The 53,845-nt window shown below is 71.6% G+C and carries 36 protein-coding genes and 1 pseudogene; 18 read left to right on the top strand and 19 right to left on the bottom strand.

What is annotated here, in order from left to right; translation table 11 throughout:
- Positions 1-101: 101 nt before the first annotated feature.
- From ACLQ2T_RS27810 to ACLQ2T_RS27795, 4 genes and pseudogenes are all read right to left on the bottom strand, one after another.
- Positions 102-533, bottom strand: coding sequence for a hypothetical protein (locus ACLQ2T_RS27810; RefSeq protein ID WP_425769320.1), 432 nt, complete (start codon positions 531-533; stop codon positions 102-104).
- A 73-nt stretch (positions 534-606) separates the two neighbouring features.
- Positions 607-1,074: pseudogene (locus ACLQ2T_RS27805) on the bottom strand (manganese catalase family protein); the annotation flags it as partial.
- Between the two features lie 97 nt (positions 1,075-1,171).
- Complete coding sequence (locus ACLQ2T_RS27800; RefSeq protein WP_425769318.1) at positions 1,172-2,296, bottom strand: carboxylate-amine ligase; 1,125 nt, start codon at positions 2,294-2,296, stop codon at positions 1,172-1,174.
- On the bottom strand, positions 2,283-4,067 hold the full coding sequence (locus tag ACLQ2T_RS27795; protein WP_425769317.1) for an N-acetylglutaminylglutamine amidotransferase: 1,785 nt from the start codon (positions 4,065-4,067) through the stop codon (positions 2,283-2,285). The genes ACLQ2T_RS27800 and ACLQ2T_RS27795 overlap by 14 nt, the downstream gene beginning before the upstream one ends.
- Positions 4,068-4,428: 361 nt before the next feature.
- On the opposite strand from ACLQ2T_RS27795, the gene ACLQ2T_RS27790 reads away from it, so the two are divergent.
- From ACLQ2T_RS27790 to ACLQ2T_RS27780, 3 genes are all read left to right on the top strand, one after another.
- Positions 4,429-5,352, top strand: a complete 924-nt coding sequence (locus ACLQ2T_RS27790; RefSeq protein ID WP_425769316.1) for a response regulator transcription factor — start codon at positions 4,429-4,431, stop codon at positions 5,350-5,352.
- A 261-nt stretch (positions 5,353-5,613) separates the two neighbouring features.
- Positions 5,614-6,261, top strand: a complete 648-nt coding sequence (locus ACLQ2T_RS27785; RefSeq protein WP_425769315.1) for a hypothetical protein — start codon at positions 5,614-5,616, stop codon at positions 6,259-6,261.
- A gap of 71 nt (positions 6,262-6,332) precedes the next feature.
- Positions 6,333-6,818: a DUF4913 domain-containing protein gene (locus ACLQ2T_RS27780; RefSeq protein ID WP_425769314.1), complete on the top strand. Its 486-nt coding sequence runs from the start codon at positions 6,333-6,335 to the stop codon at positions 6,816-6,818.
- Positions 6,819-6,929: 111 nt separating this feature from the next.
- Here ACLQ2T_RS27780 and ACLQ2T_RS27775 read toward each other — a convergent pair whose 3' ends face one another.
- Complete coding sequence (locus ACLQ2T_RS27775; RefSeq protein WP_425769313.1) at positions 6,930-7,304, bottom strand: hypothetical protein; 375 nt, start codon at positions 7,302-7,304, stop codon at positions 6,930-6,932.
- Positions 7,305-7,363: 59 nt separating this feature from the next.
- Here ACLQ2T_RS27775 and ACLQ2T_RS27770 point away from each other — a divergent pair, with 59 nt between their 5' ends.
- Both ACLQ2T_RS27770 and ACLQ2T_RS27765 read left to right on the top strand, forming a co-directional pair.
- Complete coding sequence (locus tag ACLQ2T_RS27770) at positions 7,364-7,498, top strand: fibronectin type III domain-containing protein (protein ID WP_425769312.1); 135 nt, start codon at positions 7,364-7,366, stop codon at positions 7,496-7,498.
- 114 nt (positions 7,499-7,612) lie between these two features.
- Positions 7,613-8,191, top strand: coding sequence for a hypothetical protein (locus tag ACLQ2T_RS27765; RefSeq protein ID WP_425769311.1), 579 nt, complete (start codon positions 7,613-7,615; stop codon positions 8,189-8,191).
- 8 nt (positions 8,192-8,199) lie between these two features.
- Here ACLQ2T_RS27765 and ACLQ2T_RS27760 read toward each other — a convergent pair whose 3' ends face one another.
- The 6 genes from ACLQ2T_RS27760 to ACLQ2T_RS27735 all read right to left on the bottom strand — a co-directional run bounded on the left by ACLQ2T_RS27760 (position 8,200) and on the right by ACLQ2T_RS27735 (position 18,265).
- Positions 8,200-9,243, bottom strand: coding sequence for a WxL protein peptidoglycan domain-containing protein (locus tag ACLQ2T_RS27760; RefSeq protein ID WP_425769310.1), 1,044 nt, complete (start codon positions 9,241-9,243; stop codon positions 8,200-8,202).
- A gap of 62 nt (positions 9,244-9,305) precedes the next feature.
- Positions 9,306-9,938, bottom strand: a complete 633-nt coding sequence (locus tag ACLQ2T_RS27755; protein ID WP_425769309.1) for a hypothetical protein — start codon at positions 9,936-9,938, stop codon at positions 9,306-9,308.
- A 74-nt stretch (positions 9,939-10,012) separates the two neighbouring features.
- Positions 10,013-14,185: an ExeM/NucH family extracellular endonuclease gene (locus tag ACLQ2T_RS27750; protein WP_425769308.1), complete on the bottom strand. Its 4,173-nt coding sequence runs from the start codon at positions 14,183-14,185 to the stop codon at positions 10,013-10,015.
- Positions 14,186-14,365: 180 nt separating this feature from the next.
- Complete coding sequence (locus ACLQ2T_RS27745) at positions 14,366-15,058, bottom strand: hypothetical protein (protein ID WP_425769307.1); 693 nt, start codon at positions 15,056-15,058, stop codon at positions 14,366-14,368.
- Positions 15,055-16,365 (bottom strand): type VII secretion protein EccE, encoded by a 1,311-nt coding sequence (gene eccE / locus ACLQ2T_RS27740; RefSeq protein ID WP_425769306.1) that lies wholly within the window; start codon positions 16,363-16,365, stop codon positions 15,055-15,057. Before eccE ends, ACLQ2T_RS27745 begins: the two co-directional genes overlap by 4 nt.
- Before the next feature lie 220 nt (positions 16,366-16,585).
- Positions 16,586-18,265: a right-handed parallel beta-helix repeat-containing protein gene (locus tag ACLQ2T_RS27735; RefSeq protein ID WP_425769305.1), complete on the bottom strand. Its 1,680-nt coding sequence runs from the start codon at positions 18,263-18,265 to the stop codon at positions 16,586-16,588.
- Between the two features lie 171 nt (positions 18,266-18,436).
- Here ACLQ2T_RS27735 and ACLQ2T_RS27730 point away from each other — a divergent pair, with 171 nt between their 5' ends.
- From ACLQ2T_RS27730 to ACLQ2T_RS27720, 3 genes are read left to right on the top strand one after another with little or no spacing between them, the layout of a single operon-like run.
- Entirely contained in the window at positions 18,437-18,820 is a 384-nt protein-coding gene (locus tag ACLQ2T_RS27730) for a YwqJ-related putative deaminase (RefSeq protein ID WP_425769304.1), read from the top strand.
- Positions 18,817-19,302: an SUKH-3 domain-containing protein gene (locus ACLQ2T_RS27725; protein WP_425769303.1), complete on the top strand. Its 486-nt coding sequence runs from the start codon at positions 18,817-18,819 to the stop codon at positions 19,300-19,302. Before ACLQ2T_RS27730 ends, ACLQ2T_RS27725 begins: the two co-directional genes overlap by 4 nt.
- Positions 19,299-20,576: an SseB family protein gene (locus ACLQ2T_RS27720; RefSeq protein ID WP_425769302.1), complete on the top strand. Its 1,278-nt coding sequence runs from the start codon at positions 19,299-19,301 to the stop codon at positions 20,574-20,576. The genes ACLQ2T_RS27725 and ACLQ2T_RS27720 overlap by 4 nt, the downstream gene beginning before the upstream one ends.
- 68 nt (positions 20,577-20,644) lie before the next feature.
- On the opposite strand, the gene ACLQ2T_RS27715 is transcribed toward ACLQ2T_RS27720, so the two are convergent.
- The 5 genes from ACLQ2T_RS27715 to eccCa form a co-directional block, all read right to left on the bottom strand.
- Positions 20,645-21,235, bottom strand: coding sequence for a hypothetical protein (locus ACLQ2T_RS27715; protein ID WP_425769301.1), 591 nt, complete (start codon positions 21,233-21,235; stop codon positions 20,645-20,647).
- A 25-nt stretch (positions 21,236-21,260) separates the two neighbouring features.
- Entirely contained in the window at positions 21,261-22,520 is a 1,260-nt protein-coding gene (mycP, locus tag ACLQ2T_RS27710) for a type VII secretion-associated serine protease mycosin (protein WP_425769300.1), read from the bottom strand.
- Between the two features lie 107 nt (positions 22,521-22,627).
- Complete coding sequence (locus ACLQ2T_RS27705) at positions 22,628-24,397, bottom strand: hypothetical protein (protein WP_425769299.1); 1,770 nt, start codon at positions 24,395-24,397, stop codon at positions 22,628-22,630.
- 37 nt (positions 24,398-24,434) lie between these two features.
- Positions 24,435-25,052, bottom strand: coding sequence for a hypothetical protein (locus tag ACLQ2T_RS27700; RefSeq protein ID WP_425769298.1), 618 nt, complete (start codon positions 25,050-25,052; stop codon positions 24,435-24,437).
- Positions 25,053-25,178: 126 nt separating this feature from the next.
- Positions 25,179-29,141, bottom strand: a complete 3,963-nt coding sequence (gene eccCa, locus ACLQ2T_RS27695; RefSeq protein ID WP_425769297.1) for a type VII secretion protein EccCa — start codon at positions 29,139-29,141, stop codon at positions 25,179-25,181.
- A 175-nt stretch (positions 29,142-29,316) separates the two neighbouring features.
- On the opposite strand from eccCa, the gene eccD reads away from it, so the two are divergent.
- Entirely contained in the window at positions 29,317-30,705 is a 1,389-nt protein-coding gene (gene eccD, locus ACLQ2T_RS27690; RefSeq protein WP_425769296.1) for a type VII secretion integral membrane protein EccD, read from the top strand.
- Between the two features lie 3 nt (positions 30,706-30,708).
- On the opposite strand, the gene ACLQ2T_RS27685 is transcribed toward eccD, so the two are convergent.
- Positions 30,709-31,455: an SUKH-3 domain-containing protein gene (locus tag ACLQ2T_RS27685; RefSeq protein ID WP_425769295.1), complete on the bottom strand. Its 747-nt coding sequence runs from the start codon at positions 31,453-31,455 to the stop codon at positions 30,709-30,711.
- A 141-nt stretch (positions 31,456-31,596) separates the two neighbouring features.
- Here ACLQ2T_RS27685 and eccB point away from each other — a divergent pair, with 141 nt between their 5' ends.
- The 3 genes from eccB (at position 31,597) to ACLQ2T_RS27670 (ending at position 33,817) form a co-directional block, all read left to right on the top strand.
- Positions 31,597-33,024, top strand: coding sequence for a type VII secretion protein EccB (gene eccB, locus ACLQ2T_RS27680; protein WP_425769294.1), 1,428 nt, complete (start codon positions 31,597-31,599; stop codon positions 33,022-33,024).
- Between the two features lie 161 nt (positions 33,025-33,185).
- On the top strand, positions 33,186-33,515 hold the full coding sequence (locus tag ACLQ2T_RS27675; RefSeq protein WP_425769319.1) for a WXG100 family type VII secretion target: 330 nt from the start codon (positions 33,186-33,188) through the stop codon (positions 33,513-33,515).
- Positions 33,516-33,529: 14 nt separating this feature from the next.
- Complete coding sequence (locus ACLQ2T_RS27670; RefSeq protein ID WP_425769293.1) at positions 33,530-33,817, top strand: WXG100 family type VII secretion target; 288 nt, start codon at positions 33,530-33,532, stop codon at positions 33,815-33,817.
- A 115-nt stretch (positions 33,818-33,932) separates the two neighbouring features.
- On the opposite strand, the gene mycP (ACLQ2T_RS27665) is transcribed toward ACLQ2T_RS27670, so the two are convergent.
- Entirely contained in the window at positions 33,933-35,231 is a 1,299-nt protein-coding gene (gene mycP, locus ACLQ2T_RS27665; RefSeq protein ID WP_425769292.1) for a type VII secretion-associated serine protease mycosin, read from the bottom strand.
- A 126-nt stretch (positions 35,232-35,357) separates the two neighbouring features.
- Between mycP (ACLQ2T_RS27665) and ACLQ2T_RS27660 the strand changes: the two genes are divergently transcribed.
- Genes ACLQ2T_RS27660 through ACLQ2T_RS27640 form a run of 5 tightly spaced genes read left to right on the top strand, consistent with a single transcriptional unit; the run spans position 35,358 to position 52,399 of the window.
- The gene (locus ACLQ2T_RS27660; RefSeq protein ID WP_425769291.1) at positions 35,358-35,750 is read left to right on the top strand and encodes a YbaB/EbfC family nucleoid-associated protein; all 393 of its coding nucleotides are present in this window, start codon (positions 35,358-35,360) and stop codon (positions 35,748-35,750) included.
- Entirely contained in the window at positions 35,747-36,085 is a 339-nt protein-coding gene (locus ACLQ2T_RS27655) for a hypothetical protein (protein WP_425769290.1), read from the top strand. The genes ACLQ2T_RS27660 and ACLQ2T_RS27655 overlap by 4 nt, the downstream gene beginning before the upstream one ends.
- A gap of 45 nt (positions 36,086-36,130) precedes the next feature.
- Positions 36,131-50,659 (top strand): toxin glutamine deamidase domain-containing protein, encoded by a 14,529-nt coding sequence (locus ACLQ2T_RS27650; RefSeq protein WP_425769289.1) that lies wholly within the window; start codon positions 36,131-36,133, stop codon positions 50,657-50,659.
- A gap of 30 nt (positions 50,660-50,689) precedes the next feature.
- A complete protein-coding gene (locus tag ACLQ2T_RS27645; RefSeq protein WP_425769288.1) occupies positions 50,690-51,532 on the top strand; it encodes a DUF6406 domain-containing protein in 843 nt (280 codons plus the stop codon).
- 45 nt (positions 51,533-51,577) lie between these two features.
- Entirely contained in the window at positions 51,578-52,399 is an 822-nt protein-coding gene (locus tag ACLQ2T_RS27640; protein WP_425769287.1) for a DUF6406 domain-containing protein, read from the top strand.
- A gap of 15 nt (positions 52,400-52,414) precedes the next feature.
- On the opposite strand, the gene ACLQ2T_RS27635 is transcribed toward ACLQ2T_RS27640, so the two are convergent.
- Positions 52,415-52,951 (bottom strand): hypothetical protein, encoded by a 537-nt coding sequence (locus ACLQ2T_RS27635; protein WP_425769286.1) that lies wholly within the window; start codon positions 52,949-52,951, stop codon positions 52,415-52,417.
- Positions 52,952-53,020: 69 nt separating this feature from the next.
- Here ACLQ2T_RS27635 and ACLQ2T_RS27630 point away from each other — a divergent pair, with 69 nt between their 5' ends.
- On the top strand, positions 53,021-53,272 hold the full coding sequence (locus tag ACLQ2T_RS27630; protein ID WP_425769285.1) for an SCO4848 family membrane protein: 252 nt from the start codon (positions 53,021-53,023) through the stop codon (positions 53,270-53,272).
- Positions 53,273-53,845 lie beyond the last annotated feature (573 nt).

The raw sequence follows: 53,845 nt of genomic DNA, 5'->3' as shown, positions 1-53,845 counted from the left end.
CGCAGCAACGCCGACCAGACCATGACCATCGACCCCTGCAACCTGCAACTGCTCTACCAGGGCCGAGCCCCCAACTCGGGCGGCGACTACGGCCTGCTGCCCTACCGACCGGGCGTACTGACCCTGCAACGCTGACGGGTACACAGCCCTGGGGATGACCTGGGGACGGGCGGGCTCGGCGCAGGCCGGGCCCGCCCGACACGGTCAGGTGACCTTGCTCTTGACCTTGTTGACCACCCCCTGCACCAGCCCCGGGTCGGTGCCGTACAGCCGAGGGTCTCCCGGCGGCAGGACCGGCTCCGGGGCGTGTGCGCGGGGTGTCTTGTCGTACCGGAACTCTCCCTTGCCGTCCGGTGCCGGTCCGGCGGCCCAGCGACCCTGTGCGGCATCCCCGTCGGGGAGAAGTCGAGGTACGTGTAGCTGAACTCCTCGCTGAACTCCGTGGAGTCGGGGAAGGCGTCCGGCACCGGCATCCCCTCCAGCCCGTCCTCCTTGAGCTGCTCGATGGCCGCCATCCACATGTTCTGGTGCATCGTGTCGCGGGCCAGCAGGAATCGCAGCATCTGCTTGACCCCGGGGTCGTCGGTCATGTTTGAACAGGCGGGAGACCTGAAGCCGGCCCTGGGCCTCGGCGGTGACATTGAGCTGGAAGTCCGCCATCAGGTTGCCGCTGGCGGTGACGTAGTTGCCGTTCCACGGCACCCCGACGCTGTCCACCGGCATCGCGCCACCGCCGCCGTGGATGAAGTGCGCCGGGTTGGAGCCCCCGTAGATCGCCCCCACCATCGGGTTGCCCTCGGCCGCCTCCTGCAGGGACAGCGGCGCATGTTCCAGCAATCGGGTGATCATCGTGGCGATCATCTCGACATGGCCCATCTCCTCGGTGCCGGCATCGAGGAGCAGGTCCTTGTACTTTCCGGGGAGCCGGCAGTTCCAGCCCTGGAAGAGGTACTGGTTGGCGACGGTCATCTCGCCCCATTTGCCGCCCAGGACTTCCTGGAGCCGGCGGGCGAACGCGGCGTCGGGGCCGTCCGGTTTGGCCTCGAACTGAAGGTTCTTGGTGTGGCTGAACACGCGTCCTCCTCGTCGTCGAAACACTGTTCGAGGTCACTTCCCGCTCCGGCGACCCCGCCGGGCCAACCGGTGGCCCGCCGGGGCCAACCCGGGCCGGTCAGCCCGCCACGGTCTGGGCGATCAGGTGTCGCAGCACGGCCTGGACGTCGCCGTCGGTGCCGGCCAGCACCCGACGTTGCCGGGTGGCGCCGGTGCCCTCCCGACGCAACCGGTCGATCTGCCGGAGCACCAGGTCTAGATCGTCGTGGCGGGTCAGCGCGGGGGTGACCGTGTCGACCAGCTCGTCGACCAGCTCCCAGGCGGGTCGGGCGCCGCCGTTGCACAGGTCGACGAGCACTCCGTTGACTCCGTCATGGGCGGCCCGCCAGTGCGCGGCCGCGACCAGACAGTCCCGGATCCGGACGGGCCGCACCCCGTCGCGTACCCGGTCGATCATCGTGGTGACGAGCGCCCGGACCAGGGCCGCGACCAGGACGGTGTCGTCCACGCAGGGGCAGACGTCGCCGACCCGGACCTCGACCGTGGGGAACGCGGCCGACGGGCGGGCGTACCAGTAGACCATCGCGGCATCGAGCATGATCCCGGCGGTGATCAACTCCTGCACGGTGGCGTCGTAGTCGGCGACCGACTCGAAATGCGGGGTGGGCCCGATGCTCGGCCAGCGTTCCAGCTGCATGGACCGCCAACTGTCGTGGCCGGTGTCCCGTCCGTCGTACAGCGGCGAGTTGGCGGTGAGCGCCTGCACCACCGGCAGCCACGGCCGCAGGTGGTTGCACACCTGCACGGCCAGCTCCCGGTCCGGCACTCCGACGTGCACATGACAGCCGCACACCGCGGGATCGTGCGCGACCGGCCCGAAACGGCGGGACATCGCGTGGTACCGCTGCTCGTCCGGCACGGTGAGATGGGCCTCGAACACCGGGGTCGCGCCCACCGCCACCAGTCGTGCGCCGGCCGCCTCAGCGGCCTCGGCGGCGGCCCGGCGCAGGGTGATCAGATGGTCGCGCAGCTGCCCGAGATCGACGCAGACCGGGGTGACCATCTCCAACATGCTGTGCCGGAACTCCTGCCGGCTCTGGGTACGGGCGGTGCCGGACAGGGAGGCCAGCACCTGCTCGGCCACCGGCATGCTCTCCCCGGTGTCCGGATTCAGCAGCAGGAACTCCTCCTCCACACCCAGGGTCAGCCGGGTCGGCCCGACCCCTGCGCTACCGGACGCCATGGGTTTGGAGCCAGAGTTCCAGCAGGCCGAGTTGCCACAGCTTGTTGCTGCCGGCCGCCGCCTGTGCCGCCTGTGGGTCGGCGAGCAGCCGTTCGACGTACTCGGGCCGGAACAGGGCACGCTCCCGTGCGGCCGGGGCCCGCAACGCCTCGACGACCAGTTCGCGGACCGGCCCGTCGACATTGCGCAGTGCGGGCACCGGGAAGTAGCCCTTCGGCCGGTCGATCACCTCCGTCGGCAGGACCTGACGGGCCACCTCCTTGAGCACCCCCTTGCCGCCCTGGGCGACCTTGTGCTCCGGCGGGCAGGCGGCGGCCAGGGTGACCAGGTCCTGATCGAGGAAGGGAGTGCGTACCTCCAACCCCCAGGCCATGCTCATGCTGTCGACCCGTTTCACCGGATCGTCGGGCAGCATCAGATGGGTGTCCAGGCGTAGGACGGCGTCCAACGCGGTGTCCGCGCCGGGCGCGGTCAGATCCGCGTGGACCAGGTCGCCGCTGGCATCACCGGCCAAGGCGTACGCGGAGCCGACGACCTCGGCCAGTTCCGCGTGTTCGTGGTCGAAGAAGGCCTCCGCGAAGGCTGCCGCGGCCCGATCCCGGGGCAGTTCGGCGAAGGGCTGGTGATAGGCGTACCCGGCGAACACCTCGTCCGCCCCCTGCCCGGACTGCGCCACCTTGACGTGCCGCGCGACCTGCTCGGAGAGCAGATGGAAGGCGACCACGTCGTGGCTGCCCATCGGCTCGGTCATCGCCTCGACCGTCCGGCGTACCGCCGGCACCAGGTCGTCGTCGGCCAGTTGCAGGCGTTGATGGTCGGTGTCGAAGGCGCGGGCCACCAGGTCGGAGTAGTGGAACTCGTCGCCGGCCTCGCCGCCGCGACTGTCGAAGCCGATGCTGAAGGTGCGCAGGTGTTCCTGCCCCGCCTCGGCCAGCAGCGCCACGATGAGACTGGAGTCCAGCCCGCCGGAGAGCAGCACCCCGACCGGCACGTCGGCGACCAGCCGCCGGGCCACGGCCGTACGCAGGGCCTCGCCGATCGCCTCCTGCCAGTCCCGGGCCGCCCACCCGGTGTGCGCGGGTCGGCGGAGATAGTCGGGTCGCCAGTAGACCCGTTCCCGGCTGCGTCCGTCGGCCTCGACGACCCGTACGGTCGCCGGTGGCAGCTTCCGCACCCCGCGCAGGATGGTCCGGGGCGCGGGCACGATCGAGTGCCAGGACAGGTAGTGGTGCAACGCCACCGGGTCGACCTCGGTGTCCACCTCCCCGGCGGCCAGCAGTGCCGGCAGGGTGGAGGCGAACCGCAGCCGACCCGCCGTCTCGGCCAGGTAGAGGGGTTTGATGCCGAGCCGGTCACGGGCCAGCACCAGCCGACGCCGAGCCCGGTCGACCAGGCCGACGGCGAACATGCCGACCAGATGGTCGACGAAGTCCTCGCCCCACTGGGCGTACGCCACCAGGATCACCTCGGTGTCGCTTGTGGAGCGGAAGGTGTGACCGGCGGCCCGCAACTCCTCGCGTAGCTGGGGGTAGTTGTAGATGCAGCCGTTGAAGACCAGGGCGAGGGCCAGATCCTCCCGCACCATCGGCTGACTGCCGGCCTCGGACAGGTCGATGATGGTCAGCCGTCGATGCCCCAGGGTCACCCAGTCCTCGCTCCACCGGCCCGTACCGTCCGGCCCCCGGGACCGCATCGCCTCCGTCATCCGGGTCACCGCGGCGGCGTCCGGGGTCGTACCGTCGAACCTCGCCTCCCCACTGATCCCGCACATCAGCGGCGCGGGGGGTGGAGACCGGTGGCGGGGGGCCGTGGACCGGCGGGCCGCCACGCTCCCGGTCGACGCCTTCGATGACCCGCACGGTGCGACGTCATGCCTCCCCCTCGCCTCGAGGTCAGCGAACAGGCGCTCGCGGAACAACGGCTGATCCTGACGGTAAGCCGCCGGGAAGTGCGGTCGAGCGAAAATCGGCCAGGAGGAATGCCGGGAGCGTGACCACCGCGGCTGCCGGCCTCCTTGCCCAGGTCAACGGCGGTGAAGGCGGCGGTCTCCCCCGGACGGGGGAGATGATCGAACCTTGATTTCCCGCCTCTCGGGGAGGCGTCCGGCGAGCGGCGGCTGACATGCTCGCGGCATGGCGAATCCGGAACTGACATCTACCAATCTGGCCGCTCCGGACCTGCGCGGCGGGGTGGCCCGGGGGGTCGTGCCGCTGGTGCTCGCCGCGGTGGTGGGCACGGTGTTGCTGGGCACCCCGTGGTGGGGGGTGGACGCCCTGTACGAGGGTTCCAGCACCTGGCTCATCGATCCGGCCCGGCTCGGGTTGGGGATCGCCAACCTGGCGGCGATCGCGGCGGTCGCCTCCTCCCGGTACCGACTGAAGGTGGCCTGCGCGTTGACGGCTGTCCCCTGGGTGCTGTCGCCGCTGCTCGGGGTGGTCGCCTGGGGCTGGTGGCTGGCCGCGCTGGCGGTGCTCGGGATCGCCGTCTACGGGGGTGCCCGCAGGCTCGCCCTAGCCCTGGCAGCGCTCGCGGTCACCCTGGCCGTGCTGTACTGCACCAGCGAGATGTACTGGCACGTGCCGCTGGTCGGGCCGGTCAACCTGCTCCCCGGTGAGCCGGATCGATGGATGGACCGGATCCGCCTGAGCTACCTGGCGTTCTACCTGGGTGCGGTGGGCGCCGTGGTGCTGTTCGCCGCCGTACTGCGCCGACGTCGCACCGCTCAAGTCGGATCGACCGCCCCCTCATCTGCACCGTCGGCCGGGGCCGCAACTTCGGTGGCGTCGGCCGGGTCGGGGGAGATTGTCGAGGCCGGGGCGCCGGGGTTGACCGGGCCTTGGGCTGAGCGGATCGCGACCCTCACTCCGAGGGAGCGGGAGGTGTTGCTCGCTGTCGCCCGGGGTCGATCCAACGCCGAGGTGGCCGCGGACCTCGGCATCGGAGACGAGACCGTCAAGACCCATGTCTCCGAGGTGCTGCGCAAACTCGGCTGCCGCGACCGCGTGCAGGCCGTGATCGCTGCCTACGAGTCGGGCCTGGTGAACAAGTCTGGCTGAACGCTTGCGGTACGGGAGCGTCATTGACGCGGTCTCCCAGCACGCCAGTATCTGCACCAACGGGCAAAGCCGGAATATCGGAAACCCGTGAACCGCCGGCAAGGGCCAGCCGTTGAAGCGGCCAGCCGGCGGCCCATTCGCGGACCGCCCCTTCGCAAGGTGGGAACAGTGGACCAAGGTGGACACGGTAGGCGCCGGACCGAGCAGGCTGTCCAGGAAGCGGGCGGCCGCTACTCGCCCAACAGTTCCGCGAGTAGCGGCATGGATGATGAGCGGGACTTCATCGAGGCATCGCTCGCCCACCTGACGTTCAATCAGACCAGTGACTATCAGGCGCCTCAAACGGGACGTGACGGCGACGGCTACCAGACCAGCTACAACGTGCAGTGGATGACCGACAATGGCATGACCGCGGAGGAGATGGTTGCTCACGAGGGCACCCACGCGGGTAACGACATGTCGTACTCGAATGACGGCGAGGCCATGTGGAACGTCAACATTCCGAATACCACCCAGGATGCTCAAGGCGAGTCGGTGAATCGGCAGCGAGAAGCGATGGAAGCCAACATGGATAAGTTGCTCAAGGAGGCTGAACGCGATCTGAAGAAGGACCGAATCACTGCCAAAATGTATGGAAAGATCGCGGATGGGGTGAACTACGCCCTGGGGCAGGGCACGCTCGTCGAGTACCCCACAGTCGTCAACGAACTGTCCGAAAAATTCAACAAAGAAATGGGTAAGGCGAGCCGCGACAACACTCGGTCGTACAAGTTTCTCAGGAATCTGCGGTCAACGATCAGGGAGCCGCGCGTCTCGGGGACCGCGGAGCACCGCAGCGTCGATCGCTCGTATCGCGGTCCCGTTCACCGCATGCAGGACGCCCTGAAAGATGCCAAGCGGAAGCGTTGACAGTCGCCGACCTGCCCGGCCGGAGCCCCGCCCCGGCCGGGCAGGGATGAAGTGGAAAGGTGAGCCTCAGGATGATCGCGACCGGGAAGGCGGGCGATGTCACGTCGGAATTCGATCCGGACGACGACGAACCGCCGCTGGAAGAACCTCTTCCTGTCTTTGTCGACGAGCCGGTCGCTCCGGAATTCATGCCCTATCTGGAGGGGCGCCGACGGTTGGCGGCCCAGCAAGCCCTGATGCGGTGGGTGCATCAGCTGCTGGTTCCGACCTATGTGGGTGAGGTGACGTCGGCGGCGCCCTGGTGCACCCGGTGGTGGCTGCACCCCGAGGCGGTCAACCAGTTGCATGGGCTGTATCTGGCCTGGCAGGAGTTGACCGGCCCGGGAAGCGCCCTTACCGGCCCGGCGCTCTGGCATCGTGACTACCTCGGCCCGACCTTGAACTCCCTGCGTGACCCGGCTGGCACTTTTGCCGGCTGCAAGCCCGGCAGGCACCGCGACAAGCCGCCACCCGGCGCGGTCGGACCGTCACCACCTGGGCAGCATCGAGCCGGATAGCCGCCCACCGAAGCGGTAGACCACGCACATCACCTCCCGGTCGCCGTCGGCCCAGGCCTCGATTGTCGGCAGTACCGGGTAGAAGCGCAGGCCCTGGCCGGTGTCCTGCGGTCAGGTCTGGGTGAACAGCTGCCGACAGGCCGACCAGGCGAAGTCGCGCAGCGCCGCCGGATCCCAGGGCCCGTCGTCCTCGGCGTGCACGAAGCCGTACGCCTGATTGTCCGCGCTGAGGGCGCAGGGCCGGTAGCGGACGACGACCCCGCCCGCCTCCGGCAGGTGGGTCGGGTCGTCGAAGCACTCGCCGCCCTCGATGCCGAGGATGCCCGGGGTCTGCGCGTTGAGGAAGGTTTCGTCCTTGACCACGGCGGGGGCCGACAGGGCGCTGCCGGTCATGGTGGCCAGCAGTCCCACCGTGCAGAGCAGGGCGATGACGCCCCGCAGCGAGCGGCGCGGAGCCGGGCCGGTGTCAGTGTCCTGGTTGGTCATAGCGCGTCGATGGTAGGAACGCGATCCCTGCCGGCGAGCCACCTGCGGGTGTCGCTGCGGTGACGGAAGAGCCAACACCGGCCGAGTTCACCAACCTGAAGCCGGACACCCGGTACACCTACCGGGTCGGGGACGGCACCAACTGGAGCGAGTGGACCGACTTCACCACCGCGGTCTCCACCCTGACCGCCTGACCCCGGCCGTGCTGTCGGCCAGATCGCGCCGCCGGATGCACCTACGCGTCACCGGTTGACCGGGCCGTGCCCCTGGGGCGGCGGGAAACACCGACAACAGTCGACACTGTGAAGATGGCGCGGCTGGTACGGATGCTGACTCTCGTGGCGCTCGGGTCGACGCTTGTCGGCTGTGACCGCGCGCCGGCGGACGCCCCCTCTGCCGCACCGACGGCTCCCTCCCCGTCGGCATCCCCGGGCGACCTCGCCGTCCCACCACTGCGACTGCCCGACGTGGCCCCCGACGGCACCTGCCCGGCCCCCGAACCGCAGCGCTGGAGCAACCCGGACCAGGCCCGGCGGGTGCTGGGGACGGGCCCGCTCTACCCGGTCGCCGACTACTTCGTCGAGGACGCCCTGCCGCTGCGTCCCAGCGACCGGCAGGCCGACGGCAGCTACACGGTGAAGATGCGCTGGCTGGCCGTCGGCTACACCGGCCCGGTGCTGGTACGGGCGGGGCGGATCGACGCACCGGGTGACGCCTCGGCCGAGTTCTCCTACCTCGGCGAGCCCCGTCACGGCGGCCACCATGCCGTGCTGACCGGGCCGGACGCCGACCTGCCGGGCACCACCACTGTTGGTGGGCCCGGCTGCTACGCGTACCAGGTCGACGGCACCTCGTTCAGCTACACCATCGTGTTCCGCGCCGGCTGAGACACAGCTCAGCCGACCGGGGTGGTCCGGCGGCCCTCCGCCCGGCCCTCTTCCCGGGCGGTGGCGAGCAGCTGCGCCAGCCGCCGCCGACGACGCTGGGTGATGAGCCGGTAGGCGAGGATCAGCAGGCCGAGCAGGAGCAGCAGCGCCAGTTGCGGCCAGGGCACGATCCAGGTGGTGACGGTAGCCGTGCCGGGCCGGATCTCGGCGCCCGTCGGGTCGCCACCCTGCACAGCGGGGGTGACCGAGACGGTGGTCTTGAGCCGACCCAGCCCCCAGACCCCCTCGATCTGGGTGTCGACCACCTGCTGGCCGCCGGGCAGGGTCTCGGCGACCTGGGTCGAGCCCTTCTGCTCGACCAGGCCGAACAGTTCCCCGACCTGCACCGTGCCGGCGCCGGTCAGGGCCACGTTGCCGTCGTTCGTCGCGGTGTAGCCGACCTTGAGGGAGCCGGCGGAGAAGGGGTTCCAGGAGGGGGTGTAGGTGGCGGTGAGGTCGCTGAGCGCCACACTGGCGGTGACCGTACCGCTGGCCCGCAGCATGACCCGGAACCCGACCCGGCTCTCCACGGCCACCGTGCCGCCGGTGCTGGTGACGGTCGCCGCGATGCCCGCCGGGTGGTCGCCGGGGGTGACGTCTTCGGGCACGGTGATGGTGAACGGCACCACCTTCGTGCCACCGGCCTCGACGGTCACCTTGTCCTGCACGGTGATCCAGGTGCCACCGGCCACGGACTTCTCGTGGGAGGGCAGCATGTTGAAACGACCCTTGTCGGTGAGATAGCCGTCGGCGGCCTTCAGGGAGAAGACCACGGTCGAGTCGCTGAAGTTGCGGACCGCCAGGTGTTCGGTCACGACCTGACCGGGGTCGAGGGTCCGTTCGATGAAGCGGCGGCCGTCCGGACCGTTGCGGTCGGCCGGCTGGACGGCCCAGGTGACCGTGGGACTGGTCGGCTCCGCCATCGCGCCGGCCGACGAGATCGGCACGAGGGCCAGCACCACGGCCAGCACGGCGAGCAGCCGGGTCAGCACTCGCAGCGGAGTTCGGGTCATCACGGACTTCCTTTACAGCAGGAGCGGGCGGGGGAGCCACACCGGTGGCTCCCCCGCAGATGTCACTCGAACAGGGACAGGGTCAGGGTCGAGGTGTACGAACCCGCGGCGACATCCGCCGGAGTACGCAGGAACAGATCCGCGTCGACGGTGTACTCACCACCGGCCACCGCACCCGAGTCGAAGGTCGAGACCAGCAACTCCTGGTCCACCAGACCCACGTTGTTACCCGGCTGAGTCGGCTCGTCGACCACGGTCACGACCTCCTCACCGGCGCTGACCAGACCGGTGTCCCCACCGTCGATCAGGTCCGGCTTCCAGCCCAGGTGCCCGGCGCTGATCGGGGCCTGGCCGGAGTTCCCGACGAAATCGGTGGCGTTACCCAGCACCGCCCAGGCGGCACCCTCCGGCACCTCGTCCGGGGTCCGGGTGTCCGTGACGGTCACCGTGGGCAGGGTGCCGGTGAACTGGCGGATCAGCAGCGTCGACCCGTTCTCGGACAACGCCACCGAGTCACCGGCGATGGACATCGCCAGCACACCCGGCTCCTTGACCTCCTCGATGTCCACGGTCACCCGTACATCCGTGCTGTCGATCGGCTCGGCCGAGGCCGGCGCGGCCAGCGCCACCGACCCGGCGAAGAAGGCGCTGGCCGCGACGGTGGCGAACAGTCGCCGGTGGTCGCTTCTGTGCATTCGATGCTCCGTTGTGCCTGTCGTATAGGGGAACGGGTGGCGGCGTCCCCGAACGCCGCCACCCGGGATGGAAACTAGCCGCAGGTGATCGCGGCGTACGCCGCGGAGACCTGCGAGGTCACCGGTTGGCCGTTGACCGTACCGGTGATCTTCACCGTCGAGACATCGGCCGACACGGTCCTTGCCCGGCTGTTGAACGCCTGGTACGCCGTCTTGCCCGGGGCGACCTCGGCGACGACCCGCGAGCCGTACGAGGTGACCAGCTCGAAGCTCAGCGCCACCTCGTCGGCGTTACGGGCGCTGACCGAGACGTACGCGGTGCTGCCGATGCACTGGGTGCGGGCCTGCACCTCGACCTCCCACGCCGGAGTACCCTGCCCCACGCTGGAGCGGGGGGTGGTGTCGGCGGTGACCGGGGAGTTCGCGGCGAGGTAGTTCACCAACATGGTGAGGTCGTTGTCGCCGGTGGTCGCCCGGTCGGTGCCCCCACCCAGGGCGGTGAAGTTGTCCCCACCGGAGGCGAGGAAGGAGTTCACCGTCACCCGGTAGGTGGCCGTCGGGTCGATCGGTACGCCGTCGAGCTGCATCGAGGTGATCCGCGAGCCCCGTTCGGCCTGCGGATCGTAGGTGTAGCTGAAGCCCTCCGACACACCCAGCCACAGCACCGGCCGGGAGGCTCCGGTCGGCTGCCACTGCTGCTCCAACGTCTGCTTGATCTCCGCACCCGTGTAGGACTTGGTGACCACGTCGTTGGAGAACGGCTGGACGGAGAAGGCATCCGCGTAGGTCACCGTGCCGTCGGTCCGGTACAGCAGGTCGGCCCGCAGACCGCCCGGGTTCATGAAGGCGATCTGGGCCCCACCCCGGCCGGGGGCGGAGGTGCCGGCGAGCTGCACGTCGGCGATGAAGTTGCCAAGCGCCGACTCCCTGCCCCGGTCCTCGTTGCCGTCGGTGTAGGCCCGGCGGATGTCGGCGGTGATCTCGCCCAGCTTCCGCTGGCCCAGCTCCTGCGCCCGCACCTTGGCGGCGGCCACGATGTCGGCCACCGTCGGGTCCTGCGGCGCACCGACCACGTCGACCAGCGAGGCGTCGGCGGCGGTGACGGAGTTCGACTCCGGGTCGAAGGTCAGGGTGACCTTGCCCAGCCGCTTGCCGTAGTCCTCGGCCTGCACCACCGGACGCAGCTTGTCGGTACCAGGCACCGGGACCTCGAAGGCGTACGGCTGGTGGGTGTGGCCGCTGAAGATGGCGTCGATGGTGGCGTCGACCCGGGTGAACCTGCCGAAGACCGGGTCGTTGGCCAGCGCCTCGGGGGAGTCGATGTGCTCCGTGGCGGCACCCTCGTGGGCCAGCAGCACCACCACGTCGGCCTCACCGTTGGCGGGGTTGCCGTCCTTGAGCTGACCGGCTACGAGGTTGGCCTCGACGACCGGGTCGCGGAAGGTGATGCCGACGATGCCGTCCGGGCTGACCAGCGAGCCGGTCTGCTCGGTGACCACACCGACGAAGCCGACCCGGACCCCACCGATGCTGCTGACCGAGTACGCCGGCAGCGCCCGGGTGTCGTCCCGGTACACGTTGGCGCCCAGCAGCGGGAAGTCCGTCCGCTCGGTGACCCGACCGGTCAGGTCGGCCATGCCCTTGTCGAACTCGTGGTTACCGACCGCCGAGGCGATCAGACCGGCCGCGTTCAACGCGTCGATTGTCGGGTTGTCGTCGTCGATCGCCGAGATGAAGGTGGAGGCGCCGATGTTGTCACCCGCCGACACGAAGGCGGTGTTCGGGTTCTGCGCCCGCAACTGGTTGACCAGCCCGGCGAGCTGGGCCGCCCCACCGGCCGGCTGACCGCCCACGGTGGCCGGGGACTCCAGCCGGCCGTGGAAGTCGTTGATGCTCAACAGTTGCAGGTCGACCGGGTTGGCCCCGGTGTTGATCCCGACGACCAGCGGGTTGTGGTCGCTGGCCCGGAAGGGATCCGGTGCGTAGAAGGCGGCCAGGCCGTCGTACTGGAAGGCGTACGACTCGACCGCGTTGATCTGCCACACGTCCACCCCGGTGACCCGGTCGGCCAGCGACGGCGAGGCCAGCGCGTGGTCCAGGGAGCCGGACTCACCATTGAAGACGTAGCTGGTCTTCCCGGTGTCGTTCAGGTTGCGGTAGTCCCGGCCGTAGAGGACCTGCATCGGGTCCTCCTGGGTGTACGCGTTGAAGTCACCCAGCAGCAGCACGTTGTCGGTGCCGCTGTCGGTCTTGACCTGGTTGACGAAAGTGGCCAGCGCGGTGGCCTGCCGGACCCGGTCACCGTTCCAGCCGCCCTGACCGTCACCGGTGTCGGCGTTGTCGCCGGACCCGGCACCACTCTTGGACTTGAAGTGGTTGGCCACCACCACGAAGTCCAGCGGGCCGGCGGTGAAGGTCTGCGCGATCGGCTCGCGGGCGTTGAACCAGACGCTCTCGTCGTTCACCGACCGCGAGGCCCCCTTGGGCTGCGCCTTGGCCGGCTTGAAGATGATCGCCGTGGTGATGAAGTCCTGCTGGGCGGCGCCCGGCAGTTCGGTCGGGGTGCGAACGTAGTCCCAGGTGCCCGCGCCCTCGGCGGTGTTCAGGGCCGCGACCAGGCGCTTGAGGGCGCGCTGGGGGTCCGAGGGGCTGAACCGGACCGAGTTCTCGATCTCCTCAAGGGCGACCACGTCGGCGTCCAGGGCGCTGATCGCCGAGACGATCTTCGCCTCCTGCTTGACCAGCGCGGCCTCGTTGGCTGCGCCACGGGCGTCGCCACCGAAGTGCACGAAGTAGTTCAACACGTTGAAGCTGGCCACCCGCAGGTCGCCGCCGACGTTGACCGGGGCGGCGGTACGCGGGTTGGTGACCTTGAAGGTGGTCCGGTCGGCCGGGCGGGTGTCCGCGTCGACCGGGCGGGTGGGCTGCAGACGCCACTCGTTGAAGGCGTACGACAGCACCGAGGGCCCGAAGGCCTCGACCGAGTCGCCGACCCGCAGCGGGCTGTCCTTGGACACGTACGGCGGCAGCAGACCGGCGGTGGACAGGTTGGTGGTCCGGCCGTCGTCGAGCAGGACCCGGCGGGCCTTGTTGTCCGCGGCGATCTGACGGGCCTGCTCCGAGCCGGGGCGGGCCACGTCCGTGGGGGTCAGCGCCGGCTTGTCACCGGCGGCGAGGGCCACCTCGCCGTAGCGGTTGGTGTTGTAGACCTCGGAGACGGCGTACGCGCCGACCGGGGCCACCAGCATCGACTCGACCGACTCGCGGGCATCGTCGGTGAGCGGAAGCTCCACCGGGACCGGTGCGGGCAGCGGTGCACCCTGCTCGCACACCTGCACGTCGCCCCGGGCGGCGATGGTGAGCTGGGTGAGCCCGTTGAACTCACTCGCCGTACCCCGGACCCGGACCCGGTCGCCGATGGTGACCGCCGGGTGGTTGGCGGTGTTGGTGGTCAGGTAGACGAAGATGCCGTCGGAGGCGGTGCCGGCGGTGACCGGACGGTCCCCACCGCTGCCGGCCGTCTGCACGTACACCCCGTTGTAACCACCGGTGCGGTGGTCGGCGGTGACGACACCCTCGACGGTGACCCGGGTACCGGCCACCGGGGTGGCCTCGCCTGCCCCCTGAACCTGGGCGATGGTGTGGTCGACCGCGATGTCACAGCCGATCGGCGGGTCGCCCGGACCCGGGCCGGTGGCGGTGTTGCGGACGCCGAAGCTGTGCGGTGCCGGTACCTTCCAGACCCCGTCGATCTTCTGAAGGGAGTGTCCGACCGGGGTGCTGCTGGACTGCTTGACCCCGATGTCACTGCCGACCAGACCGTTGGCCGGTCCGCCGACCGCCGTGAAGGTGCCGCCGTAGGTGATGAACTCGGTGACCGAGTTGCTCGGCGAGACCAGCGCGACACCGTCGGGGTCACCGTTCTGGATGCCGTTGACCGGGTACTCGGCGACGACCACACCGGACTCCGGCACCGCGCCGGTCAGGGTGCGGGTGTGGTACGCCGTACCGTTTCCGCCGTTGTAGAGGACGATCTGCCAGCCGGTCAGGTCGAAACCGGCCGGCGCCTCGATCTCGATCGCCTCGCCGACATCGGTCCCGGCGTTGTCGTAGTGGATCTCGCTGAGGAACGGTGTGGCTGACGCGGGCGCGGCGAAAGCGGTGGTGCCGCTGCCCAATAAGAGCGCAGTGGCGGTGACCAGTACGCCCGGAATCGTGAGTTGCCGCCTGCTTTTTCGTAGCTGCATCTGCTGGGCCTCCGCGGGGCCTCCGAGGGTGTTAGACCGGTGGAGGATAAGCGGCGCAGATGTCCATGCGGGAGCCACCGGATGTACCTAATCCGGAACCATGATGGCGGTCGAGGCGGCACTGGCCTGCGTGATCGCCCTCGATGAGTGGAATGTGGACGACCGATCCCGCCCGGTGGCTCAGCTGCCCCGGGCCACCGGCCCGATCAGTTGCCGCTCCGTGCCGGTCATGCTGAGCATCACCCACTGCACCTTGCCCTTGGTGATCAGACCCACCATCTCCGGGTGGAGCTGGGTGAACCAGCTCTGCACGCTGACCAGGCCCAAGGCATTCGCCGCCGTGGCCGCCTCCGGCGCGGTGAGCCGCTGGAGCACGACGATGTCGCTGCGGACCAGCACCTCGACATCCCAGCCGGCCAGGTCGTCTCGGACCACCAGGGTCGCCCGCCAGGGTGCGCTCAGGTTGGTGTCCGGCCCGGTCACCGGACCGGTATCGATCACGACGAGCTGCGGCTGGGTCGGGGTCGCCGGCAGGGGTGGAGGCACCCCCGGCGGCAGGAAGGAGGCGATCTCCCGGCCGATGACGCAGCGGCGCAGGAAGGCGTCCCACTCCTGCTCCCTGGCGGTCTGGATGAACAGCCGGGCACCCAGCGCCAAAGCGCGGAAGCTGAGCAGTTCCGCGACGCGTACCCCGCCGGTCAGCATCAACCGGGTCGGCTCGGCCCGGAACAGCCGTAGGCCGACCGGCTCCTGCTGGCGATTACGGCCCACCACCAGTCCGCCGCCCCCGGCGACCAGGCTCAGCCGGGCCACGGTGGGCCCGTCGGCGAGGTGCAGGCCGATCCGGCTGCCCGGGAAAGCGACAGTGTTCACCGCAGGAAGCCTCCGAACGGCAGGGTGGCGGCGACGCCGTGGGCATGTTCGCCGTCGAGTCTTTGCAGGCGACCACCCTGACCCCGGATCGCCTCGTGCAGGGCGGTGTCGGCGGTGGTCAGGGCGGTGGCGTCCGTACCGATCAACCGGAAGGCCACCTCCACCACGGCGTTGTCGGCACCCTGGCGACCGGCCTCCCGGGCCACCGCGATCGACACCACGGCAGCCGCCGCAGGCAGCCCGCGCAGCAGCGGATCCACGTCCCAGACCCGGTCGGGCCAGTCCACCAGTCGGTGGCAACTCTGCGGGGTGCCCTCCGCCGACCAACTGCGCCAACTCTCCCGGGCCAGCGGACGATCCCCCGCCACCGGCTCACCGGTTAGATGGGTCAGGTTGGCGACGGCCGCCAGTACCTCGTCGCGGTTGAGCAGGCGGGCGGTCACCCGATCCTGCCGAAGCTGGCGTCGGGTCCGGCGGATCGCCGCGGTCAGCGCCGGACGCAGGTCACGGTCGGCGTGAAAATCCGGGGTACGGGGGGCCTGGAGCACCACCCACGCCTGCCGGCTGGCCGGCACCGCCCCCTCGGTCAGCTCACGGTAGGCCCGTTCCACCGCCGCCGCGCGGACCCGGGGTGCCGGGGTGACCTGGATCAACACCTGCACCGTCACCGGTGGTGCCTGGGGATCGGCCGCCGGAAGCAGGGCCATCGGCGACGGCAGGGCCTGCGGACTGCCCACGAGCAGCGCGCCCTCGGTCGGATCGACCTCCAGTACGGCGCTGAGCCCACCCCGGTGGGTCAGCAGCACCGCCGGCTGGTCGTCGATCTCGACCTGTGCCAGCTCCACGCTGTCCTCCAGGTGGGTCAGCAACTGCCACCGGGGGTCCGACCCGTTGGCGGCCAGCTGTCGGCGTCGACCCCGATAACTCCACCCGACCGCCAACCACTGGTAGAGCCACCGTCCCCGGTAGCGCAGCACGGTCGGCGAGAGCAGCAGCAACACCGCAGCGGTCACCCCCACGGCCAGGGGGACGCCCTGGCCGGCGGCGGCCAGTACGGCAGCCGCGCCGGCCTGCCAGGCCACCAACTGGGCGACATGGATGCCGCCGATGCGCAACGGCCGCCGGTACGGGCGTACCGCCGGGGCGGAGCTGGCTGCGGCCTGGGCGCTGCCCGCCGCCTCGGCCAGCGACGCGGCGGCGTCCGTCGACCGGGCGGCCGGCGCGGCCTGCGCCGCCGCGGTGGCCTGCGCCGCAGCCTGTGCTGTCGCCGCGGCCTGGGCGGCGACGGCGGCCCGGCTGCTGTGCACCGTGCCGACCGTGGCCCGCCCCTGCCCCCGCTGGGGGGCCCAAGCCTGTCCTGCTGCGGTCCCACCGATCGTGGGGGCGGGTGGAACGCCCTGCTGCCCTGGGGCCGCCCGCTGTGGTGGCGGTGCTCCGACGCCCGGGTGCTGCTGCCAACCCGGTTCGCCCGGCCGTGCCGCGCCCGGATGTGTCACCGCGCGCCCCTCCCTGCCCGGCCCGGCATGATCAACGCCCGATCGCGGCGCGCACGTCGGCAACGGTCACCGTACGCAGTTCATCGAGACTGGGGCGCTGGCCGGACTGACGCAGCCGCTGCGCCTGCGCCTTGCGGACACCTTCGAACAGTTTGCGGGCCTCCCGCGCGTTGCCGAAGTTCTGATCCCGCTCGATCGTGCCGAAGTGCTCCCGCAGCAGCTCGGAGACCCCCTCGTCGAGGAGGTACTCGTCGCCGCCGGCCATCCGTTCCACGATGACGACGAGCTGCTCCGGGGCGTAGTTGCCGAACTCGACGGTCTTGGCGAAGCGGGAGGCCAGACCGGGGTTGGCGTCCAGGAACTGGAGCATCTCCCCGGTGTAACCGGCGGCGATCACCGCTATCTCGTCGCGGTGATCCTCCATCAGCTTGACCAGGGTGTCGATGGCCTCCTGCCCGAAGTCACCGCCGCTGCCGGAGGACCGGGACAGGGTGTACGCCTCGTCGATGAACAGCACACCCCCGCGCGCCAACTCGAAGGCGGCGGCGGTCTTCTCGGCGGTGTGGCCGATGTACTGACCGACCAGATCACGGCGGGAGACCTCGCGGAAGGCGCCACCGGGCAGCGCGCCCAACGCAGCGAGCAGGTCACCGTAGATGCGGGCCACAGTGGTCTTACCGGTACCGGGGGCACCCGCGAAGATGAGGTGATGGCTGACCGCACCGACCGGCAGCCCGGCGCTGCGTCGCCACTCGTTGACCTGGATCTCGTCGATGAGGGCCCGGACCTCCTCCTTCACCGACTCCAGGCCGACCATCTGCTCCAGCTCGGCCAGCAGCTTGTCCACCCGGGCGGTGTCCTGGGGGGTGGCCGCCCGGGCGGCGTCCGTGCCGTAGGCCGCCTTCCGGCTCGCCGTACCCTCCACGATGGTCGGGGTCGCCCCCTCGGCGATCTCGATCGCGGGCTGGGCGTTGTTCTCGGTGCTGCACTCCTCGACCGTGCCGTGGCAGCCCCGGGCGAAGGAGATCGCCGGCCCTCGGGTGTCCCGGATCCGGCAGCGCCGCAGCACGGGGGCGCTCTGGTGCACCACCGCCACCCCGGCATGACCGGTCTGCGAGATGTCGCAGGCCTCGATCGTCGGACGGCCGTACTGGTAGACGTAGATGCCCCGGTTGCCGCAGCGGGTCACCGTGCTGGTGCTGATCGTCGGGGCCGCCCCGATGCGCACGATGATGCCGTCCTCGCTGAGGTCGGTGAACTCGCACCCCTCCACGGTGCCGTCGGAGTCCTCGACGACCAGGCCGTACCGTCCGCCGGTGACCCGGCAACGGGTCAGGGTGAACTCCGACCGGCCACCCAACTGGATCGCCGCGCCGAAGCCGGCGCTCAGCTCACAGCCGGTCATGGTCAGGTTGGCCCGGTCACCCACCACCCCGGGCGCGTCACCGGCCTTGAGGATGAGGTCGCGCAGCTCCAGTCGACCGGAGTTGCAGGACACCGTCGGGTACGTGCCGGAGGAGGCGTCGATGGTGACCGTTCCCGCGCCCTGGGCGGCGACGACGGTGACCGCCCGGTCGTTGACGAACAGCGCCTCGTAGTAGGTGCCGGGGCTGACCGAGACGACCGTGTCGTCACCGGCCACCGCCAGAGCCTCCCCGATGGAAGGGTAGGCGCCGGGCTGATCCGGGGAGACGAGAAGGGTGCGCGTCATGACTCCGGCTTCGTACGACGGTGAGGGGCTTGGCCGACGATATCCCAGGCGGACCATGCCATGGAGCCCCGCACCGGGTCACCGGTCGAAGGTGAGCCCGCTCGATAGGCTGCCCTGGGTGGACCCGGCCCGCTCGTGGTGCCGGGGTCCCGGTCGACCGCGGGAGGACGGATGACCCAGCTGCGGATGCTTCCGCTGGTGGCCGGTGCACTGCTGGTCGACGGGACCGTCCACACGCACACCTCGGTGCGGGGTGATGTCGCTCCGCGCTTGCATCCGGTGGTCCGGCGATTCCTGGACGAGCTGCCGGTCGGGCAGCGGGAGCGGTTCACCGGCTGGTGCGCGGAGCCGGTGCTGATCTCCGACCGGCTGTACGCCGCCGAGGCCGACGGACCGCCCCTGAACTCCGCCCGGGCCCGCTCCCTGCTGTGGGGGGCCAAGGTGCACCTCACCCGGGTACGGGAGGAGGGCGACCCGCGTCATGGCGAGGCTCAGCCACCCTGCCGATCGTGCGCCGCCCTGTTGGACTGGTTCGGTATGGAGACGTTGACATGACCGAGCGCTTTCCACCTCCGGTGGCCGAGCTGCTCGCCACGGCGGGCTGGTCACCCCAGCTGCGGGACGAGAACCGGGCCCGGGAATGGGCGGTACGCCTGGCCGCCGACGCCACCCCGGACGGCCGCCAGCACGTCATGACGGCTGCCGCCGTGCAGGCCTACGCCGAGTTCGGCGGGCTGCGCCTTCGCCCACCGGGCGAAGGCGAGCAAATCGCGCCGAGCGAGATCCACCTCGATCCCTTCCGGGTACGTCACTCCGTGGCCACCCTGGCGGAGTTGGCCACGGTCATCGGGGTGCCCCTCAGTCCCCTCGGTGAGGAGGGCGACGGCACCGGCATCCTGGCCATCGACGAGCAGGGCCGGGTGTTCGTCCTGGACCACACCGGCGACTGGTACCTGGGTGCGAGCCTCGACGAGGCTCTCGGCACCCTGCTGCTGGGCCGCCGGCCCGCCCGGGTGCGCGAGGACGGCACCTGGTGACCACCCCGTTACCGCCCACCGGCTGGCAACCGAGTACCAGCACGGAACACGCGCTGCTGGCGGCGGTCGAGAACGACGACGCCGTGGCATTCCTGACCACCCTCGCCACCGGAGCGCTGTTGCTGCCGGTGCCGCCGTCGGCGACCCCCGCCGAGCCGGTGGCCTGGCCGACCGGCCACCACGAGGGGGTCACCCACGTGATGGCCTACACCTCTGCGGGGGCGATCGCCGCCGGGCTGCCCGGTCAGCCCGTCACCTACCGGGTGTCGGTGCTGACCGACCTGGCCGTCGACTGGCCCGACGAGCGCTGGGTGCTGGCCGTGAACGCCGGGCTACCCATCGGGGTACGACTGACCGCGGCGGAACTCGCCACCCTCACCGCAGCCTCGGTGGAGGCGGAGCAGCCGCTCCGCGACGCGATCCACCGGCAGGACCCGGACGCCCTGATGTCCGCCCTGCTGCGTACCGAATTGGTGCTTCCGCTGCGACCGGGCGGCCCGGCGACCCGTGACCTCGGCGACCCGGAGTTCCCCTGGTGGGTGCTGCCGGACGAGCAGGGGCGACCCAGCGTGCCGGTGTTCACCTCGGAGGCCCGGCTGCGACAGGCCCTCGGAGACCACGAGCTGGTGGTGGTCAGCAGTCTCCAGGTCACCGAGCACTGGCCGGACCCCTCCTGGCAGTTGTCCCTCAACCCGGAGACGCCACTGGCCGCAGCACTGCCCGGCGCGGCGGTGCTGACCCTGCGCGACTGGTTCGGCGAGCTGCGGGTCGTACTCGACGGTGCCGCCGAGCAGGAGCGCGGCCGGCGGGTCAGCGCGGCGTACGCCGACCCGTCGACAGTGGGGGTACCGGTATCGCCTCCCGCCGCCCAGCCGACGACCGACGAGGACGACGGGCCCGCTGCGGACATCCCGCTGCGGCTGCAACTGGTCATCGCCCACCGCTACCTCCCGGCCTATCTGGACGACGGGTACGACCGGGCGGCCGGTCTGGTGCACACCTGGCACGGGCCCGGACGGGACACCCCGCTGCGGCTCTACCGCCGGCTGGGTCTGCTGGGTGCGGGATCACCCTTCGAGGAGTCGGACGAGTGGGTGGCGGTGCTGCGCTGGATACCCGGTGAGGACACGCCCCCGGAGTGGGATCAGGGGTCGCCACGGATGGAGTCGTTGGTCGTCCCGGACGGCACCGAACTGCGCTGCCTGCACCAGGACGGCCGGGACGAGTTCCTGGCCCGCTTCGACGCCACCGCCCGCCGCTGGACCCCCGCCTGACCGATCCGGCGACGATCCCCCGCCCGCCGCCCGCCGCCCGCCGCCCGCCGCCCGCCGCCCGCCGCTGGTCAGCGCCGCCGGGCGGGTTTCGGTGAGCGCTGTCGGCCGGCGAACCAGGCGCGGGCCGGCGGGCTCTTGATCAGGGCTAGGGCCACCCCGGCCAGCCCGCCCACCACCAGGGGGGTGACCATCGTCGGCGCGAAGCTCAGCTTGCCCTGCACCAGCAGCACCACGAGGACGACGACGAACAGCCCGAAGGTGAAGCCGGCCGGTACGGCCAGCCCCTGGGCGCTGTCGCCGGTCCAGGCCATCAGGATCCCGAGCGCGCCGAGCATCACCACCAGCAGTGCGATCGCCAGCACCCCCGCTCCGATGCCCACCACCAGTGCCCGACCCAGCCCGTCACCCTCGGCCCCCAGCATGGCCCGGAAGAAGGCGATACCGGCGATCAGCCAGGTCACGATGGAGGGCAGCATCAGCAGGACCGCCAGGGTGACGACGAGCGGCCGGGCGGGCGGATTCCCCGCAGCGGGTGCGGGATTGCCGCCCGGGCCAGCCGGAGCGGGCGTCGGGTGTCCGCCGGGCGTCTGAAGCCCGCCCGGCGTCGGGTGAGGGTCGGAGGGTGGAGGCGGAAACCCGCCGGTCGGGGTGGCCGACATCGGTGACCTCCTGAGATCGGGTCGCTCAGCCGGGAGGCCGCCGCCAGGCCTCGTCCGAGGTCTGCGCAGGCTGATCCGGGCCGTTCCAGGGCCCGGCACCGGCTCCCACAGCGCCGACCGGGGCAGGTGGGCCCTCGTCGACGAGTTCGGCGTTGCGTCGCCGGGTGCGCAGCATCCAGACGGTGGCGACGGTCCCGCCGACGAGCAGGACGAGTACGGCGATGATGGCGGCCCAGACGAGGATCAGTACGTCGTCGTCGCGCTCCCGAGGGTTGGCCTGGGCCGGGTCGAGGGGGGCGGCCGGCGGGGCACTGGCCCGAGGGCTGGCCCGGCCGTCCGGCTCACCGGTCAGGGCGGTCCGCAGGTCGAGCACCCCCCACCCGTAGTCGAGGTCCCGACCGGGGGCCCCGGCGTCACGGGTGGTCTCCAGCAGCCGCGAGAACAGTTCGTACGCGTCCAGGTCCGGGTACTTGGCCTTGATCAGGGCCATGGCACCGGAGACGATCGCGGCGCTGCTGCTGCTGCCGAGCGAGGTGACGTACCTGTTCCCGGGGGCGGCCTGGACGATGTCCTCGCCCGGGGCGGCGATGTTCACCTCTTCGGCCGGCAGGGCCGCCTTCTTGCTGATGACACCGTTGCGGTCGGTCCCGTTGACGGCGATCGTGGCCGGGTGGCGAGCCGGGTTGCTGATGATGATGTCTTCGCGGTTGCCCACCGCGGCGACCACCACGATGTTGCGCTGGTAGGCCCGAGCGACCGCGCGGTCCAGTTCCTCGTTGAAGCTGCTGCCGAGGGAGACGTTGATGATGTCCGCACCGTTGTCGATCGCCCAGTTGATCCCGGCGGCGACCGCCGTGGGGGCGATCAGCGGGCTCTGTGCGCCCTTGATGGTCACCGGCAGGATCTTGGCCTTCGGCGCGACCCCGAGTACCCCGTCGGCATTGCCCGGCCCGTGCCCGTGCCCGGCGATCAGCGAGGCCATTCCGGTGCCGTGGCCCACCCGGTCGACACCACCCTTGGTGCCCTCGTCGTAGAGGTCCACGCCGGGCAGGACGTTGTCCTTCAGATCCCGGTGTTTCGCATCCACCCCGGTGTCCACCACGGCCACGACGACACCCTCACCCTGGGTGATCTTGTGTAGCTCGGGGAGTTCCAGGGCCTTGACATGCCATGAGCCGTCCCTGGTGGAATCCGCCAGGGCCGGCGCCGCGGGCAGGGCCAGCGCCGCCAGGACGCTGGCGGTGCTGAGCGCCAGGACGGCAGCCGGTCGGGTGAGGACACGCATGCCCGTCTACCTTCCTCTGTGGTTCGTTACGGAGACGGCCGAAAACGGGCGTTCACCGCATGGTACGGGCCAGCCACCGGTGCTGCGGTGAGCTGGCCCGTCCGTGTTCAACCTTGGCCCAGCGCCCTGCCCTGCTCCCGAGGGCGGTGCTCCGCCGGTGCCTCGACGACCCCGACGGCGGAGGACTCGGTGGCCCACAGTTCGTCGTCGCCGTCGCCGTACTCCCAGGTGTCCTGATCCTGGTCACGCTGGGCGTCCTTGCGGGGACCCGGCAGGACCGGCCCACCGCGTCGGCCGCCGAGCGAGGGGGCCGGGCCGGTGGTCGGTGCCGGACGTGCCGCACCGGCACGACCGTTCAGATCGGGCCTACCGGCGCTGCCCGGCACCCCCGGGCCGCCGGTCGCCCGGCCGCCGGACGGGGTGGCGGGGCGACCACCGAGGGGGGCACCCGGCCGGGACGGGGTGCCCGGGGCCGAGCCGCGCTGCCCACCCAGGCTCGGGGGCGGCGAGGCGGGACGTCCGGGCGTGCCGCCACGCGGAGCGGGAGGTGCCGTGGAACCCGGCAGGCGCGGGCTGGCCGGCGGCGGGGTGGTCGACGGGGCCGGTCGGAGTGGACCGGCACCGGGGCGCCCGGGGACACCGGTGTTGCCCGGCAGGGTCGGGCGGTTCGGCGTGGGGCCGCGTCGGCCGTTGCCCGGCGCACCGGAGCCGCTGCCCGGGCCGCCGGCACCCGGCAGGGTCGGCCGGTTCGGTGCGGGACCCCGGCTGCCCGGCGCGGGCGGACCACCGGAACCCGGCAGGGTGGTCCGGGGGGCGTTCGGTCGGGGGCCCGGATTCGACGGGACCGGCCCGGTGCCACCCGGCGGCAGCATCGGCGACCCCGGTGGGCCTCCCGGCGCGGGAGCGTTCGGGGTGGCTGTGACCGGCGGCGGGGCGGGTGCCGGCCCCGGTGGAGCCGTGGGGGTGCCACCGGAGAGGTTGATCCCCTCGGGCGTGGTCGGGGGGGTGCTGGTCTCCGGTGTCGGGACGGTGATCTCCGGCTCGCCGGGCCGCCCCGGCCGGGGCGGCAGTTCCGGCTGGTTCGGCTGGTTCGGCGTCTCCCGGACCAGGCCGGTGACCTTCGGGGGTGGCCCGGAGCCGGGCCGGGTGGGGCCGGCCGGTCGCCCCGGTCCGCCGCCGGGACGTCCCGGTCCGCCCGGAGGGTTCTGGCCGTCGAAGAGGGCCGCCTCGGTCGGGCCCTTGAACTTGCCGCCGCGCGAGATGTTCGAGATGTACACGTCGATGTACATGTCGGCCAGGGGCTTGGCGATGTTCTTGGCCCGCTGGTGGAACTCCTTCTGGACCTCTTCGTACGTCTTGTGTTTGTCGCCGAAGATGTCGCCGAAGGTGATCTTCGCCTTGTCCTTCTCGAAGATGTCCTGCTGGCGCTTCTGCTCGGCCGTGTACTCCTGCCACAGCTGGGTCATCTCGCGCTGGGCGGTCGAGATCTTGCTGGCCAACTGCTCCAGGCCGGTGGCGTTGTTGCTGGCCACGTTCTTCCACTCGTCCAGCGAGTGCAGGGTCGCACCCACCTTCGACATGAAGACCCGAGCGGCCGGCGACTTCCACTTGGCGTCGAGGGCGTTGGCGTGGCGCTGGAGGTTGTCCCGGGTGGACTCCAGCAGGCTCGCCGTCCGCCGCCACATCTCGGCGAGCGCGGTGGTGCGTTCGTCGCTCTCCTTGCGGACGTACTCCCACATCTGCTCGATGTTGACGCCGTCCCACTTGGTGGGCTCGTACGGCGTCGACTGGTCGGCCCGCTCGGCCGCGTAGTCGTCCCGCATCCCCCCGTACGCCGGGTAGCTGATCGGCGTGTAGCCGTAGTAGTCGTCGCTCATTCCCGCTCCTCAGGTCCCCCGCAGCACCTGGCAGTCGTCATCGCAGGCTCGACTGGTCCAGTCGGAATTCGTCACCGTGCATGCGCTGGTCCTCGCGCGGGATCTCGTACGCTCCCGGACCGTCGCCCACGGTCTCCGAGGCGGTCCACTCGGGCGCCTTCTCCCGGGTGTCCTCCGTCGGGCAGGAGTCCATCCCGTGATACGGACCGACGGGCTCCGGGTTCCTCGCCTGCTCGGGTACGGCCTCCGTCGGGTCACCCTGCTGCTGCCATTGGCCGCTGAGGGTGTTCTGGCCGTCCACCGCGTTGAAGGCGTTGTAGACGTCGTCGTTGGTGGCCTCGGCCAGCGCGTCACCCAGCAGGTACTCACCGGAGATGGAGGTGGCCGCCGCGCTCAGCGCGGTCAGACCCTTGATCACATCGCCGATCAGGTGCGACACGGCCATCCGGCTCTCGTCGTGCCGGCCCCGGAAGAAGGCGGCCTCTTTCAGCCCGCCGCTACCGAAGGGTGCCTGCACGGTGAGCATCGGGCTCAGGCCCCGTTCGAAGCTGGGCTGGAAGTTGCTCTCCAGCTCCTTCCGAATGGCCGTGGCGAAGTCCTGCAACTGGTTGACGTCGACGTCGATGGTTTCGTTGACGAGCCACTCGCCGCTCATGGTCCCTCCCCCGTTGGCTCACACAGTGCTGGCGCCTGCTCGCTCTCCGCTCTCGGATCGACGCAGCCGCACACCGCGGGTCCACTTTGGCTGACGGTAGTCCGGTCAGGCAACCCCGTGGGTCACCTACCCACGAGGTGGAAGATTCACCAACTGCACCAACCGGGTACCGCCCCGTCGGGAGACCAGCCAGCCCCGACCCGGAGGCAGGGGTCCGGGCCGCACGGTGCCGAGCAGCACTCCCTCGTCCCGGTTGCCGGACATCACGATGCCGGGGGTGCTGATCTCGCGCAGCCGCATCAGCACCGGCTCGTAGAGCGCCCGGCTCGCCCCGCCGGTGCGGCGGGCGACGACCAGGTGCAGACCGATGTCCCGGGCCTGGGGCAGGAACTCCAGCAGGGGGGTCAGCGGATTGCTGCCCGCACCGGCGACCAGGTCGTAGTCGTCGACCAGGACGTACAGGTCCGGCCCCTTCCACCAGTCGCGCGCCCGCAGCCGCTCCGCGTTGATGTCCGCCGGCGGCAGCCGGTCCCGCATGACGGCGGCGACCTCGGCCACGATGCTCTCGGTGATCTGCGCCGTCGAGCCGTACCCGATCAGGTGTGGGGTCTCGATGTCGCCCAGCATGCTGCGCCGGTAGTCGACGATGACCAGCCGCGCCTCGGTCAGGTCCCGGGTGTCGACGATGGTCTGCGCCAGCGCCCGCAGGAAGGTGCTCTTACCGGACTCGCCGTCGCCGAAGAGGATGAAGTGCGGATCGGTGGCGAAGTCCAGGTGCACCGGGGTGAGGTCGACCTCGGCGATGCCGATCGGGATCCCGGCCTGCCCGGTGTTCGGCAGGCTGCCGTACGGGACGTTCGGCGGGAGCAGCCGGATCGGTGGGGCACCCGGCCCCTGCCAGGCGGCGGCCAGGTCGGTGGCCAGCTTGCGGGCCCCCTCGGGCAGGGTTTCCGATTCCTGGGAACCGTCGATGCGCGGCAGCGCCGCCAGGAACTGCTGTCCGTCCGGGGTGATGCCGCGCCCGGGTGCCTTCTCCGGCACGTTCATCGCCGCCCGGCGGTCCAGGTGGGAGTCGCTGGCGTCGGCCAGCCACAACTCGATGCGGGTACCGAAGACGTCCCGGACGGCCGGCCGCAGGTCCATCCAGCGGCCGGCGGTGACGATCAGGTGGATGCCGAAGGAGAGTCCCCGGTTGGCGATGTCGTTGATTGTGGGTTCCAGGTCCTCGAACTCCGAGCGTAACGTCGCCCAGCCGTCGATGACCAGGAACACGTCGCCGAAGGGGTCGTCGTCGTGCTGGCCGTGCCGGCGGGCCCGCCGGTACTCGGCCATCGAGTCGACACCCCGCTCGGCGAAACGCCGCTCCCGCTCGCCCATCAACAGTTGCAACTCGGCGACCGTACGCCGGACCAGGCCGGCGTCCAGCCGGGTCGCCACCGAACCGACATGCGGCAGGTCCCGCAGCGAGGACAGGGCGCTGCTGCCCAGGTCCAGGCAGTACACCTGGGTCTCCCGGGGGGTGTGGGTCAGCGCCAGCGAGGTGACCATCGTCCGCAGCAGGGTGCTCTTGCCGCTCTGCGGCCCTCCGACGATCACGGCGTGACCGGCCGCCCCGGCCAGGTCGAACCAGAGCACGTCCCGGCGCTGCTCGAAGGGCTTGTCGACGATGCCGACGGCCACCTGCAACTCGCCCAGCAGACCGGCGTGCGCCACGGTCACCCCACGGGCCGGGTCGGCGGTCAACGGCGGCAGCAGCTGGTCCAGGGTCGGCGGCTCGGCCAGCGGTGGAAGCCACACCTGGTGGGCCGGCTTGCCCCGGCCGGTGAGCCGCCCGACCAGGATGTCCAGCACACTCTCGCCGACCCCGTCGACCGGCTCCGGAGCCTCCTCCTCCTTGGGGGTACGGGTCACCGGCGGCGCCACGTAGCCGGTGGTGTACTCGCGTACCCGGTCCTCGCCGTCACCGGCCGCCACCGCTGCGGCGGTCTTGCTGCGGTAGGCCCCGGAGACGTACGCGGCCTTGAACCGGACCAGCGGCTCGGTGCCGAAGCGCAGGTAGCCGTGCCCGGGAGAGCGGGGCAACTCGTAGGCGTCCGTCGCGCCGAGCACCACCCGTGACTCCATCGCCGAGAAGGTCCGCAGACCGATCCGGTACGACAGGTGGGTGTCCAGCCCGCGCAGCCGCCCCTCCTCCAGCCGTTGCGAGGCCAGCAGCAGGTGTACGCCGAGGGACCGACCCACCCGACCGATCTGCACGAACATGTCGATGAAGTCGGGTTTCGCGGTCAGCAGCTCGGAGAACTCGTCACAGATGATCAGCAGGCTCGGCAGCGGCGACAGCGGAGCACCCGCAGCCCGGGCCTTCTCGTAGTCACGCTGCGAGGCGTAGTTGCCGGCCGAACGCAGCAACTCCTGTCGGCGGACCAACTCGCCGTTGATGGCGTCGGTCATCCGGTCCACCAGCGGCAACTCGTCGGCGAGGTTGGTGATCACGGCACTGGTGTGCGGCAGGCCGTCCAGCCGGGTGAAGGTGGCACCGCCCTTGAAGTCGACCAGGACGAAGTTGAGGCTCTCCGACGAGTGGGTCGCGGCCAGGGCCAGCACCAGGGTGCGCAGCAGCTCGGACTTACCGGAACCGGTGGCACCGATGAGCAGCCCGTGCGGGCCCATGCCGTCCTGCGCCGACTCCTTGAGGTCCAGCTCCACCGGGCCACCGTCGGTACCCATGCCGATCGGCACCCGCAGCCGGTCCCGGTTGGGTCGCGGCTGCCAGGCCCGATCGACCTCGAACTCGTACGGGTCACCGATGTCCAGCAGCTCCGTCAGACCCATCTCGCTGCTCAGCGGGGTGTCGCCACCACCCCGGGAGGCGGCCGACAGCCGCAGCGGAGCCAACTGCATGGCCAGCGCCTCGATCTCGGCCACCCCGCAGTCGTCCGCCCGGCCGATCTCCGCCGGACCGTCCACGGTCAGGCTGCGTAGCTGCCGATCCGTGGTCACGTCGAGCACCAGACGGGCCCGGTCGAGCATCCGGGGCGCCGGGGTGGACAGGTCGAGCAGGGTGACCCCCTCCACCCCGCCGTCGGTCATCAGGTGGTCCGAACCCGCGGTGTCACCACCGTCGATGACCACCAGCACGTGTGGCCCGCCGACCTGGGTCCCTCCGCCGCTGGCGTTGAACCGGGGCCGACTGGCCAGCACGTCGTCGAGCATCGCCTCCAGACCGGTCACCGAGGGGGAGACCAGGCGCAGTTGCCCCAGGGCGTCCGTACGCGAGGGATGCAGCGCGTGTGGCAGCCACTTCGTCCATTCCCAGTCGTCGCGACGATCCGGGGAGACGCAGACCGCGACGAGCATGTCGTCCGGGGCGTGGAAGGCGGTCGCCTGGGCCAGCACGGCCCGCACCATGCCCCGGGCGGCGTCGGTGTCGCCCCGCAGATGCACCCGGGCGAAACCGTTCAGGGCCATGGTCACCGGCAGGTCCGGCACCTCGCCGTAGGTGGTGAGGAACCGGCGCAGGGCCAGTGCGCACATCGGCTCCAACTTCTCCAACGAGGTGGCCGGGGGCGGCACCAGCGGAGTGGCCAGTTCCTGCGGGCCCAGGCCGATCCGGACGGTGGCGAAGTCCACGTCGCTGCGGCGGCGTTCCCACAGCCGGGGCCCCAGCGGCAGGGACCACAGGGTGTCCGGATCCGGATGCCGGTAGAAGGCGGCCTCCCGCTGTCGGCGGATGGTCTTGAGGACCCGCCGCCGCTGCCGGGACAGGTGGGTCATGTACTCCCGGCGCTTCTGCAGCATCTCCTGCTTGCTCGGGCCCCCGGAGTTGTTCGTCAACTGGGCCCCGAGCATCCCGATGGCGGAGAGCCCGAACAGGCCGCCGGTGACATATCCCAGGGTCGACCCGCCGCGACCGGCGAACATCAGGGCCATCGCGAAGGAGCCGGCGAGCATCGGCAGCATCATCATCATCTGCCCCCACGCCTTGCCGCTGGGCGGAGGTACCTCTGGAGGCGGGTCCAGGAGCACCTCGCCGGAGGGGTACTCCGGTTCCGGCTGTCGGGCGGGTCGTTTGACGACGACCGTGCTCACGTGACAGACCTCCGTTGCCTCTCCTGGGCGTGATGGTCACGCCCGGAACCCCCGTACGCTCGGCCACCGCCGCGAACCGGCACCCGCGTCACCGGCACATGGTAGGTAGCCTTCTCCCGTCATGACAGCAGCGGGCCGATCGATCGGGCCCGCTTCGCGTACCGAAGGGTCTTCAGTGGTCACCCAGGCCGGAACCGGACTCGCGCGTATCGCCGTCGTCGCACCCAGTCGGCGGCTGGACCTAGCCCTGCCCGAGCACCTGCCGCTCGTCGGGCTGCTGCCGGCGGTGCTGCGTCAAGCCGACGAGGAACCCTCGGACGGCACCGCCCACGGTGGCTGGATGCTGCGACGCAGTGACGGCAGTGCCGTCGACCTGAGCCGTACCCTCGCCGCCCAGAACGTCCGCGACGGCGAGACCCTGCACCTGGTGCCCCGCCGTACCGAGTGGCCGGAGCTGGCGTACGACGATCTGATGGAGGCCGTGGCCGACGGGGCCCGGCGGCGGGGCGTGGCCTGGACCCCGTTCGCCACCCGGCTGACCGGCCTGATCGTGGCCGGGGTGCTGCTGCTGCTCGGCCTGGCCGTGATCGTGACCTCCGAACAACCCGGTTGGCTCGGCGGCGCGGTGGCCCTCGGCGCCGCCGCGCTGCTGCTGATCTGCGGCATCGTGCTGTCCCGGGCGATGGCCGACTCGCTGGCCGGTGCGGTGGTGGCCGCCGCCGGCCTGCCCTACGCCTTCGTCGGCGGGGTGCTGGTGATCGGCACCGGGGAGTCGGTGTGGGCACTGGGGGCACCGCACATCCTGCTCGGCTCGGCCGTGCTGCTGCTGTCCGGTCTGCTCGGCCTGCTCGGGGTGGGGGACGCCACCCGGGTCTTCGTGGCGGCGGTCTTCGTCGGCTTCTGGGGCATGGTCGGTGGACTGCTGGCGCTGGGCTCGATGGACGCCGCGCAGGGCAGCGCCGTCGTGGTCAGCGCGGTGGCCCTGCTGCTGCCGGCGATGCCGCTGCTCTCCGTCCGGCTGGGCAAGATGCCGATGCCGGCCCTGCCGCGTACCGCCGAGGATCTGCTGCGCGACGAACCGCAACCGAAGCGGGAGGTGATCTACCAGGCCACCGCCCGGGCCGACGAGGTGCTCACCGGCATGATCTTCGGTGCCTTCCTGGTCACCATCGGCTGCCTGGTGGTGCTCACCGCCACCGGGACGACCGCCGCATTGCTGCTCGCCGCCGTGGTCTCGCTGGGCTACCTGCTGCGGGCGCGGCTGGTGCCGACCGTCCGGCACCGGGTTCCGATGCTGGCCGTCGGCCTGGTGGGTCTGGGTCTGCTGCCCCTGGTCGGCGCTGCGGACGCCTCCACGGCGGCCCGGGTGCTGGCCGTGCTGCCGGTGGCGCTGGTGGCCGCCGGGATCTCCGCCGCCGCCGGGCTCGCCTACAGCCGGCGGGCCCCCTCGCCCCGACTGGCCCGGTTCGGCGACATCCTGGACATCCTGCTCCAGTTGGCCGTGGTGCCGGTGGCCTGCAGCGTGCTCGGCCTGTACGCCTTCATGCGCGCGATCAACGGCTGACCCTCACCAGTCGAGCTCACTGGCCTCGGTCATCTCGTCGCCCCGGATCAGGCTGACGATGGCCGAGTCGAGATCCGGTCCGACGAGGAACTCGTCGGCCCAGTGCAGCAGGAAGACCCGTCCCTGGGCGTCCATCACCAGCTCGGAGGGGCCGTCCTCGTTGTTGCCGATCGGGTAGACCGGGTTGTCGTACTCCTCGATGAAGCCCCGGGCGCCCTCGGTCGTCACCCCACCGCGGGTGGGGTGGAGGTAGCTGGTGAAGCCCCCGCCGGGTCGGCCGCTGCGGCCGAACTGGGGCAGGGTCAGGCCACCGAACTCGGTCAGCGCGGCCCGTGCCGTGGGTGGACACTCCAGACCCGCCAGATCATCGGCGAACCGGACCATCCAGTGATCCACCGCCGAGGTGACATCACGCCCGGGGAACCACCCGGCCGACTCCAGGACGTGGCGCACCTCCGGCGGGAAGCGACCCTCGGCCGCCTGGCGGCGGGCGTACCGCTCGGCGATCAGGTGCTCCGGCAGCGACGGCCACTGGGACACCTCCCCGGTCTCCCGGTCGATGACCGCCCGGGGGTAGCCCGTGGCCGGCGGTGGCGCCGGGGGCCCATCGGTGGCCGCAGCCGCCGGTTCGGCCCGCCACGCGACGAAGCCCAGGTCGAACTCGTGCAGGAAGACCTCGGGCGGGGGCCCGGGCCGACCGGCACCGGCCCACTGACGGGCGATCGCCAGGGCCTGGTCACGACTGATCATCGTTGCGCTCCTCGGGCTGCCGTCGTCGGCGTCGAGGGTCGACGCCGGGTGCGGGAACCGGCGGGCTCGACATCGTGCCTATGGTAGGCACCGCGGTCCGGCGATCGTGACCGTGCCGGCGTACGCCAGGGGGAGGGTGCCATGCCGTCGCGGCGGGACCAGGTTCAGTCGTACCAGTTCTTCGTGCAGCGGATGACCTCCGCTCTGGTGGCCCGCGAGCCGGACCCGGAGGCGGCGCCGTTCCGCCGGTTGGGTGGTGCCGGCTTCGCCAGTGTCATGGTGGCGGTGCTCTGCCTGGCCGGGGTCGGGGTGTACGGCCTGCTGCGCCCGGGTGGGGCTACCAAGTGGAAGGACGGCGGCGGGGTCATCCTGGAGAAGGAGACCGGCACCCGGTACCTGTACCGGGAGGGCCGGCTGCACCCAGTGGTCAACTACGCCTCCGCCCTGCTGGCCCTGGAGTCGGCCGCGCCGACGGTGTCGGTGTCCCGCAACTCCCTGGTCGGCACCCCCCGAGGTCCCCGCATCGGCATCCCGGACGCACCGGACGCGTTGCCGGCAGCGGGCCGCATCCTGGACGGCGCGTGGACCCTGTGCACCCAGCCCGCCCGGGACCCGGCAGGCGGCGTCGTCGCCACCACCGTGCTCACCGTCGGCCGGGCGCCCAGCGGGGGCCGGGAGCCGGGCGACGCGGCCCTGCTGGTCCGCGACCGCAAGACCAAACGGCTGCACCTGGTCTGGCGCGACCACCGGTACGAGATCCGCAACGAGAAGATTGTGCTGGAGGGTCTGGTGATGACCGCCGAACCGGTGGTCGAGGTCGGCGGGGCGTGGCTGAACGCCCTGCCCGCCGGTGAGACGATCACCCCTCGGCGGGTGCCCGACCGGGGCTCCTCCTCCACCGCCCTGCCGAACGCCCGGGTCGGTCAGGTCTATGTGGTCAAGAGCCAGAACGACAGCCGCCAGTACTACGTCGTCGAGCGGGAGCGGTTGGTCCCGATCACCCCCGTCCAGGCGGACGTCCTGCTGGCCGACGGCGAGACCCAGGCCGCGTACCAGGACGGGAGCAAACCGGTACCGATCGAACTCGCCGCCGGTACGGCCGCCGCCGCACCTAAGGCCTCTCCGCCCCAGCAGGGGCGACACCGCGCACCGGAGCAGCGCCCGGAGATCGCCCGGCTCAGCGGCAGCGACCCGGCCATCTGTGCGGAGTACCAGCCCGGCCAGAACGAGCCGACCGTGTTGCTCGACGCGCAGGTCGAGCCGGTACGGGAACCGGTGCGCACCCGGGAGCAGACCGGCAGCGGAGTCCCGCTGGCCGACCGGGTCGTCATCGAGCCCGGCTACGGCGTACTGGTCAACGCCTTGTCCTCGCCCGATCAGGAAAACGGCACCCTGAACCTGGTCACCGACCTGGGCTACCGCTATCCGCTGGCCTCCGAGGGGGTGCCGGCGATGCTCGGCTACTCGGGTGTGCAACCGGTACGCCTGCCGGCGAGCCTGGTGGTGCGGCTGCCCGCCGGACCGGCACTCGATCCGACCAGTGCGAAACAGGCACTTGATCCGGAATGACGGTCACCACCCATAATGGAGTGGTAGCCGGGTCGCCGGTCTAGCGCGGGCTGGATGCGACCCGTTACCGTTCGAGCGACGATGGTGCGTGAGCGCCGACTGAAAGACCGCCCCCGATGCCTGCGGGGCGATCCCAAACGAGGACGGGGGTGACTTCCGCCATGTCGATGCGTACCGACACCGGCTTGATGCTGAAGACCGAGGGTGACGTCGATGCTGTCGCCGATCGGCTCACCAGCAACCTGAACGGGCTGATGAACGAGCTCGCGCCGCTCTACGACCAGTGGAAGGGTGCTGGGGCGGGTTCGTTCCAGCAGGTTCGTGAGCGGTTCGACCAGGACATGGCCCGGCTCAACATCGCGCTGCGCGCGATCGCCGAGGCCGTCGGTTCGGCCGGTAAGGACTACGACGTCAGCGACGAAGAGGTCCGAGCCGACATGAGCAGCGCCGGTGCGACCGCCGGTCAGATCACCGCAGCACTGAAGCTCTGACGGGGGAACTCACGATGGAAATCAAGTACAACTTCGCCGGTCTGAACGCGGCGGCCGACAGCTGTAACGGTTCGGTCCGGAACATGACCAGCGAGCTGGAGGGCCTCAAGTCGGGCATCGCCCCGCTGCTGGCCACCTGGGACGGCGAAGCCCGCGAGGCGTACTTCCAGCGCCAGCGCGAGTGGGAGTCCGCCGCCAACGACCTGCGTGACCTGCTCACCCGCATCGAGCGGGCGCTGCGCGAGTCGGCCGGCAAGATGCAGGCCCGCGAGGCGGCCAACCGGGCCAAGTTCGGCGGCTGAGCCGCTCCCGCTACACCCGATGGCCCGGCGATCCGCCGGGCCATCGTCATGTCTACCCCCCCGGTGGGTTCGGGGCGCCTGATGCTGCGGGTTTCCGGGTCGGGTGGTGCCGCCGTCAGCCCCGCGAGGTCGAGGAGGGTACCCGGAAGAAGACCTCCTCAGGCTCGTCGATCTCCGGCCGGGCGGGCGGGGGTGCGGCCGGTCGGGTGGGCCGCCACCGGGTACGCCGCCCACGCGGCAGCAGACTAGCCAGCACCGCCACCCCGATCGAGATGGTGGCCAGGCCCAGCCCGATCCAGAGGGCCAACTGGCCGAACAGGGCCCAGCGTTCGGCACGGGCCTCGGCCGCCGCGTTCTGCGGCACCTCCGGCAGCGGCGGCGGTGGCACCGGCTTCGCGGTGGTCAGCCGTTCGGTGACCGCCCGGTACGGGTTGACCACCCCGCTGCCGTAGCCGTGTGCCGCGTCGCCCCGGGCCGGATCGGCGGTGGCCAGAATCCGCCGGGTGACCTCATTGGCCGACAGCCCCGGCTCCGCCGCACGGATCAGCGCGGCGGTCGCGCTGACCATCGGAGTGGCGAAGCTGGTGCCGTCGTACGCGGCGTGACCGGTCAGCCTGGTCGCCGCCACCACCGCCCCACCCGGGGCCACGATGTCCACGTACGGACCGATCTGGGACTGCCGGATGCGGGAGCCGGTCTCGTCGATGGCGCCCACTCCGATCACCCCCTCGTAGCTGGCGGGGTAGGGCACCGGATCGGGCCGGGCGCCGTCCTGGTGCAGGTTGCCCACGGCGGCGACCAGTACGACGTCCTTGTCGACCGCGTACCGGATCGCCTGCTGCACATCAGGGTCCGGGCGGTAGAGGGTCACCGACATGTTGATCACCTTGGCGCCGTCGTCGACCGCCCGCATGATCGCCTGGGCGAAGACCGCGCCGCTGACGGAGGCACCGGCGGTGTCCGCGCTCTCGGTGGCGTTGCGTTCACTGACCCGGATCGGCACGATCGTGACGTCCGGTGCCAGGCCGTGGAAGCCCACCCCCTCCTGCCGGGCGGCGGCGATGATGCTGGCGACCGCCGTACCGTGCGAGACACAGTCCACGTCGCCGCCCGGTGCGCCACGCAGCGCGTCGAATCCGGTGGCCACCCGCCCCGCCAACTGGGGATGACTACTGTCGGTGCCGGAGTCGATCACCGCTACCCGTACCTGGGCGCCCGTGCTGAACGGCCACACCCGCTGCGGGGCCAGCCACCGCTGATGCCACGGGGTCTCGGTGTTGACCTCGCCGGGGTCGCTCGGGTTCTGGCATATCGCCGGATTTGCCTGGGCCGGTGCCGGAGCGGAGACCGCGAGTGCCGTGGTCAGCACCGCTCCCACCAGGGCGAGAGTCGCCATAGGACGGCTGCGGACCATTCCTGCTCACCTCCGGTCGACCGGTGCCGGTGCATCCTAGCGACCGGTCGCCCATCCCTGATGTCGCCTACATTCAGTATGGTCGAGTCGTCATGTGGCAGGGGCGCGACGGGGAGGGACACCGCCATGGACGTACAGGCGCTGCGCGCTCGTGCCGACGAGCTGATGGCCCAGTTCGAGCGGATGCGCTCCGGGGTCGGCGACCTCCAGCAGCAGCTCAAGGCGGTGAAGTCGACGGTCACCTCCGACGACGGTCTGGTCACCGTCACCGTCGGGCCGCGCGGTCAGGTGACCAAGGTCGAGTTCGATCCGCGCATCTACCGTCGCCCGAATTCCAAGGAACTGTCCGCCACGGTCACCGAGACCATCCACCGCGCCACGGCGGAGGTGATGGGCGAGGTCGAGCGACTGCTCCAGCCGTACGTGCCGGACAGCCAGTTCCAGGCCTACATCGACCACGACCTGGACGGCATCTTCCGCCAGTTGGACAGTGACCTGCCCGGGGAGGACAAGCGATGACCGAGCTCCGCGAGACTTTCGTCAACCCGGACGGCGCGTTGGAGGGTGCCGCCACCCTGACCACCGCCGGCGCCCAACTGGCCGCTCGCTGGCGGGGTCTCGCCGGCACCATCAACACCCTCAACGGTGCCCGGCCCTGGGGCGACGACGAGCCCGGCAAGGAGTTCAACAAGAGCTACCTGGACGGTGAGCAGCCGGCGCAGAAGGTGCTGGACCTGACCGGCGACATCGTGCCCGTGGTGGAGCAGATGGGTCCGGCGGTCAAGGGCGCCGTGGAGGGCACCGTGGATACCGACGACATGGTCAAGACGCTGTTCGGAGGCGGCGGCAAGTAGCCGTTCTGCACTTCGCGGTAGACATCGGACAGAGGGGCGCACGGAGTGGCGATACCCAATCCCAAGGACTCGCTGGGCGAGTACGGCTGGGTCTGGGACGCCATCTGCTGGGTCAGCGCCGGTGAGGCGTGGCCCACCGGCGACGAGGACCGGATGCGCGAGCTGGCCGATGCCTGGCAGTCCCTGGCTGACCTGGTGCGGGAGACCCTCTCCGAGGCCGACCCGGCGGTCATGAAGATTCTTCAGAACTGGGGTGGCGGGGCCGGCGAGGCCTTCGGTGCCCTGTGGAACCAGATCGGGGTGGACCCGAACACCGGACTGCCCCTGATCCACGAGATCGCGGCCGCCTACGCATCCGGCTGCGACCAGGCGGCCCTGGAGATCGAGTACGCCAAACTGACCGTGCTGATCGCCGTCATGATCACCGTCATCGCGGTCTTCGTCGCCCTGCTTATGGCCTGGCTGGGCGGGGTCTCCGCCGGTGCCATCCCGGGCATCCTGGCCGCTGGCCGACAGGCCGTGACGGTCGCCTTCCGTCGGCTCATCGCCCAGATGGGACGGCAGTTGCTCACCCGGGCGGGGATGCAGGCGGCACTGCGCACCGCCGGGTCCCGGGTCGGGCAGATCGTCACGAGTCAGGGTTTCCGGCAGGGCCTCAACCGGCTGGGCCTGGAGCTGCTGGAGGAGATCGGCGAGGAGCTGATCATCGATGTCGGCGCCCAGGCGTACCAGATGCGCAGCGGCGAGCGACGCCAGTGGGACGGCAACCGGACCCTGACGGCGGGCGTCGGCGGCGCGTACGGTGCCGTGCTGGGTTCCGGCATGAACTGGGCCGGCCGTAGGGCGGCGCCCCGGATGCCCTTCTCGTTCAGCCCGAACCGGCTGTCCTTCCCGGGCAGCGGGGTGGTGCGCTGGGGCACCAACAGCATCGCCTCAGGTGCCCAGAACGCCCTCATCTCACCGGCCGCGAGCGTGCTCGCCAACGCCAGCGTCAACCAACAGTTCGTCCTCCCCGGCGCGGACGCCTTCCTCGGCGGATTCGCCAGCGGTGCCGGTCGCACCGGCGCCACCCTCGCCGGTGGCGCCACCGGCAACATGGCCGCGAAGGTCACCAACCTCGGCCTCGACCGGCTGAACGTCTCGATCACCCCCGGGGCAGGTCTCGGCGCAGGTTTCGATCCTTCTTCCGGGGTAGGCGGGGCGGACCTCGGCAACCTCGGCAACACCAACAGTGGCGCCGGTGCAACCGGCGCGGAAGGGGGCACTTCGAGCGGCCCCGGCCGTGGAGCGACGGAGACCGACACCGGTCAGCAGGGCGGCGGTACCGGCCAGACAGGCGGCGGGACCAGCCAGTCCGGCGGGGGGACCGTACCGCAGAGCGGGTCGGGTTCGATCAGCCTCGCCCCGGCAACGACCGATCCGGCCGCCGGCGCACCCTCCGAGGGTTCCCCGACAGCCGGTTCTCCGGCGACCGGCTCCCCGACGGCAGGTTTCCCGGCGACCGGCAATGTGGACCTGGCCAGCGGTGCCACCGACCCCAGCCCCGCCGCTGCCGATGGGCGGGTCGACGAGACCACCGCAGCGACCCAGCCCGACGAGGCGGCCACCACCGGCGGCAGGGTGCCGAACGAAGGCACCCCCTCTCCGGCAGCTCCGGGCGGGGAGACCGGCCCGGACGGCACCCGGACCGATCCGGCTACGCCGGTCAGCGAGGCCCCCACCACCGACCGCCCCGGGTCCGACTCCACCGGGCAGACCGGCCCGGCCGACCGGGTCGACGGCGGGCCGCCAGCCGAGCAGGCCGCTCGGGACACCCCGACGAACACCACCGGCGACCGATCCCAGGGCCCAGTGGCCGACACCACCGGCGACCGGGCTCCGAGTTCCCCGGCCGACACCTCGTCCGATGCGGTGCAGAGTGCGCCCGTCGACACCTCGTCCGGCCACACTCCCGGCGTAGGCCCGGTTCCGGACACCGGCCGCGTCGGTACGAGCGGCGACGGTACCCGCGCCCCGGTCGTCACCGGGGCGGATCCGCTCGCCGCGGACCTCCCACCGGCCATGCTGCCCGGCGCACCACCGGTCGGCCCTGCGGCCGGACCGACCCCGGGCACGGTCGCACCGACCAGCACGGTGAGCCCACCGCAGGCGACCACCGCGCCGCCCGCCGGCAATCCCGCTCCCACGCCGTCGACCTCCTCGTCGACCCCCTCGGCCACCGCGCCGGGAACCCCGACGGCCACAACCACCACGCCCACCAGCGGCAACACCGGTATCCAAACGGCACCGGCCCCGAGAGCACCGGCGAACACCACGGCCGCGAACTCGGCCGGATCGGTCTCGCTGGCCCCGCCCACCAACATCAGCCCGACCCCACCGACCACTGCCAACTCGGTCTCGCAGGTCAACACCAACCCGGCCTCGCCCGCCAACGCCAACCCAACCCCGCAGGCCAACGTTGGCCCGGTCTCGCAGGCCAATGCCGGTCCGGCCCCGCAGGTCGAGGCCAGCCCTGCCGCCCCGGCCGAGACGGCAGGCGGTACGCCGAATGTCGCGTCCACGCCAGCGGGGGTCGATGCGAACACCACCCCCGCGCGTGCGGGCACCGAGGTGCAGGCCACGCCCGGGACCCCGGACGCCGCCACGGACCCGGCGGCCGACCGGGCCGAACCGGCCGACCGGGCCGAACCGGCTGACCGGGCCGAACCGGCTGACCGGGCCGAACCGGCTGACCGGGCCGAACCGGCTGACCGGGCCGATCCGGCTGACCGGGCCGATCCGGCTGATCGGTCGACGACCGGCGGGCCGGTCGTCATCGTGGCCCCGGTCAGCACGGGGACCCTCCAGCCGGGCGATCCGGCGGTGCCGGGCACCGACCGGGGCCCGGTGGATCCGAACACTGTTCGGCGCTCCGAAGGACCGACCGGGGGTGGTACGCACAGCTGGCAGTTGGCCCCGACGGCGGTCGACGGCGATCCGACCGGCCCGGAGGTGGAGCGGGCGCTGATCGAGGCGTCACGGGCCCTGGCCGAGGCCGCCCGGCGGGCGGTGAAGGACGGTTCGATCTCCCGGGCCAAGCAGCCCGGCACCTCCGGTGCCCTGCTGATGCCCGACGGTGGCATCACCACCCACACCAGCATGACTGCGGACAAGGGCACCAAGCCGCCGACCCAGCCGGCCGTGCATCCGCTGGCGCAGGCCGCACTGGACCGTACGGCGGCGGCCCTGCCGGACGGAACCGGCAGTGGGCACGGCAAGTGCGCCGAGGTGGCCCTGGTCTCTGATCAGCTCTACCGGCTCGAAGCGCAGTGGCGCGCGGCGGGCGAGCCTGGCCAGTTCGAGCAGTACGCGCTGGACGCCCTCAACGGCGCCAAGATCATCACTCATCAGGTGAGACCGGCGCGGCAGAACGACATCGTCTACGACCTGGGGCACCACCGGCCGCCCTGCCGTTCCTGCGCCCACTTCCTGCCGCAGTTCGCCATCGAGCCGATCGCGGACCCGGAGCGGGACTCCCAGACCTACCAGCCGCCGGTCCCCGGTGTGGTGGGCAACGGCCCGCCGTTGAGCGACAACCGACCCTACGGCGACCCGAACGGCCTGGTCCCCCCGGCACAGGCCGACCAGCAGGCCCTCGACGCTGCCGTGCCCCGCGACCCGGCGAGCGGCGGACCGGTGGTGCATCCGGACCCCCGCGTCGGGCAGTGGGCGGCCCTGGTCAACGACGGTGGTCCGACCGTCCCGGGGCGCGACAACAACTGCGCGGACGTCGGGCTCTCCGTCCTGGCCACCTGGTTCGGTCGGCCGGAGGTGGCCGCGCCGACGGCTGCGTCCGCCGAGGTGGAACAGGGCAGCACGGCCCGGCAGGAACAGGCCCTGCGCACCGAGTTCACCCACCAGGGAACCGGCAACCCGGGGCTGGAGGCGGTCGCCGACGCGCTGCGGGCCGCCGGCCCCGGCTCGGCGGCCCTGATCATCACCACCCAGCCGGACGGCAACGGAGCGCACACCTGGAACGCCGTCAACCACGAGGGCACCATCATCTGGGTCGACGCGCAGAACCAGTTGATCTCCGACCGCGAGCCGGTGCACGGCGAGCCGGGCAACGTCTGGTCGATCGTGCTCGACGCCGAGGGCGACCCGCATCGCCACTCGGTCACCGACACCGACACCGACACCGAGACCGAGACCGAGGCCCGGCCACCGGCACCCCCGGACTCGACGGCGCCCGACGGGACCCAGGTACCCCCCGAACGGTCCGATCAGCAGGGCGGAAACCCGGCGGCCGAGACCCGGTCCGGTCCGGCCGGCACCAGATCCGACAGCCCGAGTGACCCCGGCAGCCCTCCCGGCACCGAGGGCCCCAGTGACCCCGGCGCCCCGGCACCGGACGGCGACCCGGCGCCGAGCCCGTACCTGGACGGGCTCCCGGAGTCGGATCAGACGACCCTGCACGAGGCGCTGGCCGACGCGCGCCTGGACGCCGATCGGATCCTGGCCGACCTGCACGGGGTCAATGCCGAGGTGAACGCCCGGCTTGGGCTGACCGGGGCGGACGCGCTGAGCACCCTCGGCGAGCAGCACCGGGTCAAGGGTGCCGAGTCGCTGGCCCGCAAGTACCGCACCGAGTGGGAACCGCTGGGCTACGACCTAGACTCCGCGCTGGAGGCCGTCAACGACGTGGTGCGGTTCTCGGTGCAGGGGCCGGAGACCGAGGCGTACGGGCCGGCGGTGGACGCCGTGCTGTCCTCGCTGGAGGCGCAGGGCTACCAGGTCACCGACCTGAAGAACTTCTGGCACCCGGGCAACCGGTTCTTCGGACTGAACTGCACCCTGACCTCGCCGACCGGACGCACCTTCGAGTTGCAGTTCCCGACGGCGACCAGTTACGCGATCGGCAAGCAGACCCATGTGCCGTACGAGGTGATGCGGGACCCCGCGCAGACACCGGCCGCTCGGATACATGCCTTCCTGGACATCCTCGCGATCAACAAGGCCAACGGCATCGCGGCGAGGATGCCGGGCGGAACGGACTCCGCACGGTTCGACACCCCGAAGAACACCAGCTTCGCGAAGTGGATGGCCTCACCCGGGCAGGCGAGTGTGCGACAGGCGTACCTCGACTCGCTCGGGCAGCAGGGGCAGACCTTCGCCGACGTGCTCGCCGCGCGAGGATTGACGGCGTCCGACCTGCCCGGTCTGGATCCTGACCTGATGGGGGGCCCGCATGACGGCGCTGACGTTCGGCTACTTCCTCCTGCGGAGACCGGACGATCCGACGGGTCCACCGGTCAACGTGATCGCCGAGGCGCAGAGTTCGGGACCGACCCAGGCGGTGATCTGGGACCGTCCGACGGGCGCGTGGACCTTCCGTCCGGACGTGGCGGCGGCGATCCTGTGGGCGAATCCGGAACGCCACGCGATCGAACGGGTGGACCGGGCGACCGCGGAACGCCAGGTGGCCCACTTCACGAGGGTGCCGCTGCCGACGGAAGCCGAACTGACGGAGATCTGCCGCCAGGCGACCTGACCCCGGGGCCGCCGTCGCTACAGGAGGGCCGGCGGTTCGGGCCGGGCGAACTGGCACCGCTGGAGAGTCGCCGCTTCCACGACGACCTGGCCGCCAGCCTGGCCACCCCGCAGGGGTACGCGGTGTTCGCCGACCCCTCCACCCACCCGTACGGGCGGTTGGTCAACGACGGCGGGCCGGATCAGCCGGGCCGGAGCAACAACTGCCTGGACAGTTCGCTGTCGGCGCTGGCCAGCTTCCACGGTGACCCGCAGGTGTCGCGCCCACGGTGGCCGGACCGACTGGCCGACGGATCCATCGACCGACTCTCCGGGGAGCAGGGCGGACTGGAGCGGGCCGAGGCGTGGATCGGCGGGCAGTGGATCGGTGGCCCGGATGCTCTGCCCACCGACCTGTCGGCACGTACCGAGGCGGTGGCCGCCCAGTACGCCGACCTGTACCAGCAGGTGGCCGACGCCGGACCGGGTGCCTCGGCACTCGTCGTCGCCGACTGGTTGTTCCTCGACGGCGCCGGCAATGTCGTCCTGGACGAGAACGGCCAACCGCAGGTCGACGGCTCGCACGCCTTCGTGATCGTCTTCCCGGCCGACGCCGAGGCGCCGGTGTGGTGGGATCCCCAGACGGGCACGACGTCGGTGGACATGCCGGCCGCCGACGTGCGGGACACCCACGCCCTCTGGGCGATGATGGTGCCTGACGGAGAGGGGCGAGTTGACCGAGGACGAGGCGCTGACGCTGATCAGCCGGCTGCTGGGAACCGGGAATCCGATAATGATTCGGGAGTTCGAGTTCGGCTGGCTGGCCCGGGAGAGACTCTCGGAGCAGGAACGGGCCTCGGGGATGCAGGTGGGCCAGGGCAGCTACATCATCGACCGGACGGGAGTGATCACGGTTCACTCCAGCCTGCCACCCCGGCGGATCATGGAGGAGTACTCCCAGGCCCGACGCGAGGGCCGGATCAAGGGTCGGCAGGTCTGGCCCGAACCGGAACCGACAGCCTGACCGACCCGGACGGCCCGACCGATACCGCCGACCCGACCGATCCTGGCAGCCTGACCGATACCGCCGACTTCGACGGACCCGCCGGGCCGCCGGGCTCCGACTCCGACCCGACCCTCGCCGAGGGGCCCGACCTGCGGCAGGCCGCCGCCGGTACGACCTTCGGCGGTGCCCTGCTCGACATCGATGCGGCCCGGACCGCCGAGGCCGTGCAGGCGGCGCTGACCGACGGCCCGCTGCCCGAACAGTCGAGGGTGGACCCGGCCACCGGCACGGTCACCCTGGACACGGCGGAGGGCCCCTACCGGGTACGGATCGAGCTGACCGACCCACCGGCCGGGGTGCCATTCGTGCCGGTGGCCACCGTGGCATACACCGCCGACGGTGCCGTGGTGCAGGTGTCCACCGGTGCCCACCCGGACCATGTCCGGCGGGCCGTGTCCGCGATGCTCGCGGAGGTGGACACGGTCGCCCAGGACCGCGCCGTCGACCTGCGTACCGACGCCACCACCGCCCTGGCCGAGGGTGCCCGACCCGAGTACGACGGCACCCGTGTCCTCACCGCCCGGGACATCGGCCGGCTGGCCGAACTGCGGATGGTGCTCGTCGACAGTGCCGCCACCACCGATGCGGCCCGGGCCGGTCAGTTGCAGGCCGAGGCGTTGAGCCTGCTCGTCACCTCCGGCCTGCTGGAGCAGGAGCCGACCCACGCCGTACACGGGCTGGGTGGCAACCACCCGGTGGTCGGACCGGAGGCGGCGCGGGCCCGACTGGAAGTGATCCGCAGCCACCTGGGTCCGGTCGCCCCGGCGGTCGAGAACCTGATCGGCCAGGCGACCGACGGGCAGCTCGTCGCGGACCTGCGCGCCGCCCGGTCGGCCATCCGCGCCGAGGCCCGTACCTGGGCGCAGCAGGCCACCGCGCTGCGCAACGACGCCGACCTGGCCCTGACCACCAGGGTCGACGCGACCCTGGACATCGCACCGGACCATGTCTTCGGTCGGCTGGTGATCGGTGGGGGCTGGGCCGCCACGGCCGACTTCGTCACCATGGGAGCCGCCCCCGACACCGGCACCGGCCTGCCCCCGGTGCTCTGCGTGTCCCAGGGCCATGACCCCTGGGCGGAGCGACAGGCCCTGCTGATGGGCCAGGTCCCGTCGGAGTTGGAGCTGCCGGGGCTGCCGTTCCAGCCGGCCGACCTGGCCGAGGCGGGCACCCAGTTCGCCCCCTCCGACGTCTTCGCCGACGCGGTGGGAGCGGCCCGGGCCCTCAGCGGAATGCCCACCTACCAGGGCACGGCGACCGCGATCACTCCCCGCCCGGCCGATGCGGTGGGGTGGCCGGAGGGCGCCAACTTCCGGGTCACCGTGGGCGGGCGGCAGTTCTTTACCGCCTCGGTCGATGTCGCCTCCGGACCCGGCCCCTCCCGGGTACCGAACGCGCCCGCCGACACCACCGGCCGGTACGTCGACCCGACGACCGGCTACCGGGTCGACCGGTCCGGTCCGGCCCCGGTGTTCCACGCCCCCGACGGCACCCCGGTCGACCCGGACACCCTGCCGGCCACGGTACGAACCGTCCTCGGTGCCAACCCCTCCGCCGCCCCCCTGCTGACGGACCTCACCGGACGGCCCACCGATCCGCTGGTGGCCGATCCGATCTCCGGCTACGCCGTGGACCCCGCGACCGGGCAGCTCTTCGACCCCGAAGGTCGACCGGTGGACCCCGGCACCCTGGCCGAGGAGGTACGCGCCCGACTCGGTCACGCGCCGGACGGCTCCTTCGCTGATCCCCGTCGGTCCGCCCCGGCTGTCGACTTCGGCGGGCAGAATCTGGCCGACGCCTACGGACCCGGCGACCGGGTGCTCGTCTTCGGCGCCGGTGCCTCCGGTGCCTGGGACATCGAGCAGGCCGTGGCCTCCCCGGCCGGCAGCGTCGACTGGTCGGCCCGGGGGGTGGATCCGCCGCCCCAGCAGTTGACCGGCGACCCGACGCACGACGCCGAGGCCCGGCTGCGGCACAGCTTCGGCGGCGGGTACAACCGGCGCAACACCCTGCCCGAGGTCGGGGCCTACGCCGACTCCGTACGCAGCCAGGTGACCCAGTCGCTGCGGGAGATCGTCAGTCTGCGGCACACCGTGGACGGCGGATTCCTGGTCGAGTTCACCGACGGCAGCCGACAGACGTACGACCGGGTGGTCTTCTCGATCGGTCAGGCCCCGGAATATCCGGGAGGTGTCGCCGACCTGCTCTCCCAGGTGAGCCTGGCGCCCCTGCACGGGCCGGCTACCGCGTACGACGGCCCGGCCGACGTGCTGGGCCTGCGGGACACCAGCGGCCAGTTGCGGGTGCTCGGCGGGGCCGGGGTGGCCGCTCCGCTGTTGGCCAAGGTCGGCCCGGCGCTGCGGCAGACCATCGTGGACCAGGCCGCCGCCCTGCCGGACGATTCCCGGGGCATCCCGCCCAGCATCCGGTTCCACGCCCAGCGGATCGCCGAGGCGAACCTGGGCGCCCCGGAGGTGCCCTCAGACCTCGTCCCAGCGGGCGACCCCGAGCAGCCGCCAACCCCACTGGATGTCGAGCCATGGCAGGGGGCCGTACCGGGCGTCCAGTTCCCGGCCCAGGGGCGGCATCTCGACTCCGACGGGCCTGCCGTCGATGTCCTGCCCGACGCCCTTGGCGACCACCTCGACGGAGTTACCCCACCATTCGACGTAGCGCAGGGCGGGAAGGTTACGGCTGGCGGCGAGGGCCTCGGCCCCGGCCGGCCCGAGGCCGCAACCGGCCAGCCCCAGCCAACGCAACCGACCCAGGTACGCGGAGGCGGCCAGGGCGGCGACACCGTCGTCACCGATCGGGTTGTCGCTCAGGTCGAGGGCGACCAGGCGCCCCAGGCTGGGGACGGCGGCGACCTGCGGCATCAGCCCGGCCGCCTCGACCAGGGTCAGGTGGCGGACGGGAAGGTGGGCGAAGACCTCGGCACCGTGGTCGACGAAGGCGCGGGCCGTCATCGTCACCAGTTCGACGAGTCCGTGGCGCACCTTCCAGTCGACGAGTCGGTGAGCGACCGGAGCGGCGAGCCGGGCCACGACACGCCGATACCGCAGGGCGGCCGCCCGGTCGGGCCGGGTTCCCGCCAGGGCGGTGCGGATCAGCTCGGCGTGGTCGGGGTCGGTGGCCTCGATGGCGTCGGCGAACCGGCGACGCAGGTCGAGGTCGTCGGGGGCGGCCAGGATGGCGGCGTACAGCTCGGCGGGCGTGGCCATGACGGCAGGGTATCGACGGCCGGCTCGCTGACCGCCGGTGCCGTGCCGGGTTCGACCTTCCACGGGTTGGGTAGACCGGCCCCCGACCCGGTTGCGGTGCTGGACCTGGCGCGGACCGCCCTGCCGCAGGTGGCGCCGTACGCGCAGGTGGAGGCGGTGGTACCGGCCGGTCCGGACCGGTTCGAGATCCGTCCGGCCGGGCAGCCGCCGCTGACCGTGCGGCTCACCGCCGGGCCGTTGGCCGACGCCGTGGTGGCCCAGTCGGTCCGCGACCCCGACGGGACCTTCACGGTCACCGTGTCGGATCGGGCCGCGAACCATGCGGTGGTCCGGGCCCTGGCCCACGAGGTGGCCGAACTGGTCGCACTGCACGAGACCGGTCGGGCGCTGGTCGGCCCACTGGACCCGGGCAACGTACGCGGTCCGATCGACCCCTCCGGGCTCACCGCCCACGATCGGGGCCGGCTCGCCGAGATCCGGCTGCTCGCCGCCGGGTACCCCACCACGGACGCCCAGGGTCGACGGGCCGTACGTGCCGAGATCGACGCCCTGGCCGGCCACCTCGGGCTGCGGGTGGGTGACCCGGGTGTCCGGGCCCGGTGGGGGCTGCTTCCGCCCGACGTACTGGCCCATCTGATGCAGCTCAGCGTTCCCTCGCTGACTGCGGGGGAGGTGTCGAGGGTGCTCGCCGGGGCGCCGACCCTCACCGAGGTGGAACGGGTTCGGTTGATCGACTACCGGTCCCGGCTGGCGCCCGACTTCCAGGTGCCGCAGGGGGCGGAGCTGCCCGCCCGGCTGCGAGAGCTGGCCGTCGAGGCAGAACACACCCAGTCCGGTATGCCGCGGATGCCGGCCTTCGCGGGACAGATCATGGGCATCCCCCCGGCGCAGCTGGACCGGGTCCGGGCGGTGGACCCCCCGCTCGCCGACCGACTGGCCCGCGAAGGGGTCTATGTCGACCTGACCGGCCGCTACGATCTGCGCCCGTACATGGTGGCGGAGGTGCCGGCCATCGACCTCGGTGCGGCCCGTCCGGCGTACGACCTCGGCACGGCGGCCGGTCGGCAGGCCCAACTGCACGAGGACCGGCAGCGGGCCCGCGCCGCCCTGCGAGGGCTGCGCGGCGACCAGGCCGCGGCCCTGCTGGCCGACCACGACTTCCACTACCAGGGCACCGCCCGGTGGATGGGGCTGGTGCCGGACGTCCTGACGGACCTGCTGCGCAGCATCACCCCCGTCCCGCCCGCCCCGACCCCCCAGGGCGAGAGCACCTCGACCCAGGGACCCTCCGGTGACACCCGGGTGGTGGCCGACCGGGTGACCCTGCCACCGGACACCCCCACCGCACCCGGTCCGGCCTACGGCCCGGCCCAGGACGTCCGGACCGGGCAGCCGGCGCCCCTGTTCGACGGGCCGCCGAAGCGGGAGGAGGTGCAGCAGGGGGCGCTCGGCGACTGCGGCATGATCGCGGTGATCGGCGCGGTGGCCGGCCACCTGCCGGACACGATCGCCCAGATGTTCCACCCCAACCCGGACGGCTCGGTCGACGTGCTGCTGCACGAGGCCGACGGCCCGGGTCAGTCCGTCACCCCGACCGGACGTCAGTTGCGGGTCACGGTCTGGCCGGACGTACCGCTGCACCCCCACTCGAACGGTCGCAGCGCGTACGCCGACCAGTCGACGGTCGGCACCTCTTGGGCCTCCCTGCTGGAGAAGGCGATCGCCGCGGTCGACCGCACCTGGACCTCGCAACGCCACGACCTGTGGCAGCAGCAGTGGAGCGCCCGGCCCGGGGCGGATCCGCATCAGGCCGCCCCGCTCGGCTACGCCCGCCTGGGCAACGGCAGCAGCCGACTGGTGCAGGCGGAACTGCTCACCCAACTGACCGGCCTGCCCAGCAGCGTGAGTCAACTCGACCCGACCCCCGGCCGGGAGGCCGAGGCGGAGGCCCGGTTGGCCACCCTGCTGGCCGCCGGCAGCCCGGTGATCACCGGAACCCTGCCGGCCGCCCGGTACCCCGGCAAACCCCCGTACAAGCTCATCCCCGGCCATGCCTACGAGGTCGTGTCGGTGGCGAACGGGCAGGTGCAGCTGCGGAATCCGTGGAATGCCAGCCACCCCACCCCGATGCCGGTACGCGCCTTCCTGGATCTGATGAACCCCTGGTACGGGCACATCGAGGTGGCGCAGAGCAGCGTGGCGGCGCTGCCGGACTCCGACTTCCACGGGCAGGGCCGACCGACGGCCGATCCGACCGGGGTGCTCGACCGGGCCCGGCTGGTGCTGCCCACGCTGGCCGCCACGATCGGCGCGGACCAGGTCGTCGCCGTCGGCCCGGATAGCTTCGAGGTGCGGGCGGGCGGGCTGCCGCCGCTGCGGGTCCAGGTCACCACCGGCACCCTCACCGGCACGACGGTGGCCCAGACGACCCGCAACCTCGACGGCACCTTCACCCTCACGGTCTCCGACCGGGCCCTCGACCCCGTGGTGGACCGCGCGATGGCCCACGAACTGGCCGAGCTGGTGGCCCGGCACGAGACCGGCCAGGCCCAGGCCGGTCTCTTCGACCAGGGCGCCGCCGAGCAACCCATCGACCCGGCCGGTCTCACCGCCCGCGATCGGGGCCGGCTGGCGGAGCTGCGCCTGCTGGCCGCCGCGTACCCGGCCGCCGACCCGAGCACCCGGCTGGTCCTGCGCCGCGAGATCGACGCCCTGGTCGACCGGCTCGGCCTACGCTGGGGTACGCCGCAGGCAGCGGCCCGCCTGGCGCTGCTCCCCGCCGACGTGTGGCACCAGGTAATCCGGTTGAGCGTGCCGACGATCACGCCGGAGGCGGTGGCCAGGGCGCTGGCCGTGAACCCGAATCCGAACCGGGTGCAACGTTTCCGGGCCATCGACTACCGCGCCCGCCTGGCGCCCGACTTCCGGCCGTCGACCGCCGCCGAAATCACTGCCAAGCTGCGCGAGCTGGCTGTGCAGGGGGAGCAGACCCAGTCCTCGCTGCCCCGGATGCCGGCCCTGGCCGGGCAGGTCATCGGCCTGCCGCCGGCCACCCTGGACTCGATCCGCCGCACCGATCCCCAGTTGGCCGACCGGCTGGCCGCCGAGGGCGTCTACATCGACCTGACCGGCCGCTTCGACCTGCGCCCGTACACCCTCGACGGCGCCCCCGAGTTCCAACTCTCGGTGTCGGCCCCCGCCTTCGACCTGAACACCGAGGCCGGCCGCAGGTCACTGCTGGCCGAGGACCGCAGCCGGGTGACCGCCGCCTTCCGTGCCGCGTACGGGTCGAATCCCGCCGCGATGGCGGTGCTCAGCACCCACGGCTTCCACTACCAGAGCGACGCCCGGCTGATGGCGCTGGTCCCGAACGCCCTGACCGACGCGCTGCGGGCGATGCTGCCCCCGGATCCCAGCACGATCGTCGAGGTTGACGTCGAGGTCGAGCCGACCGTCAGCGGCAGCGAGGTGGCCGTGGTCGCCGACCGGGTAACCCTGCCCGACCCGGATGCGAGCCGCCCGGTCGAGTACGGCCAGGCCTTGGACGACCGCACCGGGCGACCAGCGCCTCTCTTCGACGGCCCACCGCGCCGCGAGCAGGTAAACCAGGGCGTACTCGGGGACTGCGGGATGCTAGCCACCATGGCCGCCGTCGCCGGGCACCGGTCGGATGCGCTGGCGCGACTCTTTCAGCCGAACCCGGACGGCTCGGTCGACGTGCTGCTGCACGAGAGCGTGCCGCAGGGTGGCACCTCGACACCCACCGGCCGGCGCCTGCGGATCACCGTACGGCCGGATGTGCCGCTGCGTACCGGCAGCCCGGGGATGTCTGCCTATGCCGACAGCTCGGTGAACGGTTCAGGCTGGGCGGCGGTGCTGGAGAAGGCGCTGGCGGCGGTCGACCGGACCTGGACCAACCAGCGACGCGACGCCTGGCAGCGGGACTGGAGCAGTTGGCACAGCAAGGACGATCCGCATCGGGCGGCCCCGCTCGGCTACGCCCGCTTGGACGTGGGCAGCACCAGCGAACTCCAGGCCGAGCTGATGACCCAGTTGACCGGTATGCCGAGCCGCATGTCGCTCTTCGACACCAGACCGGGGCAGGAGGCCGCCGTCGCCGCTCGGCTGGCCGCCCTCCTGGCCGCCGGAAGTCCGGTTATCGCCGGTACCCGGCCCGAGGACGCCTACCCACCGGGACTTGCCAGTCTGCCGTTCGGGCTCTACGCCCAGCACGCCTACGAGGTCGTGTCGGTGACCGACGGTCTGGTGCAGCTGCGCAACCCATGGGGTCACGAACATCCTGCACCGATTCCGGTCCGGGACTTCCTGAACCTGATGGGGCCCGGCTACGCCCACATGGACATCGCAGGTACGAGCCCCGCCCCGCAGGCCAGCGCACCGACCAGCCCTTACATCCCACCTGCCCAGCTGGCGACGCCGCTGACGGCCTCGATCCCGGTGCCGCGGGCGGCGGAGAAGACGGCCGTGGCGGCGGGGAGCAAGCCGCGCCGACACACCCTGGGACGCACCGACCTGGAAGACGAGCGGGCCGTCGTCAGCTACCTTGCGCTCCTGGGCGACGACGGTTCGGTGAGCGGCCTGGGCGTGGTGGTGTCATCCGGTAACAGCCAGCGGGAGGCCCACTGGCTGGCCAGCGGTGCGGCCGGCGTCGGGAGGTCGCTGAACGTCGGGCGGGTCGAGGCGGAGCGGATCGCCCGCGAGGTGCTCGGGTTTAAGCTTCCGCAGGAGTCCGCGCTGCACGAGATGATTGACGGCTGAGGATGCCGGCCACAGGGACAGGGGGACCCGTTGCGATCCTTCACCGCCAACACGTCGATCCGTAACAACGTCCCAACCGACATCGGGTCCGCCCGACTCGGGGTGCGTTGGGTCGCTGTGGGACCACCGGTGCGTGCCGAAATCGTCGTCATGCCGCGCCGGGAGGGAGACACCACGCGGTACGAGGTGACCCTCGGCGAGACCTTTCCGGTGGGCGAGGAGACCTGGCGCTTCGCGGATCTCGACATGACCAGTGCCAACCACTGGCAGGTGAAGATCCGTCGGGTGGACGAGGACGAGGTGATGGAGCCGCCCACCGGTCACCTCTGGAAGCGGGCACGCTTGCGCCCGTACGGGCAACTCGACGAGGCGCAACTCCAGTCGGTCGAGGCGGCGCTGGGGCATCCGCTTCCGCCGGACTACCGCGACTGGCTGCGCCGGAACAACGGCGCCCTGCCCGAGGTCGAGCACCACATTCCCGGTGCGCCGTTCTCGCTGCTGCCCGAGCGTCCGCTGTTCGGGATGCACCCCCAGTACCCGCCCTTCGACCTGGTGCACGCGCAGCGCGTACACCGGGATCCGTGGTTTTCGCCGGACTGGTTGGTGATCGCCAACCCCTTCGGCGGGCTGCTGGTGATCGGCGCGCGAACGCTCAAGGGACATGTCTATTTCCTGCACGAGTTGGATCTGCTGGGCCCGCCCGGCCCGGCCGCCTCAGCGGTACGGGAGCGGAAGCTGCGGGCGGTGGCCTGGTCGATGGGGGAGTTCATCGGGAAGCTGACCCCGAAGGAGCCCGACGATCAACCGGCGGTGCAGATCCTGCCGCCCGGCACCGCGACCGACCCGCGCAACTACCAGGAGGGCCCGTTCTGAGCAGGTCTGTCTCGACGCCCAGCCGGGAGAACCGGGAGAGAAGCGTTGCGCTCCTTCACTGATGTCGCCACCATCGCGAACAATGCCACCGCCAACGTGGGACCGGCCCGACTCGGGGTCCGGTGGGTCGATGTCGGGCCGCCGGTACGTGCCGAGATCATCGTCATGCCCTTCGGGGGCGGGGAGGACCGCGACCACGAGCTAACCCTTGGTGAGACCTTCCCGGTCGGTGAGGAGAGGTGGCGGTTCGCCGATCTCACCATGTCCAGCCTGGACGAGTGGGAGGTCGTCGTTCGCCGGGTGGACGGCGAGGAGGCGGCGCAGTCGCCGACCGCCCGGCCGTGGGAGTCGGCGCGGCTTCGCCCCTACGGCCGACTGGACGAGGAGCAACTCCGGTCGGTGGAGGCCGCCCTCGGGGTGCGGCTGCCGATGGAGTACCGCGACTGGCTGGGCCGGAACAACGGGGCCCTGCCCGAGGTGGAACACCACATTCCGGGGGTTTCGTTCACCCTGATGCCGGAACGCCCGCTGTTCGGGGTGCACCCGCAGTACCCCTCCGTCGATCTGGTGCACGCCCAGCGGGTCCATCGGGACCCCTGGCTGTCGAGGGACTGGCTGGTCATCGCCAGGCCCTCGGGGGGTCTGCTGCTGGTCTCGGCAGCAGCGACCGGCAACGAGGTGATCCACTTCCTGCACGAGCAGGACATGGTCGGTCCACCCGGCCCGGCGGCCTCCCTGGCCCGCGAACGCAAGCTGCGCCCGGTGGCGGAGGCCATGCCCGAACTCATCGGTCGACTGACTCCGCTGGACCTGCCTGACCTGCCGCCCGCCCAACTCGCCACCGATCAGGAGACCGGCCCCAGGTGAGCGGGCTGGGTGCGGTCAACGGAGCTGGTTCAGCAGTTCGGCGTACGTGCCACCAACCGCGGCCAGCCGATCGCGCCGGAACCGGCCCGGCTCACGCTGGTGCAGTTGCCGACCCCGGTCGCTGACGAAGGCCTCACCGGGGATCTCCTCCCCGTCGGGGGCGAACTTGACCACCTCGTCCAGGGCGGCGACGGCACGGGTGAGTGCGGCCCGCGCCCGCTGTGCCGCCGCACCGGTGGACTCCGCCGGCACCGAGGCGGCGTACGCGTCGGCGACCAGCAGCCATTCGCCCGGATCGAGCAGCTGGGAGGGCTCGTCACCGCCGTAGCGGAACCCGCCACCCGCATCGGTCGGCGTGGCCGGTAGCCGGAAGACGAACTCCCGTTCCTCGCCGCAGCCCTCGCAGGCGCCGGTGTAGCGGCTGGCCAGGTCCCCGTCGGCCAACGCGACGACGGAACTGTGCCGGGGAAACCGGGTGGACCCACACGAGCAGGCGTGCAGATCCATGTAGAGGTGCGCCTCCGCGTTGGTACGGCTGAGCGGCGGATTCATGTGCTCAACCGTACCGATCGAACCAGCTTGCTGACCGCCCCGGTGACGCCGCTGGCATACTCGGCCTCCATGGTGCTGTCGCGAGGTTGGGCGGTCTTCCTCACCGGGGTCGGGGTCTGGACCTGGGTGATCTGGCCCCGCTTCGCCCTGGCCATCTGGAACGACCCCAGGTCGTGGGCCAGCTCAGTGGTCGGGGACTGGCCGGCGACCGGCTTTCTCTGGGTGCACGCGTTGCTGATCGGCGCCTCGTTGGCCATCGGCACGACCGTCGGTCTGCTCGGCGTCCGCGCCTGGAGAGCAGCATCCCGCCGTACGCCCTGAGTCCGGGCAACCGTTCGACTCCCATCAGTACGGCAGGTCAGCCGGGTCCTCGTCATGCTGAGGGGTGTCTCATCGGGGTGTGACCGGGGCCGCTCCCGCTCGATTTGACGATCATTCCATCGGACGCGTAACTTTCTCTCTGCCAGCGCGGAACGGGCGAAACGGGGCGAAAGACCCGAGAGCCCGAGCCGATGGCACCGGGTCCTGGACGGGAACTTCCTGGCCAGGCTCGGACCGGGTGGTGCTCGCTCGATACGCCGGGAGGCGGATTTGGCGGAGCGAAACCGACCGGGTAAGGTTCACGACCGGCAGGGAACCGGGCGAGCCTGCGGGAGACCGCAGCGGCCGGCCTGCCAAATCCGATGACCTGGCAAGGCGGATCTCCGCTGCGCTGGATCGCGGGTGCCGAACCGCTTGAAGCGTGACGGACCGGGACACACCGGTTGACACGGGCCAGACGGTGAGGTAACGTAGTAAAAGTGCCCGGCGCGAGAGTGGCGGGTGCGGGATTGGAACGGTAGCCCCGGATGGTGGCCCTGGTGGGTTGTCTGATGGTGTGTGGTTGTTCTTTGA

Source organism: Micromonospora sp. DT229 (assembly GCF_049844505.1).
In the GTDB taxonomy this organism is placed as follows: Bacteria; Actinomycetota; Actinomycetes; order Mycobacteriales; family Micromonosporaceae; genus Micromonospora.
Note: the sequence above shows the minus strand (reverse complement) of the source record. Positions and strands in the feature narration are given on the sequence as shown.

Bases quoted from the DNA above. Each gene is read 5' to 3' on its own strand.
- ACLQ2T_RS27810 (WP_425769320.1), bottom strand. From the start codon at position 533: ATGCACCAGAACATGTGGATGGCGGCCATCGAGCAGCTCAAGGAGGAC.
- ACLQ2T_RS27800 (WP_425769318.1), bottom strand. From the start codon at position 2,296: ATGGCGTCCGGTAGCGCAGGGGTCGGGCCGACCCGGCTGACCCTGGGT.
- ACLQ2T_RS27795 (WP_425769317.1), bottom strand. From the start codon at position 4,067: ATGTGCGGGATCAGTGGGGAGGCGAGGTTCGACGGTACGACCCCGGAC.
- ACLQ2T_RS27790 (WP_425769316.1), top strand. From the start codon at position 4,429: ATGGCGAATCCGGAACTGACATCTACCAATCTGGCCGCTCCGGACCTG.
- ACLQ2T_RS27785 (WP_425769315.1), top strand. From the start codon at position 5,614: ATGGATGATGAGCGGGACTTCATCGAGGCATCGCTCGCCCACCTGACG.
- ACLQ2T_RS27780 (WP_425769314.1), top strand. From the start codon at position 6,333: ATGATCGCGACCGGGAAGGCGGGCGATGTCACGTCGGAATTCGATCCG.
- ACLQ2T_RS27775 (WP_425769313.1), bottom strand. From the start codon at position 7,304: ATGACCAACCAGGACACTGACACCGGCCCGGCTCCGCGCCGCTCGCTG.
- ACLQ2T_RS27765 (WP_425769311.1), top strand. From the start codon at position 7,613: ATGGCGCGGCTGGTACGGATGCTGACTCTCGTGGCGCTCGGGTCGACG.
- ACLQ2T_RS27760 (WP_425769310.1), bottom strand. From the start codon at position 9,243: ATGACCCGAACTCCGCTGCGAGTGCTGACCCGGCTGCTCGCCGTGCTG.
- ACLQ2T_RS27755 (WP_425769309.1), bottom strand. From the start codon at position 9,938: ATGCACAGAAGCGACCACCGGCGACTGTTCGCCACCGTCGCGGCCAGC.
- ACLQ2T_RS27750 (WP_425769308.1), bottom strand. From the start codon at position 14,185: ATGCAGCTACGAAAAAGCAGGCGGCAACTCACGATTCCGGGCGTACTG.
- ACLQ2T_RS27735 (WP_425769305.1), bottom strand. From the start codon at position 18,265: ATGACGCGCACCCTTCTCGTCTCCCCGGATCAGCCCGGCGCCTACCCT.
- ACLQ2T_RS27730 (WP_425769304.1), top strand. From the start codon at position 18,437: ATGACCCAGCTGCGGATGCTTCCGCTGGTGGCCGGTGCACTGCTGGTC.
- ACLQ2T_RS27725 (WP_425769303.1), top strand. From the start codon at position 18,817: ATGACCGAGCGCTTTCCACCTCCGGTGGCCGAGCTGCTCGCCACGGCG.
- ACLQ2T_RS27715 (WP_425769301.1), bottom strand. From the start codon at position 21,235: ATGTCGGCCACCCCGACCGGCGGGTTTCCGCCTCCACCCTCCGACCCT.
- mycP (WP_425769300.1), bottom strand. From the start codon at position 22,520: ATGCGTGTCCTCACCCGACCGGCTGCCGTCCTGGCGCTCAGCACCGCC.
- ACLQ2T_RS27705 (WP_425769299.1), bottom strand. From the start codon at position 24,397: ATGAGCGACGACTACTACGGCTACACGCCGATCAGCTACCCGGCGTAC.
- ACLQ2T_RS27700 (WP_425769298.1), bottom strand. From the start codon at position 25,052: ATGAGCGGCGAGTGGCTCGTCAACGAAACCATCGACGTCGACGTCAAC.
- ACLQ2T_RS27685 (WP_425769295.1), bottom strand. From the start codon at position 31,455: ATGATCAGTCGTGACCAGGCCCTGGCGATCGCCCGTCAGTGGGCCGGT.
- eccB (WP_425769294.1), top strand. From the start codon at position 31,597: ATGCCGTCGCGGCGGGACCAGGTTCAGTCGTACCAGTTCTTCGTGCAG.
- ACLQ2T_RS27675 (WP_425769319.1), top strand. From the start codon at position 33,186: ATGTCGATGCGTACCGACACCGGCTTGATGCTGAAGACCGAGGGTGAC.
- ACLQ2T_RS27670 (WP_425769293.1), top strand. From the start codon at position 33,530: ATGGAAATCAAGTACAACTTCGCCGGTCTGAACGCGGCGGCCGACAGC.
- mycP (WP_425769292.1), bottom strand. From the start codon at position 35,231: ATGGTCCGCAGCCGTCCTATGGCGACTCTCGCCCTGGTGGGAGCGGTG.
- ACLQ2T_RS27660 (WP_425769291.1), top strand. From the start codon at position 35,358: ATGGACGTACAGGCGCTGCGCGCTCGTGCCGACGAGCTGATGGCCCAG.
- ACLQ2T_RS27655 (WP_425769290.1), top strand. From the start codon at position 35,747: ATGACCGAGCTCCGCGAGACTTTCGTCAACCCGGACGGCGCGTTGGAG.
- ACLQ2T_RS27635 (WP_425769286.1), bottom strand. From the start codon at position 52,951: ATGAATCCGCCGCTCAGCCGTACCAACGCGGAGGCGCACCTCTACATG.
- ACLQ2T_RS27630 (WP_425769285.1), top strand. From the start codon at position 53,021: ATGGTGCTGTCGCGAGGTTGGGCGGTCTTCCTCACCGGGGTCGGGGTC.